A 56,066-nucleotide genomic window follows, 5' to 3' on the forward strand; every position below is an offset into this window, starting at 1 on the left:
CTACTACTGCGACTGCCAGATCCTGGACGTGTTCTCCGACCGAAGCCAGGTCGCGGACATCGTCCGCAAGCGGCTCGCGGACAGCGGTGAGGTCACCCGGCTCGGCCTGCGCATCAATTACCACTGGTTCGATCGGACCCAGCAACCGCGCCCGGTAGACTACCGGCTTCTCTACGACAAGGGCCCGGCTTCCGGACCCGATTCGTGGACGGTTTACTCGGCGGCCAAGGGTGTCGGCCACTTCACGCTGGTGCGCGCCTGATGCGCCTCGGCCCGACCCCGCGAGGGAAAGCTCTCCGTGCTGCTGACCGACTCCGAGCCCAGAGCAACCGAAGACCTGCCTGAGCGACGGCGGTGGGTAATGCCCGCCGTTGTCGCCGTGCTTTCGGCCGGCGCCTTCGCGCTGTTCCGGCCGCACCTGATCGACGACACGTTCATCACGTTGTCGTATGCCCGGAACCTGGCGTTCCACGGCCACTGGGGCCTGATCGAGCTGGGCACGTCGAACACCGCGACGTCGCCGTTGAGTGTGCTGGTGCTCGGCGTGCTCACGTTCGTGGTGCGCAACGCGGTGCTCGCCGCCGGGATCCTGTACGTGTTGTGTCAGGTGGTGATCGCCGCGGGGTTGCGGCGGGTGGGGGACCGGGCGGGATTGCCGTCGTGGTTTTCGCCGCTGGCCGTGGTGCTGCTGACGGTGAACCCGCTGCTGATCTCCTCGATCGGCCTCGAGGTGGAGTTCGGCGCGGCGGCGGTGGTGGCGCTGCTGGTCTTCGCGGTGGAGCGGCGGCCGGTGCTGCTCGGCGTGGCTGCCGGGGTGCTGGTGCTGATCCGGGTGGATCTGGTGCTGCTCGCGGTGGTCATTTTCGTGCTGCGCAAGCGGTTCTGGGCCGGGATGGGCAAGTCGGTGCTGGCCGCGCTGGCGGTCACGGTGCCGTGGTTCGCGTTCAGCTGGGTGGTGCTCGGCTCGGCGGTGCCGGACACGCTGATCATCAAGACGCTGCAGAAGTCCTGGGGCGCCTACGACTTCTCGAACGGCCCGGTGCTGTACGAGGGTGAGTTCCCGTGGGCGACCTGGCTTTCGTTCCTGCCGGCCGCGCTGGGCGCGCTGGCGTTCCTGGTCTGGCTGGCCACGCTGGCCCGCCGCGGCCCGGCTTCGGCCGCGTTGCTGCCGTTCGGCGCGCTGGTCCCGGCCGGCGTTGTGCACTACTTGGCGTACTCGCGGCTGCATGTGCCGCCGTATCACTGGTATTACGGGCCGAGCATCGTGGTCACGACGATCTTCCTGGCCGCGGCGGTGGCGGCGCTGGCCGGGCGCGCGCCGGTCCTGGCGCGGCGGGCCGGGGGGATTCCGGTGGCGCTGGCCGCGGCCGCGCTGGTGGTCGCGAGCGTGGGGAACTACGTCTCGACCGGGCTGCCGCGGGCGTTCGCGCCGCTCATGTCGAACCACACCACCACCGCGCAGTACGAGCAGATCGGCGCGGAGCTGGGCCGGCTGGTGGGCAGCGGGACGGTGCGCAGCGGCGGGGAGATCGGCGTGCTGGCGTACAGCTGCGGCTGCTCGATCGTCGACCTGTTCGACGACCGCGGTGCCGTCGGCCCGGCCATCGAGCAGCGCAAGGCGGTCACGGGCGAGCTCGGCAAGAAGCTGATCGACCTGAACTTCGAGTACTTCGACTACGGCGTGCCCTCGATCAAGCCGGAGTTCGCGCTCGCCCCGACGCGGGTGGGTCAGCCGGCGCCGCCGAACCCGTTGGCGCACTGGCGGATCGCCTCCCCGTGGGCGGGCGTGCAGGAGCTGTACCTGGTACGAGCGGACGGAGCCTGAGATGCAGACGATGACCCCAGTGGCGGAAGCCGGGGAAGTTCCGAGACCCGGCCGCGGCCGGTCCCTGTTGTGGCCGGCCGCGGTCGCCGTCGTCTCCGCCGTGGTGTGGCTGGGCGTGCGCGGGAGCCTGATCGACGACTCCTACATCACGCTCGGCTACGCCCGGAACCTGGCGGAGCATTTCCACTGGGGCCTGGTCGGCGCCGAGACGGCCAACTCGGCCACCTCGCCGCTGAACGTCATCCTGCTAGCGGTCGGCGGTACCCTGACCAGGGTCGCCGGCGGCCAAGTGCACCCGGTGGCCGGAGTCGGCATTGTGTTTGTCGCGGCAATGACGGCTGTCGGCTGGGCCTGGGCGCGCATCGCCCGGGCATTGCGGCTGCCGTTCGGCACCGCGGTCGCGGGCACCGCGGCGGTCTTGCTGAACCCGTTCGTGCTGTCGGCGACGGGGCTGGAGGTGCAGCTGATCTCCGCCGCGCTGCTGCTGCTCACGGCGTACGCGCTGGAGGGCCGCGCGGTCGGCTTCGGCGTGGTCGCCGGGCTCGCCGTGCTGGTGCGGCTGGACCTGGTGATCTTCGTGGTGCTGCTGGCGCTGGGCGTGGGCGCGCTGCGCCGGCGGCTGCTGCCGCTGGTGGCGGTCGCGCTCGCGGTGAGCCTGCCGTGGTTCGTGTTCAGCTGGTTCGCGCTCGGCTCGGCCATCCCGGACACCTTCCTGATCAAGACCAGCCAGGGCGCGTTCGGCGAGTACAACTACGGCAACGGCCCGGTGTACTACCTGGACCCGAAACGCTGGAAGGCCACGCTGGTCTCGTTCGCGCCCGCGGTGGCGGGGCTGCTGGTGCTGCTCGCCTGGCTGGGCTGGCTCGGCGCGCGCCGGGGCGAGGCTGGACGGTTCGGCCCGGTCGGCGTGCTCGGTCTCGGCGGGCTGGCCTACTACGCGGCGTACTCGGAACTCGGAGTGCCGCCGTACCAGTGGTATTACGTGGCGCCGATCGTCGCGCTGACGACCGTTTTCGTGGTGGGCGCCGGATATCTCGCGACGCTGGCGCGGGGACGGGCCGGGGTGCGCGGGGCGGCCGTGACGGTCGCGGGTCTGGCGGCCGCGGCGGCGGTGCTGCCGGCCGGGTACCTCGACCTGCAGCGCGGCGTGCCGTGGACGACGCCGCCGATCTTCGGCAACTGGTCCACGTCGGCGGACTACGCACGGGTCGGCCGGGCGGTCGGCGCCCTCGTCGGCGACGGCACGGTGGCCGCGCCGCCGGAGATCGGGACGCTGGCGTACTTCTGCGAGTGCACGATGGTCGACACCTTCGCCGATCAGGGCCGGGTGGTGCCGCTGGTGGACAAGCGGATCGCGGAGTCCGGCGCGCTGGGCGGGTTCCTGCTGCGGCTGAATTACCACTGGCTCGACCGCGCGCAGCAGCCACGGCCGGTGGACTACCGGCTCCAGTGGAGCTGGACGCCGATCTCCGGCCCGGACACCTGGCACCTGTACTCGCCGGCCACGGGCGACGGCTGGGCACGGCTGGTCCGCGTCTGATCGCGGGCGGGCGCACCAGCGGCTACCGTCAGCGGCATGGCCAAAGACGCGGCGGTGGAGCTGGAGGTCGGGGACCGGACGGTGCGCCTGTCCAGCCCGGACCGGGTGTACTTCCCGGCACGCGGCGAGACGAAGCTGGACCTCGTCCGCTACTACCTCGCGGTGGGGGACGGGATCGTCCGCGCGCTGCGTGAGCGGCCGTGCATGCTGCACCGGTTCCCGTCCGGCGTCGCGGGGCAGAAGGTGCACCAGAAGCGGGTGCCGAACGGCGCGCCGCCGTGGCTGGAGACGGTGCGGGTGCACTTCCCGCGGTACGGCCGGCACGCCGACGAGCTGTGCGTGACGGAGCTGGCCCATGTGGCGTGGGCGGTGCAGATGTCCACTGTGGAGTTTCACCCGTGGAACTCGCGCCGGGCCGACACGGAGAAGCCGGACGAGTGGCGGATCGACCTGGACCCGATGCCGGAGTGCGGTTTCGACACGGTCCGCCGGGTCGCGCACGTGGCGCACGAGGTGCTCGACGACCTCGGCGCCGTCGGCTGGCCCAAGACCTCCGGCGGCAGCGGGCTGCACATCTACGTGCGGATCGAGCCGCGGTGGGGCTTCGCCGACGTGCGCCGCGCGGCGCTGGCGTTCGCACGCGAGGTGGAACGGCGCGCGCCCGACGAGGTGACCACGACCTGGTGGCGCAAGGACCGCGACCCGAAGAAGCTGTTCGTGGACTACAACCAGAACGCCCGCGACCACACGATCGCCAGCGCGTACTCCGTGCGCGGCGTGCCGGAGGCGACGGTCTCGACCCCGATCCGCTGGGACGAGGTCGACGACGTCGAGCCACGCGAGTGCACCATCGCGACGGTGCCCGCGCGCTTCGCCGAACTGGGCGACCTGCACGCGGGCATCGACGACACGGCCTACTCCCTGGAAACCCTGCTGGAGTGGGCGGACCGCGACGGCCTGGAAGCCGAGGACTCCTGAGCGGTGCCGGCAAGGACTCCTTACCGGCGTTGGACGCGGTGAAGGAGTCCTTGACGGCAGGTTGGCCAGTTCAGAGGCGTTCGATGATGGTCGCGTTGGCCAAGCCGCCCGCCTCGCACATGGTCTGCAGGCCGTAGCGGCCGCCGGTCTGCTCCAGCACGGACAGCAGGCTGGTCATCAGCCGCGCGCCGCTCGCGCCGAGCGGGTGGCCGAGCGCGATGGCGCCACCGTTGACGTTGACCTTCGCCAGGTCCGCCCCGATCTCGGCCTGCCAGGCGAGCACCACGCTGGCGAACGCCTCGTTGACCTCGAAGGCGTCGATGTCGGACAGCTTCAGCCCGGACCGCTCGAGCACCTTGCGGGTGGCCGGGATGACGCCGGTCAGCATGTACAGCGGGTCGTCGCCGACGACGGCGAAGGTGTGCAGCCGGGCGCGGGGCTTGAGGCCGAGCTTCTTCGCGGTGTCGCTGCTGGTGATCAGCACGGCCGCGGAGCCGTCGTTGATCGGTGAGGAGTTGCCCGCCGTCACCTGCCAGCCGAGCTGCGGGAAGCGCTGTTCCCAGTGCTCGGCGCGGAACGCCGGCTTGAGCCCCGCGAGGATCTCGGTGGTGGTGCCCGGCCGCACGGACTCGTCCTGGGTCACCTCGACCAGCGTGCCGTCCGCCCCCGGTGCCTTCAGGGCGGCGACCTCGCCGGCGAACTTCCCGCCGGCCCAAGCGGATGCGGCGCGGCGGTGGCTCTCGGCCGAGTAGGCGTCGAGCTGCGCGCGGGTCAGTTTCCATTGCGCGGCAATGAGTTCCGCGCTGATGCCCTGCGGCACCAGGCCCTCGGGATAACGCGCCGCAACGCCTTGGCCGAACGGGTCCTGGCCGGCTGCCTGGCTGCCCATCGGCACCCGGCTCATCGACTCGACGCCGGACGCGACCACCACGTCGTACGCGCCGCTGATCACCCCCTGCGCGGCGAAGTGGATCGCCTGCTGGCTGCTGCCGCACTGGCGGTCGACGGTCACCGCCGGCACCGACTCCGGCAGGCCCGCGGCGAGCGCGGCCCAGCGGGCGGTGTTCATGCTCTGCTCGCCGATCTGGCCGACCGCGCCGCTGATCACGTCGTCGATGCGCGCCGGGTCGATGCCGGTGCGCTCGACCAGCGACCGGAGGGCGTGCGCGTGCAGGTCCACCGGGTGCACCCCGGCCAGCCGCCCGTTCGGCTTGCCCTTCCCGATCGGCGTGCGTACCGCGTCGATGATCACTGCGTCCGTCATGGGCCTGCCTCCTGCTCGAGTGGCTTCGAGGACTCCGTTGTACGCCGAGTCGGTTGGAAATGGCAACTCACTTCCCGACTGTGACATGCTAGGTTGGGTTTTCAATCTTTGACCTGCGGAGGTGGCTCGGATGGCGGCGCGCGGACGCGAGTGCTCGATCGCGGAGGCGCTCGAGGTGGTCGGCGAACGGTGGAGCCTGGTGGCCCTGCGGGAGGTCATGCTGGGGGAGCGGCGGTTCAACCAGATCGCCGAGAACACCGGGGCCAGCCGGGACATCCTCGCCGCCCGGCTGCGCAAGCTGGTCGACGCCGGCGTGCTGGAGAAGCGCCGGTACGAGGACCACCCGCCGCGGTTCGAGTACCTGCCGACCGAGGCCGCCCGCGCGCTGCAGCCGATCCTGATCGGCCTGATGCAATGGGGTGACAAGTACGTCCACCAGGGGCCGCCGCCCACCGTGTACGAGCACGAGTGCGGTGAAGAGCTGAAGCTGGCCACGTCCTGCGCCCACTGCGGCGAGCCGCTCAAGCCGGGCTCGACCCACACCGTCCGCCTCGGCGCGGTGCGGTAGCCGCCCCTTTCCCGATCACCGACGCCACGCCGCGCGGCCTCCCGGTCGCGCGGCGTGTCCTTTTCGTGCGCCGCGAACCGTTGACTTGGGCTCAGCCGAGCTGTAACTCTTGAACTAATCAACGCAAAAAGCCGACAGTCAACTGAGAATCAGCAGCAGCACCGAGGAAGATCTCGCCCCCTCGACGGAGAGGTGCCCGGTGAAGACGGTCCCCGCTGCGCGCGCGCCGCCCGCGCCTGCCCCTCGTGCCTCGTGTTCCCCTCGCTCCCGCGCCCGGCCGCGGACCCCGTCTCCCTCCCCTCCCCACGGACCTTGAGGAACGCTCATGAGACCGAAGCGACTGTTGCCGCGCGCGGCGACGTTCGCCACCCTGTCCCTGCTGTTCGCGAGCACCGCCGTGCTCGTCCCCGCCACCGGCTCGGCCGCCCCTGCGGCCACCGCCAGCAGCTCCACGTCGTCGGCGGCGGCGTTGAACGACGGTGACCAGGACACCGTCTGGCAGAGTGCCGCGCTGCCGCAGTGGGCCCAGCTCGACCTGGGCCACGCGAGCAGCATCGACGGCGTCACCCTGAAGCTGCCCGCGGGCTGGGCGGCGCGCAAGCAGACCCTCACCCTGCTCGGCAGCCTCGACGGCGAGCAGTTCTCCACCATCGAGAACTCGGCCGGCTACACCTTCGACCCGGCCGCGAAGAACACCGTCGACGTCCACTTCGCGCCGACCATGACGCGGTACGTGCGCGTCGACGTCACCGGCAACACCGGCGCGCCGGTCGGGCAGCTGTCCGAAGTGGACGCTCACTCGTCCGCCGTCGGCCCGGCCGCCGCGGCGACGTACACCGCGTCCAGCTCGCTGGGCGACTATCCGGTGGCCAACGCCGCCGACGGCAACCAGGCCAGCTATTGGGAGAGCGCGAACAACGCCTTCCCGCAATGGGTCCAGGCCGATCTCGGCTCGGCGGTCAGCACCAGCCGGGTGGTCCTGAAACTGCCGACCGGCTGGGACGCCCGCACCGAGACGCTCGCGGTCCAGGGGAGCACGGACGGCTCGTCGTTCAGCACGCTCGTCGCCTCGGCGCCGTACCGCTTCGACCCCGCGTCCGGCAACACCGTGACGATCGACTTCTCCGCGACGACCACCCGGTACGTGCGGCTGAACGTCACGGCCAACACCGGCTGGCCCGCCGCGCAGCTCTCGGAGTTCGAGGTGCACGGCCCGGCGACGGGGGACACCCAGGCGCCGTCCGCGCCCGGGAACCTCGCCTTCACCCAGCCGGCCACCGGGCAGATCCGGCTGACCTGGACCGCCGCGACCGACAACGTCGGCGTGACCGGCTACGACATCTACGCCAACAACACCCTGCGAAGCAGTGTGGCGGGCAACGTCCTGACCTACACCGACAGCCAGCCCGACGGCACCACGGTGGCGTACTTCGTGCGGGCCAAGGACGCGGCGGGCAACCAGTCCGGCAACAGCGCGACGGTGACCCGCACCGGCAGCCAGGCCGGCACGAACCTCGCGGTGGGCAAGCCGATCACGGCCTCGTCCACGGAGTTCACCTTCGTCGCGGCGAACGCCGACGACAACAACCTGGCCACCTACTGGGAGGGCGGCGGCGGGACCTTCCCGAACCTGCTGACCGTCGCGCTCGGCTCGAACGCCGACGTGAACCAGGTCGTGGTCAAGCTCAACCCGGACGCCTCGTGGGGCGACCGCAGCCAGACGTTCGCGGTCGAAGGCCGCGAGCAGGCGTCCTCGGCCTTCACCACGCTGGTGGCCGCGGCGAGTTACGCGTTCAGCCCATCCACCGGCAACACGGTGACCATCCCGGTCAGCGGCCGGGTCGCCGACGTCCGCCTGCGCTTCACCGCGAACACCGGTGCCGGCGGCGGGCAGGCCGCGGAGTTCCAGGTCTTCGGCGTGCCCGCGCCGAACCCGGACCTGACGGTGACGAACCTGGCGTGGACGCCGTCCGCGCCGGTCGAGTCCGACCCGGTGACCGTCTCCGCGACGGTACGCAACGCCGGCACGCTGGCCTCCGGGGCCACCGACGTGAACCTGTACCTGGGCACCACCAAGGTGGGCACCGCGCCGGTCGGCGCGCTCGCCGCGGGCGCGTCCAGCACCGTTTCGGCGAGCATCGGCACCCGTGACGCGGGCAGCTACCAGCTCACCGCGAAGGTGGACGAGGACAACAAGGTCATCGAGCAGAACGAGGGCAACAACAGCTTCACGGCGCCGAACGCGCTGGTCGTCACCCCCGTGCAGAGCTCCGACCTGGTGCCGGCCACCGGCTGGACACCGAACAACCCGTCCGCGGGCAACGCCGTCACCTTCTCCACTTCGCTGAAGAACAACGGTTCGGTCGCTTCGGCGGGCGGCGCGCACGGGATCACCGTGACCGTCTCGGACGCGACCAGCGGCGCGGTGGTCAAGACGCTCACCGGCTCGTACTCCGGCGTGATCGCGGCCGGCGGTTCGGCCGGCGCGGTGAACCTCGGCACCTGGACGGCGGGCGACGGCAAGTACACCGTGAAGACGGTGGTCGCCGTGGACGCCAACGAGCTGCCGGTCAAGCAGGCCAACAACACCGTCACCCAGTCGCTGTTCGTGGGCCGCGGCGCGAACATGCCGTACGACTCGTACGAGGCGGAAGACGGCGTGGTCGCGGGCGGCGCGCAGGTGATCGGGCCGAACCGGACGATCGGCGACCTGGCGGGCGAGGCTTCGGGCCGCAAGGCCGTCACGCTGAACTCGACCGGCAGCTCGGTCGAGTTCACCACGCGGGCGGCGACCAACACCCTCGTCACGCGGTTCTCCATCCCGGACTCCGCGGGCGGCGGCGGGATCAGCTCCTCGCTGGACGTCTACGTCAACGGCACCTTCCTCAAGGCGATCGACCTCACCTCGCACTACGCGTGGCTCTACGGCGCGGAAACCGGCCCGGGCAACTCACCCGGCTCGGCCAGCCCGCGGCACATCTACGACGAGGCGAGCATGCTGCTCGGCACCACCGTGCCGGCCGGCAGCAAGATCAAACTGCAGAAGGACGCGGCCAACACCACCAACTACGCGATCGACTTCATCAACCTCGAGCAGGCGACCGCGCAGGCCAACCCGGACCCGGCGCACTACGCCGTGCCGGCAGGCTTCACCCAGCAGGACGTGCAGAACGCGCTGGACAAGGCGCGTCAGGACAGCACGCTCACCGGCGTCTACCTGCCGGCCGGCGACTACCAGATGTCGGGCAAGGTCCAGGTCTACGGCAAGGCGCTCAAGGTGGTCGGCGCCGGCCCGTGGTTCACCCGGTTCCTCGCGCCGTCCGGGCAGGAGAACACCGACATCGGGTTCCGCGCGGACGCGACGGCGAACGGCACCACGTTCTCCGGCTTCGCGGTGTTCGGCAACTACACCTCGCGCATCGACGGACCCGGCAAGGTGTTCGACCTGTCCAACGTCTCGAACCTGACCATCGACAACATCTGGGTGGAGCACCAGGTGTGCATGGTGTGGGGCACCAATGTGGACGGCACGACCATCCAGAACTCCCGCATCCGCGACACCTTCGCCGACGGGATCAACCTCACCAACGGCAGCACCGGCAACCACGTGACCAACGTGGAGGCGCGGGCCACCGGTGACGACAGCTTCGCGCTGTTCGCCGCCACCGACAACAACCCGGGCAACCAGTACGACAACGTGTTCGAGAACCTCACCGCGCTGCTCCCGTGGCGCGCGGCGGGCCTGGCGGTGTACGGGGGTTACAACAACACCTTCCGCAACCTCTACATCGCCGACACGCTGGCGTACTCGGGCGTCACCATCTCGTCGCTCGACTTCGGCTACCCCTTCCTCGGCTTCGGCCCACAACCGACGACGGTGCAGAACGCGTCGATCGTGCGGGCCGGCGGCCACTTCTGGGGCGCGCAGACGTTCCCCGGGATCTGGATGTTCTCGGCGTCGAAGGAGTTCCGCGGGATCCGGGTGTCCGATGTGGACATATCCAGCCCGACCTACAGCGGCATCATGTTCCAGACGAACTACGTCGGCGGGCAGCCGCAGAACACGTTCCAGGACACCCAGCTGACCAACATCAACATCACAGGTGCGCAGCGCAGCGGCGACGCGTACGACGCCAAGTCCGGCTTCGGGCTGTGGGCCAACGAGCTGCCGGAGGCGGGCCAGGGGCCGGCGGTGGGCTCGGTGACCTTCACCAACCTGACGATGAGCGGGAACTACCAGGACATCAGGAACACGACCACCACGTTCACGATCAACCGCAACTAGGAGGTTCCCCTTGCTGACGGGGCCCGCCGGACTTCTGCCCGGCGGGCCCCGTTCCGCGTGAGCGCTGCCGGGCGCGCCGTCGCCGTGCCAGGATGGCCGGGTGCGGCCGCCCGGGCGGGCGGCGGAGTCGGGGCGGAGTCGGGAAGGTGGCCGGAGTGCCGGAACGGATCCTGGTGACCGGGGCGACCGGTCAGCTCGGCCGGGTGGTCGTGGAGCGGCTGGCGGGGGAGCGCGTGCGCGCGTTGAGCCGTCGGCGGCACACCTCGAACGCCGCGGGTCGAAACGGCGGCGGCGCGAAGGACCCGAGCGGCGGCGTGGACTGGATGGTCGGCGACCTGCGGACCGGGCGTGGCATCAACACCGCCCTGGCCGGCGCCGACGTGATCGTCCACTGTGCCACCGACTACCGGCACGAGGTCGAGACTGTGCGCACCCTGGTGGAGGCCGCACGGTGGGCGGGCACGCTGCCGCACCTGGTGTACGTCTCGATCGTCGGCGTCGACCGGGTGCCGATGGGGTACTACCAGGCCAAGCTGGCGGCCGAGGAGCTGATCGCGGGTTCCGGGCTGCCGTACACGATCCTGCGCGCGACGCAGTTCCACGCGCTGGTCCGGACGATCCTGGCGGGCGCGGCGCGGCTGCCGGTGCTCCCGGTGCCGTCGTGGCGGTTCCAGCCGGTGGACGTCCGTGACGTCGCCGGGCGGCTGGCCGAGCTGGCCGTCGGCGAGCCCGTGGGCCGGGCGCCGGACTTCGGCGGGCCCGAGGTACTGCCGGCGGCGGACCTTGCGCGCAATGTGCTCGCGGCGTCCGGGCGCACCCTCCGCGTGGTGCCGTTTCGCTTGCCGGGCAAGCTTTTCAGTGCGTACGCCGCGGGCGGCAACCTCGCGCCGGACCACGCCGACGGCGTGATCACGTTCGCGCAGTACCTGGCGGAACGGGCGGATCCGGGGTCGGTGCGCTACCGCTGACGCGTGGGGTCACCAGGAGCTTCAGCACGTCGCTGAACAGAGTGTCCGGTACGGCGGCGGCCTCGACACCCCGTTCCACGGCCAGCCCGTTGGACAGTGCGAGCACCACCACAGCCAGCTGCTCCGGCGGCAGCGGCAGGTCGAGCCCGTGCTGGGCGGCGGCCTTGGCGATCGCCGCGGTGACGGCCTCGCGCAGCTGGGCCCGGCGCCGCGCGAGTCCGCTGTGGACGGTCGGGTTCCGCATCGCGATGCCCCAGTACTCAAGCAACAACCGGTGCCACGTCGCGTCGGTGTCGATGCCGCTCGCCAGCCGCGCGCCGGCCTCGGTGGTGGCCTCGTCGAGGTCGGCCAGGTCGCCGAACACCGTGGTGGCCGAGTGCATCCGCTCGACGATGTGCTCTTCCATGATCGTCAGCACGAGGTCGTCGCGGCCGGCGAAGTTCGAGTAGACCGCGCCCTTGGTCAGCCCGGCCGCGGCCGCGATCTCGTTCAGCGAGGTCGCCGCGATGCCCTGGCGGGCGAAGACTTCGGTGGCGGCGTCGATGATCCGCCGCCGGGTTTCGGCCCGGGTCGGCCGGCGGCGTGGGGCAGGGGAGGCAGCCATGGCCGTCACGCTACAACCCCCTCACCTGGAGGTTTTTCATTGACTGTGATCCAGGTCATCTGGTAGGCATCCTACTCGATACCGGTCGGTATCGAGTAGGAGGTCCCGTGCCCACTGTCAGCGTCGACATCCGCCGAAAGCTCTCCGCACTCGCCAGCACGCTCGCCGCCGTGGCGCTCACCGCCACGGCCCTGACCGCGGCCGCGCCGCCCGGGGCCGCCGCCGCGCTGCCGCCGAAGCCCGCGGACGACCCGTTCTACGCCCGGCCCGCGCCGTTCCCGGACGCCGCGCCGGGCACCGTGCTCGACTCGCGCCCGGTCACCATCCGCGCGCTCGCGCTGCCCGTCCCCGTCCAGGCCTGGCAGGTGAAGTACCGCTCCAACGACACCCGCGGTTACCCGATCGCGGACGTCGCGACGATCCTGCAGCCGGCCGGGCCCGCGCCGTCCGGTGGCCGGAAGCTCGTGTCGTACCAGACCGCGCAGGACGGGCTCAGCACCGACTGCGCGCCCTCGTACGCGCTGGCCACCGGCACCTCGCTCCCGGCCGAGGAGCTCGCCCTGATGCTGCCGCTGGTGGCCGCGGGCTACACCGTGGTCACGGCCGACTACGAGGGCCCGAATTCGGAGTGGACGGCCGCGGTCAACACCGCCCACGGGGTGCTCGACGGCGTCCGCGCGGCCCAGTCGTTCGGCCCGGCCGGGCTGGCGGGCCCGGCCACGCCGACCGGGCTGATCGGCTACTCCGGCGGCGCGCTCGCGAGCGAGTGGGCCAACGAGATCCAGCCGTCCTACGCGCCGGAGCTGAAGTTCGCCGGCGTCGCGGCGGGCGGGGTGCCCGCGGACCTCGGCTACGTCGCCCGGCGCATCGACGGCGGGCCGCTTTCGGGGATCTACATCGGGGCCGCGGTCGGGCTCAGCCGCGCCTACCCGGAGATCAACACCGACCAGCTGCTGAACGCCCGCGGCAAGCAGGCCTGGGCGGACACCGGGCAGCAGTGCATCAACCAGTTCAGCGTGGGCCAGGCGTTCCGGAAGATGAGCGACTACACCACGGTGCCGCAGCTGCTCGACGTGCCCGCGGTCAAGCAGGTGATTGCCGAGAACACCATGGGCCGCTTCAAGCCCGGCTCGCCGATCTACTTCTACCAGGGCATCTTCGACGAGCTGGCGCTCACGCCGCCGGTGGACAAGCTCGTGCGAACCTATTGCGCGCAAGGGGTTCCGGTGCAGTACGACCGGATCCCGGTCGGCGACCACGTGACGGTCGCGGTGCAGGGCGCGCCCGGCGCCCTGGCCTATCTGCACGACCGGCTGGACGGCAAGCCCGCGCCTAACAACTGCTGAAACCTGACGAGCGGCGGTCCGGCCGGGGGGAGGGCCGGACCGTCACCCGTCAACTCTGCACGAAGAAGTGCCAGCCGACCCACCACCACGCGAGCACCAGCGCGATCCGCGTCGAGCGCTTGCGCATCAGCGCGGCCAGCACCGTGGTCAGCGGTGGGATCTTCTTCGGGAACAGGTGGCTCGCGCCCCACAGCGCGACGGCCGCGAACACGATCACGCCGAACCCGATTTCGGTGACCAGCCTGCTGTTCACGCCCGCCTCCTCGCCGCCGCGGCACGCAGCATGGCCAGGCCGGCGGCCACCCAGACGCCGAGCGCCAGCGCCTGCACGACGCGGTTGTCCAGCATCGGGTCGACCAGGTCGCTCATCGTCGGGTGGGTGAGCGAGAGGCCCCCGGCGGCCTGCTCGTAGATGAACGAGACCAGCTCCCAGACGCACCAGCCGACGGCCACCGCGACCCAGACCCAGCCGCGCTTGGGCGCCGGGTCCGTCGCGGGCACGGACGGCTCACGCCACTCCAGGACCAGCGCGCCGAGCCCGATCGCCGAGACGGTCAGCAGCATCGGCACGGTCCCGCGGCCGAACACCAGCGCCACCAGCGCGACGGCCACGATCAGGCTCGGGCCGGGCAGCCGTGTGGGCGCGTCCGGCAACAGTGCGTCAGCCGGGCCGTGGCGCTCGGTGAACAGGAGCAGCACCGCGGCGGCGAAGAAGATCAGCGCATCGGCCGGTGCGCCGCGGATCCAGTGCGCCAGCGCCGCGATGACCAGCCCGGCCACCGGCAGGTCCACGGCGAGCCGGCTGCGGTGGTATTCGGCCGGCCGGTCCTCGGGAGAGTGGAAAGCCATCTGCGACGTGCCCCTTCGCGTGCCGGTCCTGCCCCATGGCAACACCGGATCGGGTGAGCGGCTTCCCCTTAGGGGTGTGATCTGGTCGCCGCCCCCAGGCTCTGGACAAACGCCGTGCGGCGGTCTCCGGACGGAGCTTAATTCGGAAGATTCTTGACCGGGTTCGGCCAGACATCATATGTTTGCCGCGCTGCACCCACGCACTGCCTCCTCAAGCGCGACCGGTTTCCGCCTTCAACGCCGAACGGACCCGTCATGTCGAATCTCCCTGTTCCCCCCAGCAGGCGCACCTTCCTCAAGCTCGGCGGCGCGGTGGGCGCGAGCCTGGCGTTGAGCGGGTTTCGCCCGTTCACCGCGCAAGCCGCGCCCGCCCGCCCGGCGACCGCCGACCTGGTCGGCGAGCCCGCCGCGACCACCCTCTGGTACCCCGCGCCCGCGGCGGAGGACCACATCATCGAGCAGGGCCTCCCGATCGGGAATGGTCGGATCGGTGGCCTGGTCGGCGGCGACCCCGCGGCGGACTTCGTCTACCTCACCGACGCCTCGGTCTGGACCGGCACGCTGAACGACACGCTGGACGACCAAGGCCAGTTCCCCTACGAGCGCGTCGAGTTCGGCACGTTCGGCCTGCTGGCCAAGGTGCGGCTGAAGATTCCCGGGCACACCGGGGTGTCGGGCTACCGGCGCGCGCTGGACCTGAGCAACGGCCTGGTCACCGCGACCTACGGCGTCGGGGGAGTGAAGTACCGGCGCGAGGTGTTCGCGAGCCACCCCGACGACGTGGTGGTGATCCGGCTGAGCCAGCAGGGCGGCGGGTCGTACACCGGCTCGGTGACCCTGGAGGGGACCCGCGGCGAGACGGCGACGGGCGGCGACGGCGTCGTCTCCCTCGGCGGCAAGTTCGACAACGGGCTGAAGTACGCCGCCGTCGTCACGGCCGCGAGCCGGGGCGGCCGGGTCGCGGTGAACGGCACCGAGGTCACCTTCACCGGCTGCGCCGAAGTGGTGATCGTGGTCTGCGGCGGCACCAACTACGTGCCCGACGCCGCGCGGGACTACCTCGACGCGGGGGCGGACCCGTCCACAGTGGCCGCGGGCAAGGCGAAGGCCTCGGCCGCCGCGTCCGGCACCGCGCTGCTGGCCACGCACGTGCGGGACTACCGCCGGCTCTACGAGCGGATGACCGTCGACCTGGGACGGTCGCCGGACAGCCGGCGCGCGCTCGACTCGTGGTCGCGCCTGACCGCGCGGCACAACGACCCGGCCACCCCCGACCCCGAGCTGGAGGCCAGCTACCTGCAGTTCGGCCGCTACCTGGTGATCACCGGCTCGCGCGACAGCCTGCCGATCAGCCTCCAGGGCCTGTGGCTGAGCAACAACACGCCGGACTGGATGAGCGACTACCACACCGACATCAACATCCAGATGAACTACTGGCTGCCCGACCGCGCTGGGCTGTCCTCGTCGTTCGCTGCGCTGGCCGATTACTGCCTGGCGCAGCTACCGTCCTGGAGCGACACCACGCAGCGGCTGTTCAACGACCCGCGCAACCGGTTCCGCAACTCCAGCGGCAAGATCGCCGGCTGGGCGGTGGCGTTCTCCACCAACATCTACGGCGGCTCCGGCTGGTGGTGGCACCCGGGCGGCAACGCCTGGCTGTGCAACAACCTGTGGGACCACTACGCGTTCACCCAGGACCGGGCGTACCTGGCCCGGATCTACCCGCTGCTCAAGGGTGCGTGCGAGTTCTGGGAGTCGCGGCTGATCGAGATGACCGTGGACGGCAAGCTCGTGCTGGTCGACGACGCCGACTGGTCGCCCGAGCACGGCCCGCAGGACGCAAAGGGCAACACCTACTCGCAGGAGATCGTCCACAACCTGTTCGGCCATTACCGCGAGGCGACCGAGCTGCTCGGCCGCGACCGCGCGTACGGCAAGACCATCTCCGGCCTGCAGGCGCGGCTGCACCTGCCGACGGTCAGCCCGGTCACCGGCTGGCTGCAGGAATGGCTCTCGCCGGACAATCTCGGCGAGACAGCGCACCGGCACCTCTCGCCGTTGATCGGGTTCTTCCCCGGCGACCGGATCACCACCGACACCGCGCCGCCCGAGCTGCTGGACGGGGTGCGGAACCTGCTCATCGCGCGCGGCATGGACAGCTTCGGCTGGGGCTGTGCCTGGCGCTCGTCCTGCTGGGCGCGGCTGAAGGACGCCGACCGGGCGTACGAGCTGCTGCTCACCGTGCTGCGGCCGTCGGTGAACAACGGCAATGGCACGGCGGCGAACTTCTTCGACATGTACAGCCAGGGCAGCTACACGATCTTCCAGATCGACGCGAACCTCGGCGCGCCGACCGCGATGCTGGAGATGCTGCTGTACTCCCGCCCCGGCGTGATCGAGTTGCTGCCCGCACTGCCCTCGGCCTGGGCGGACTCCGGCCGGGTGACCGGGATCGGCGCGCGGGGCGGGTTCGAAGTGGACCTGGAGTGGCGCGGCGGCAAGGTCACCAGGGCGACCGTGCGCAGCGTCGGCGGCACCGAAACGGAGCTGCGCGCCGGCAGCTGGCGCCGCACGATCAAGCTGCGCCCGCACGAGTCGGTCACGGTCTCGCCGCACTGAGCCCGTTTGCCTCGACGGTCCGCCCCCGGACGATGTAACGTTCAACTATCTTGGGGGCGGACTGGTTCAGGAGGCGGTATGAACATCGTGTTGTGGGTTCTCGCGGGGATCACCGCGGTGGTGTACCTGGGCGCGGGCGGCATGAAGCTGGTGACGCCCCGGGAGAAGCTGCTGGAGAACCCGAACATGGGCTGGGTCAACGACTTCTCGGGCGGCGCGGTGAAGCTCATCGCGCTGGCCGAGGTGCTCGGCGCGCTCGGGCTGATCCTGCCGCGGGCCCTGGACATCGCACCGGTGCTGACCCCGATCGCGGCCGTCGGCCTGGTGATCGTCGCGGCGGGCGCGATCGTCGTGCACGCGCGGCGCAAGGAGCCCAAGGCCCTGCCGATCAACGTGGTGCTGCTGGTGCTGGCAGCGATCGTGGCGGTGGGGCGGTTCGTCGGCTGAGCGCCGGTCGTTGACCGGTGGTTGCGGCTAGGCCTGTGTTCGGCGTGCCCGGGCGGGTTCGTGAGCTGAGCGCCGGTTTGTTGTCCGGTGGCTGCGCTTCGGGTCTGTGCCTGGGCTCTTGGCGGCTGACCGGTGGTCGCGCATTGGCCTGCGTTCGTGGCGGTTCGGTGGCTGAGTGCCGGTCGTCGCCCGGCTGCCGCGCCCTGGCCCGCGTTCGGCGCGTCCGGGCGACGGCGCCCGCCGGGAGCGGGGGAGCTGGCCTACCCTGGAGGCCTGAACAGGGACGGGAGGCCCGCCGGTGGACGTCGACCTGCGGAAGGTCCGGTATTTCGTCGCCGTGGCCGAGGAATTGCACTTCGGGCGGGCGGCGGAGCGGCTGCACATCGCGCAGCCGGTGCTGTCACGGCAGGTGCGTGCACTGGAGGAGGAGCTGCACGCGCAGCTGTTCGTCCGTGACCGGCGCTCGACCGAGCTGACAGCCGCCGGGCGCCAGCTGCTGGAGGACAGCCGTCCGCTGCTCGCGTCCGCGGATGCGCTGAAGCGGCGCGTGACCCGGGCGGCGCGCGGCGCGGCGAGCTTCACGATTGGCTTCATGCCCGGCCTGACGGTGACCGACGCCGTGCGCGCCCTGACCGCCCGCCATCCCGGCCTGTCTGTCGAGCTGGTCCGGACCACCTGGGACGACCAGACCGAGGTCCTGCACGACGGCCGGGCGGACGTCAGCGTGGTCCGGCTGCCGGTCGAGCCGCGCGGCCTGTCCGTGCGGCCGATGTTCGAGGAGCCGCGCGTCGCGGTGCTGCCGGCCACGCATCGCTTGGCGGGCAAGGAATCCGTGAGCATCACCGACCTCGCCGCCGAGCACCTGCTTAACGATCCCGACGCCGTGCCGGAGTGGCGCGACATCGCCGTCGAGCTGCGCTCCGGTGGCCGCCCGCGGGCCCACGGGTACCACAGCATCGAGGAGAAGCTGGAGCACGTCGCGGCCGGCCTGGGGATCGCGATCGTGCCACTGTCCACTTCGGAGTACTACACCCGCGCCGACGTGACCTGCGTCCCGGTCGCCGACCTCCCGCCGAACCAGGTCAGCCTGGCCTGGATGGCCTCCCGCCGCTCCCGCCTGATCCACGACTTCGCCGAGATCGTCACGGCTTGACCGAGGTGCCGGAGGATTCTGAGCGCGCGAGTCGCCTTCGTGACCTGGTCCGGTTGACCGTTCCGTCGATCAGGCAATCAGTTCGCTCGCGGATTTCCCCGCTTTCGACGTCGGCGAGGTGCTGGATCTCACCAGGGCCGACCTGAGGATTGTGCTCAGCCGCTATCTGGACGGATCACTGTCGGCCGGCGACCTTCAGGTTTGACCGGGCAGAGGCTTTGCTCCGGTCGCGTGTATAACGCCCTATACATCGGATCGCCCACGCTGATACCGCGGCGTCGGGTCCTGGCAAGAACCAAAGCCGCACTGAGTTCAGTGGCTCAGCGCCCCGATGTCCCCGCTGGCGGTGGCGACGCCGTAGCCGCTGGCGTCGGCCTCCTTGATGACCTTGCCGTCGACCTCGATGGTCACGTGGATCGAGCCGGAGCCGCTGGCCTGGGCGATCACGCTGACCACCTGGATGGCCTGGCCGCCGGGGAGTTCGATGCTCTTCTGCCACGGCAGCTTCACGTTCGACTCGCTGCTGGTGGAGGTCATGCCGTCGGTGGTGTAGCTGATCGTGCCGGCCTTGCCCGTCCCGGTGACCTTGTATATGACAGTGTGCTTGGCGGCGGTCGCGGCCCCGCCCGGGGCACCGGCGGCGGGCGCGCCGAGTGAGGCCACCGGCGCGGCGGCGGGCAGCGGGTTGTCCGCGACAGCCTTGCCGAACGCGGCCACCCAGATGATGCACACGACCAGGCCCAGCGCCGACACGATGATCCCGGCCAGGGCGAGGCCCTTGTTCGTCGCCCCGCCCTTGCTCGCCCGGACGAACCCGAGGATCGACAGGATGAGCCCGACGATCACCAGCGGCCACGCGACCACTCCGATCAACGGGATGGGCGAGAAGACCAGGCCGATGAGGCCGGTCGCGAACCCGGCGGTGCCGAGGCCGTTGCGCGGGACCACGGCGGGGTACGGGGCCACGGGCGGGTAGGGCTGCTGACTGGTCACGATGATCCTTTCGAGGGAGTCAGTGATCAGTCGCGGGTTTGGGCGGTTTGTTACGGTCCGTTACAGGTTCGTGTTGTCAGGGCGAGATTGCTCTGCTTCAGAGCGCCTTGTCCAACGAGGAGGAGCTGCACGCGCAGCTGTTCGTCCGTGATCGGCGCTCGGAGGAGAAGCTGGAGCACGTCGCGGCCGGCCTGGGGATCGCGATCGTGCCACTGTCCACTTCGGAGTAGTACACCCGTGCCGACGTGACCTGAGTCCCGCTCGTCACGGCCTGAGCTTCGGCCCGGGGGAACCCTTCAAGACGTTGAGCGGGAGCGCCTTGCCCCCGCCGTGTATTTAAGGTAAGTCTTAAATACGCACACGACGAGGGGAATGAGTACGACGATGGAAACCCTGGACCGCACCCTCGGCGCGCTCGCGCATCCGGTGCGCCGCGAGATTCTCGATCGGCTGATCCTCGGGCCGAAGTCGGTCACCGAGCTGGCCGAACCGTTCGAGATGTCGCTCCCGGCGGTGTCCCTGCACATTCGCACGCTGGAGAAAGCCGGGCTGGTGACCAGGAGCCGGGACGCGCAGTGGCGGCCTTGCGCCCTCGCGGCCGAACCCATGGGCGAGCTGTCGGACTGGCTCGAACGCTACCGCCGGTTCTGGGAGCAGAGCCTGGACCGGCTCGACACCTACGCGCAGACCGTGAAACGGGAGGAAGCTGCCGATGCCCCGCACTCCGAGGATTGAAGACGCCCTGCTCTCGCCGCGCGAGGTCGTCTTCACCCGTGCGGTCAAGGCCGAACGGAGCCTGGTGTGGCGGCTGTGGACCGAATCGCGCCATCTCGCGCAGTGGTGGGGGCCGTACGGATTCACCAATCCGGAGTGTGCGATCGACCCGCGGCCCGGTGGCCGCCTGCGCATCCTGATGCGCTCGCCGGAGGGAGGCGAGTACCTCAACGTCGGCGCCGTGCAGATGATCGACCCTCCGGCGCGCCTGGTCTTCACCGTCGCCCTGCTGAATCCGGACGGCAGCCGCCGGCTGGAAAACCGCGTCACGGCCGATTTTGCCGACCGTGGCGGGGAAACCGAGGTGACGGTTCGGGTGGAAGTGCTGCACGCCACCCCTGAAGCGCGGGAGGACCTCGCCGGAATGAGCGACGGCTGGAATGGCAGCCTGCACCGCCTGTCGATGCTGGTAGAGGAAGGAACCGTCCGATGAGGCGACTGGTGCTGAAGATGTCGATGAGCCTCGACGGGTATGTCGCCGGGCCCGGGGGCCGGATCGACTGGATCATGCGCACCCTCGATTCCGGGGCCACGACCTGGATCGAGCAGACGCTGTGGCAGGCCGGGGCGCATCTGGCCGGCCGCCGGACCTACGCCGACATGCTCGGCTACTGGCCCACGTCCACCGAGCCGCTGGCCGCCCCGATGAACACCATCCCGAAGATCGTCTTCTCCCGATCCGGCAACCTGGAATCCGAGCCGACGCTCGCGCTCCGAAACGCGGTCGACGCGCAGCGCAAGGCAGGGCTGTCCGTCGCGCCGCCGGCCGCCGGCTGGGACGGCACCCGGATGCTCGGCACCGACCTCGCCGGGGAGATCGCGGCGCTCAAAGCGGAACCGGGCCGGGACCTGCTCGCCCACGGCGGCGCTTCCTTCGCCCGGAGCCTGGTCGGGCTCGGCCTGGTCGACGAGTACCGGCTGCTCGTCCATCCGGTCGTGCTCGGCGGCGGGCTCGCGCTCTTCTCCGGGGTGGCCGCGTTCGACCTGACCGCGGTCCAGGTGACGGCGTTCTCCAGCGGGATCGTGGGCATCGTCGGCCTGCCGTCACCGGCGGCGCAGTAGACGTCCTCGGATCGGCCGGGCCTCGGCGGCGGTGACCGGGGGATCGGCCTCGATGCCGTGCAGGACTTTCGCGAGGATTTCCGCGCCGCGCACCACGCGCGGACCCGGGCGGTTGAAGTAGGACGGGCCGTCCAGCAGCCAGACCGCGCTGGACAGCTGGTCCCAGCCGGGCAGCTTGGTGAGCAGGGGCAGCTCGGCGGCGGTGCGATCGGGGGAGAACCCGCACGGCAGTACCAGCAGAACGTCCGGGCGGGCCGCGACCACGGCGTCCCACGACATCGGCCGGGTGTGCTCACCCGGCTCGGCCAGCAGGGGAGTGCCGCCGGCCGCGGTGATCTGTTCGGGCACCCAATGCCCGGCGGGCCACAGCGGGTCGAGCCACTCCAGCGCGACCACCCGCGGCCGCGCCCTCCCGGCGACGCGCGCGCGAACGGCGTCCAGCCGCGTCTCCAGGGCCTGCACGCGCTCGCGGGCCAGCGCGGGAACGCCCAGCGCATCGCCGAGGGTCGTGACGCAGCCGAGGACGTCGGCCAGCCGCCGCGGTTCGAGGCTCAGCACCCGCGGTCCGGCGTCGAGCATTCGCACCGCTTCGGCGACGCGGGTGTAGGAGACGGCGCAGACCTCGCACAGGTCTTGGGTCAGGACCAGGTCGGGGGCCAGCTCGGCGAGTCGCGCGGTGTCGACGGAGTAGAGGGAGGACCCGCGATGCGCCGAGCCGCCGACAGCGTCGGAGATCTCGCGGCTGGAGAGCACGGCGTCGTCTACGCCGGGGCTTCCGGGCTGGCGGCCCAGGGGCTCGTGAGTGGTTATGACGGTTCTAACCGTCATAGCCACTCACGAGCTTTTGCGTGCCAACGTTGCGTGGTGCGGCATCTAGAGGGCTCCGTCCAGCGCGGCCAGCAGCGAAGACGCCCGCCCATCCACGTCCTCGGCCTGCAGTTCGTTGGTGGTGAAGGAGAAACCCACGCCTCGAGACGGCCACGCTCCGTGGCGGCCGCCGCCGGCGCCGGAGTGGCCGAAGGCGGACGGGTCGGCTGTGGGTGGGCCGTAGGTGCCGATCGGGTCGGCGAGTTCGTAGCCCAGGCCGAAGCGCAGGGGGCGGTCGTTGATGGCGTCGATGCCCTCGGACCAGGTGCGGGTGGCCTGCGCCAACACGGCGGCGGGCAGCAGGGAGCCGGTCAGCAGGAGGTCGTACAGGCGGGCCATCGCGCCCGCCGTGGCGACCGCGCCGCCGGCCGCTAGTTCGGCGCCGCGGTAGGCGGGGGAGTTCATTGTGTCAGTGGAGTCGAGCAGGCCGCGATACATGCGCTCGACGATCTGCCGCCGCGCGGGGTCCTGCAGGAAGGTGCTGATCCGGTAGCCGGGCGCGCGGTGCAGCGTCGCCACCGGGACCGACGGCGGCGTGCCCAGTCGCAGGTCGAGGCCGTGTGGAGCGGCCAGCAGTTCCTGCACCAGCTCGCCCACGCGTTGGCCGGTGACGCGGTGCAGCAGTTCCGTGACGAGGTAGCCGTAGGTCAGCGCGTGGTACGCCACCTTCGTGCCCGGCGTCCACAGTGGACGCTGGGCGGCGAGGGCGGCGGCGTTCGCCGCGTTGTCCGCCATCGGCAGGTCCGGCTCGACGTACGGCAGGCCGACGGAGTGCGCCAGCACCTGCGAAACCGGCACGTCCGCCTTGCCGGCCGCGGCGAACTCCGGCCAGTACCGCGCGACGCGCTCGCCCGGGCCCAGCAGCCCGTGCGCGGTCAGCATGGCGACCACTGTCGCGACAATCCCCTTGGTACCGCTGAAAACCACGACCCGCGTGTCCCGCGTCCACGGCACCCCGGGCGACGCCGACCCGCCCCACAGCTCGACGAGCGGCTCGCCGTGGCGCACGACGCTGAACGCCACACCGCCCGACGAAGCCGCGACGATGTCGGCGAACGCCGAGCGCACGCCCTCGAACCCGGGCCGGATTTCGCCGTGGACGGTCATAACCGCGGCGTATTCGCCAGCAGCTCGCGGGTGTACGAATGCGAGGGGGCCTTCAGCACGTCATCGACCGTACCCTCCTCGACGATCTCCCCGCCGCGCAGAACGGCCACGCGATCGGCGACCTCGGGCGCCAGCGCGATGTTGTGCGTGACGAACAGCATCGCCATGCCCAGCTCCCGCCGCAGCTCGCCGAGCAGCTCGACGATCGTGGCCTGCACCGAGACGTCCAACGCGCTGGTCACCTCGTCGCACACCAGCACGTCCGGCGTGGTGACGAGCGCGCGGGCGATCGCGGCCCGCTGCCGTTCCCCGCCCGAGAGCTGGTCGGGCAGCCGGTTCGCCAGCTCGCGCCCGAGCCGGACCCGGTCCAGCATCTCGGTGACGCGCTCGCGCCGCTGCGCCCGGGACAGCGAAGTCAGCCGCACCAGCGGAACCTCGATCGACTGCGCGACGGTCTTGCGCGGGTTCAGCGAGGAGAACGGGCTCTGGAACACGTACTGGATCCGACGCCGCTCGTCGTTGCTGCGCTGCCGGGTGGCGGCCGCGAGCGGCGTGCCCTCCAGTGCGACGGTGCCGGTGTACTCCCGCGCGAGCCCGGCGATGCACTGCGAAAGCGTGGTCTTGCCGGACCCGGACTCGCCCAGCAGCATCACGCATTCGCCCCGCGTCACCGAGACGTCGACACCGCGCAGCACCTGGAGATCGCCGAAGGAGACGTGGATCCCGCGCGCCGCCAGCACCGCGTCCGACGGCGGGGGAGCGGTGCCCGCGTCCGCGGCGAGGTCGGGCACGGCGGCCAGCAGCCGGCGGGTGTACGCGTGCGTGGGCCGTCTCAGGACCTGTTCCGCGGGCCCGGTCTCGACGACGTCGCCCTGGTACATCACCGCGACCCGGTCGGCCAGCTCAGCGACCACGGCCAGGTCGTGCGTGATATAGAGCGCCGCGACGCGGTGTTCGGCCGTCAACGAGCGCACGGTCTCGAGCACCAGCGCCTGGGTCATCACGTCGAGCCCGGTCGTGGGCTCGTCGAGCACGACCACGCTCGGCCGGCAGGCGAACGCCATCGCGATGCCCACGCGCTGCTGCTGCCCGCCGGAGAGCTGGTGCGGGTAGCGGCGCCGGTAGTCCTCGTCCGCGGGCAGCCCGACCTCGGCCAGCACCTCGGCCACGCGGTCCTCGACCGGGCCCGGATAGCCATGCGTCTCAAGGACTTCCGCGATCTGCAGGCCGATCCGCAACGCGGGGTTCAGCGACAGCGCGGGGTCCTGCGGGATGTAGGCGATCACGTTGCCGCGCAGCTTCCGGCGCCCGGCGGCGTCGAGGGCGAGGATGTCGACGGGCTCGCCCTCGCGCGGGCGGACGGTGACCGTCCCGCCGGCGGAGACGAGGCCGCGCCGGAAGTGTCCGAGTGCGGCCAGTCCGGCGGTGGTTTTGCCGGAGCCGGACTCGCCGACCAGCGCGAGCACTTCCCCGGGGGAGATGGCGTAGGAGACGTTGCCCAGCACCGCGCGGCCCGTGGCGGTCCGCACGGCCAGGCCGGTCACCTCCAGGGCAAGTCCCTCAGTCGGATCAGTCATGAGCGGGCCTCCCGGGTGCGTCCGGCCGCGGCCGAGGCGAGCGAGTCGGCGACGAGGTTGGTGCCGACGGCGAGCAGGGCGATCGCGGCCACCGGCAGGAGCACGCCCCACGGCTGCACGACCAGTGCGATCCGGTTCTCGTTGATCATCAGGCCCCAGTCGGCCGTGGGCGGCTGGATGCCCAGGCCCAGGAACGACAGCGAAGCGATGTAGCCGATGGAGAACGTCAGCCGCAGCCCCACCTCCACCATCAGCGGGCCGGTGATGTTCGGCAGGATTTCGCGCAGCAGGATCTGCCCGCGCGGCACCGCGTACATCTCGGCGGCGCGGATGTAGTCGCTGCCCCGCACCGCAACGGTGGCCTGACGGGCGACGCGAGCAGTACGCGGCGCGTGCGTCAGGCCGATCACCAGGACCAGCAGCCAGCCCTTCGGCCCGATCACCGCGATCGCCAGCAGCGCGATGACCAGCTGGGGGAAGGACAGCAGGACATCGTTGCCGCGCATCAGGATGCTGTCGAGCCAGCCGCCGCCGTAACCCGCGATCATGCCGATCAACGCGCCCAGCACGATGCCCAGGATCGTGGCGAGCACCGCATACAGCAGCAGCGTGGTGCCGCCGGAGAGGAACCGGGTGAGCACGTCGCGGCCGAGGCCATCGGTGCCCGCGATCCCGTCCGGCTTGAACGGCTTGCCCGCGAAGTCCGTGGTGCCGTAGCCGGTCAGCACCGGCCCGAGCCACGGGCCGAGCAGCGCCACCAGGACGACCACGCCGGCCAGCACCGTGCCGACCTTGGCCTGCGGGAACGCCCACGCCGTGCGCCACAGCCCGGCCCGTTTCACCGGCGCTTCGTCGGACACCGACGGCACAGTTTCCACGGCGGTCATCGGACAGCCTCCAGTGTCTTGCGTGACACCCGCACCCGGTCGGCGACACGAGCGAGCTGCCGCGATTGTGTGCTCATGCCGCCTCCGTCCGGAGTTTCGGATCCGCGAGGATGCCGACCACGTCGGCGATCAGGTTCACCACGATGTACACCGCGGCGATGAGCAGCGTGATGGCCTGGACCACGGCGACGTCGCGCTTGCCCACCGCGTCGATCAGCGCCTGGCCGATGCCGGGGTAGCGGAACAGGAATTCGACCACCACGACCCCGCCGGCGAGCCAGGCCAGCTGCAGCGCGACCACCTGCGCGACCGGTCCCACCGCGTGCGGCAGCGCGTGGCGCACCAGCACCGTCCGCTCGCGCAGGCCCTTGAGCCGGGCCATTTCCACGTAACCCGAGTCGAGGACCTCGTTCATCGTCCCGCGCATCATCCGCGTGATGTACGGCATCACCACCAGCACCAGCGTGAGCACGGGCAGCACGAGCTGGCTCGGCTGCCGCCACACCGCTTCGCCGGGCGGGGTGAGCGTGACCGACGGCAGGACCTTGAACACCGTGGTGGCGAACAGCACGATCAGCGCGATGCCGATCACGAACTCCGGCAGCGCCGCGATCACCAGGCTGATCCCCGAGACGGCCTGGTCGGCCGCGCGGCCGCGGCGCAGCGCGCTCCAGGTGCCGAGCGCGAGGCCGAGCGGGGTGGCGATCACCGCGGCGAGGACCAGCAGGACCAGCGACGCCGAAACCCGGTCGGCCAGGAGCGCCGTCACCGGGCCCTGGGTGGAGGTCGACGTGCCGAGGTCGCCGGTGAACAGCCCGCCGAGCCAGTCCAGGTAGCGCTGCCAGACCGGCTCGTCGAGGTGCAGCTGGTGCTGCAGCGCGGCGATTCGCTCCGGTGTCGCCTGCTGGCCGAGGATGGCGCGCGCCGGGTCGCCCGGCAGCAGCAGGGTCGCGACGAACACCAGCAGCGTCACCAGCCACAACACGGCGAGGCTGACGAGCAGGCGTTTGACGATCAGTCTGGTCATGCCGCACCTCCAGGGGCGGTGCCGAGCCAGGCTTCGCGGAATTGGTAGCCCGAAAGCGAGATCCCGGTCCGGTCGGGCACCAGCCCGGCGACGTAGGCCTGGTGGGCGTCCACCTGGTCGACGAAGCCCCAGACGATCAGCCCGCCCCGTTCGTACTCGATCTGCTGCGCCCGGTGGAGCAGGTCGCCCCGGGCCTTAGCGTCCACAGTGGAACTGGCCCGGGTCACGAGATCGGTGAATTCCGGGTCGCTCCAATGGGTTTCGTTGTACGGCGCCTTCGGCAGCGAGCCGCTCGCGACCTGCGGCAGGTAGTTTCGGGTGTACCAGAAGTCCTGCGCGAAGTCCCAGGACAGGTAGTTCTCGCCGTAGAACGTGGTGGTGTCGAGCTTGCGGATGCGCACAGTCACCCCGGCCGCCTTCGCCTGCTGCTGGAACACCTGCGCCGCCTCGACCGCGCCCGCCTGGATCGGCGCGGTGACCAGCTCGATGTCGAGGTCCGGCTTCCCGGCCGCGGCCAGCAGCCGTTTCGCCTCGTCGATGTTCTGCCTGCGCTGCGGCAGGTCTTTCGCGTACGCCGGGTCGAATGGCGCGTACAGGTCATTGCCGACCCGGCCCTGGCCGCTGAGCACCTGGTTGATCATCTGCTCGCGGTCCACCACCAGCCGCAGTGCCTGGCGCACCCGCACGTCGTCGAACGGCGGCCGGTCCACGCGCATGGTGAACGGCAGCCAGGTGCCGGTGTCGGAGGTGAGCACGCGCATGCGGGGGTCGCTGCGCAGCACGTCGACCAGCGCCACCGGGACCTGGTCGATGGCGTCCACCTGGGAGGACAGCAGCGCGTTGATCCGGGCGTCGTCCTCGGCGAAGTTGATCAGCACCAGCTGGTCGGCGTACGGCTGGCCGGGCCGCCAGTAGTGCTCGTTGCGCACGAAGGTGCTCTGCAGCCCGGCGGTGAACTGGCCCATCCGGAACGGGCCGGTGCCGATCGGCCGCTTGAGGTCGAAGTCGGCCGGCACGATGCCGAGCGAGTACTGGCCGAGCAGGTCGTCGAACCCGGCGTTCGGCTCGGTGAGGCGGAATTCCACGGAGTGGTCCCCGGACGGCACCACCTCGCCGAGCATGGTCAGCCCGGCGGCGCCGCTCTTCGGGTCCTTCGGGTCGGTGATCCGCTTGAACGTGGCCACCACGTCCGCGGGCGTGACCGGGCGGCCGTCGTGGAACTTGATGCCCTCGCGCAGCACCGCGGTCCACGTCCGGGCGTCGGGCGAGGAGGTCATCGACTGCGCCACCACCGGTTGCAGCCGGTACTCGTGGTCGCGCAGCAGCAGCGGCTCGTAGAGGTTGATCACCCGCGCGATGTCCGGGTTGGTCGCCGGGATGTGCGGGTCGATGGTGTCGGACGCGCCGCCGCCGGTGACGCCGACGCGCAGCGTGCCGCCGCGCCGTGGCGGGCCGGTGGGCGCGGCGGCCGCGACGCCGTTGCCGCCGCACGCGGTGAGCAGGGGAGCGGCGCCCAGCAGGGCGGCACCGCCGACGGCCGCGGTCAGGAACCGGCGGCGGGACCAGGGATTCGGCTTACATCGCGCTTCCATAGGAGTCTTTTCGGTGGGGACGGGGTTCGGGAGGGTCAAGCGATCGCGCGCCCCGCGTAGTCCGGGACCGGGCTGGCGTACTGGCGGAGCCGCTCCGCGACGTCGCCGGGGAACGGCGAGGCTCTGCCCTCGGCGACGTGCAGGCACAGCAGTTCTTCGGTGGCCACCAGCTCGCCGACGACACGCATCTCGTGACACAGCCGGGTCTTCTTCGCCCCGACCGACAGCACGGAAGTGGCCACCTCGAGTTCGGCGTCCGCGCCTACCTCGCGCAGGTACCGGACGTGAGCCTCCACTGTGTACAGCGAGGCGCCGGTGGCCGCGCGGTACGCCGGGTCGAGGCCGGTGGCGTCCATCAGCGCGGTGGTGGCGTCGCCGAAGACGAGCACGTAGTACGGCTCGGAAAGGTGGCCGTTGTAGTCGATCCACTCCGGACGGACCCGGTCGCGGTGCACCAGCGGCTCACCCACGACGGGCCTGCCCGACGGCCTCCTGGATCGCGATGATCGCCCGGTCGCGTTCGGCGACGAGGTCGGCGATGGTGCGTTCGCCGGCCTCTTCCTCGCAGCCCTCGACCACGGCGTCGCGTAGCTTCTTGGTCAGCTCCGGCGCGTCGAGGCGGGTCCACGGCGACTTCAGCGACGGCCCGAAGTGGTCGAGCATGTGCGCCATGCCGCCCTCGCCGCCGGCCAGGTGGAAGGTGAGCATCGGGCCCTGGACCGGCCAGCGCAGGCCCGGCCCGTCGGTGATGGCGGTGTCGATCTGCTCGACGGTGGCCTCGCCGTTCGCGACCATGTGCAGGGCTTCCCGCCACAACGCCTCCTGCAGCCGGTTCGCGATGAACCCGGGTACCTCGTCGGCCATGGCGATCACGGTCTTGCCCACGTGGCGGTAGAACGCGCTCGCCCACTCGACCGCCTGCGGCGAGGTCAGCTTCCCGCCGACGACCTCGACCAGCGGGATCAGGTACGGCGGGTTGAACGGGTGGCCCACCACGAGCCGCTCCGGCGTCTTCGCCGCGACCTGCATCTCGGTCATGCCGTACCCCGAGGTCGACGACGCGATCACCACCCCGGCCGGGGTGACGGCGTCGATGTCGGCCAGCAGCTTCTGCTTGAGCGCCAGGTCTTCCGGCGCGCTCTCCTGCACGAACCCGGCACCCTCGACGGCCTCGGCCAGCGTGGCCGTGACGGTCAGGTTGTCCCGGCTCGCGCCGTCGGCCAGGCCGAGGCTGGTGAGCGCGGGCCAGGCGGCGTCGACCAGCCGGGTGAGCTTCGCGGCGGCGTCCGGCGCGGGGTCCCACGCCCGGACGCGGTAGCCGCGGGCGAGGAAGTGCGCGACCCAGCCGCCGCCGATCACGCCCGCGCCCACGCAGGCGACAGTGTCCACAGTGTCTACAGTGGATATCTCAGGCATGGACGCGCTCCTTCAGCCCGAGGATCTGGCGCGCCCGGTCCGGCCCGACGACGGTGGCGCCGAGGTCGCCGACGATCCCGACGGCGCGCTCCACGAGCTGCCCGTTCGTCGCCTTGACCCCGCGGGCCAGGTACAGGTTGTCCTCCAGCCCGACCCGGACGTGCCCGCCGAGCAGCACGGACTGCGCGACCCACGGCATCTGGTCCCGGCCGATCGCGAACGACGCCCACTGCGCGCCCACGGGCAGCAGCTTCACCATCGCGCCCAGCAGCCCGGGGTCGGCGGGCGCGCCGTACGGGATGCCCATGCAGAGCTGGAACAGCGGCGGCGCGTCGATCAGGCCCTCTTCGACCATTTTGGACGCGAACCACAGGTGCCCGGTGTCGAAGATCTCCAGCTCGGGCTTCACGCCCAGCTCCTGGATCCGGCCGGCGCCGAGGCGCAGCATGTCCGGAGTGGACACGTAGAGCTGGCTGCCCTCGCCGAAGTTCAGCGAGCCGCAGTCGAGCGTGCAGATGTCGGGCAGCAGCTCCTCGACGTGCGGGAGCCGCTCCAGTGCGCCGACCAGGTCAGTGCCGTCCACCGGCTTGAGCGGGTCCTCCTGGTCGAGCACCAGGTCGCCGCCCATGCCGGCGGTCAGGTTGACCACGACGTCCACATCGGACTCGCGGATCAGCCGAACCGCCTCCCGGTACAGCGCGACCTCCCGCGAGGGCGCGCCGGTCCCGGGCTCGCGGACGTGGATGTGCACCACCGCCGCGCCGGCGTTGGCGGCCTCGATCGCGCTGGCCGCGATCTCGGCGGGGGTGACCGGCACGTGCGGGCTCCGGCCGACGGTGTCGCCGGCGCCGGTGAGGGCGCAGGTGACGATGACCTCGTGGTTCATCAGGCTCCCTTGACGATCGAGGATTCGATGAAGTCGTGCAGGTGCTTGCGCATGGTGGCCACGGTGCTGCCCGGCTTGTGGGTGAGCACCTGGATGCCGAGCCCGTCGATCAGCGCGGTGAGCTGCTCGGTGGCGGCCTCGGGATCGGCCACGTGGAACGCGTCCTGCTCCTGGCCGGTGCGGATGGTCATCAGGATGGTCCGGTGCCAGCGGTCGTACGAATCGGTGTACAGCGACCGCAGCGCCGGGTTCAGCGAGACCTCGTTCCACACCTGCAGCCAGACCGACCATTCGGCGTGCAGCACGCCGTCGGCCGGGAGTTGCAGCTCGACCAGCTTCAGCAGCCGGTCATGGGCGTCATCGACGGCGTGCAGCTCGGCGACCTGCCGGTCGAACGCGAGCTTCACGTTGCGCCGCAACGCTTCGTTCAGCACCTCGGTCTTGCTCGGGAAGTGGTAGTGGATGGTGGCGGTGCTGGTGCCGCACGCCTTCGCGATGTCCGCGATGCGCACCCGGTGGTAGCCGCGCTCGGCGATCAGCTGCCACGCGGTCTCCAGGATCCGCCGCCGCGGCTCGGATTGCCCGGGCTCACCGGCCAGCCGGGTGGCGGGCGCCGGGACCGCGGTGACGGTCTTCGCGTCGTCGCTGCCGTTGAGCAGCCAGTTGACCGTGACGCCGCAGTATTCCGCGACGCGGACCAGCTCGTGGGGCGAAAACCGGCGGGTGCCGGTGAGCGCCTTGGACAGTTTCGTCTCGTCGAGCCCGATCGCGGCGGCGAACTCCCGCTGGGCTCCCGGCATGGACCGGATCAGCTCCCGGACCCGCGTCCGCAGCTGCTCCGTCTCGTCCATGCCGGACGACGGTAGCCCGGTGTTGCGATAATCGCAATACTCCCGTGGCTGGCGGTCGTTCAGAGCGGCAGATCCCTGCGGCGAAAGGGAATTGCGATGACGGCTTGACTGTCGGGTCAGTCGGCGGGCGAATTGCCATCGGGCCGCGGTGCGGCTACCGTCCCCGGCATCCGGTCCTCCGCGCCACCTGGAACACCATGATCACCGCGTCCCCGAGCGTCGTCCGCACCGAAGTCTTCGACGGCGTGCTCGTCGCCACCATCGACCGTCCGGGCGGCAACGCCATGGACCAGCACGTGAGCCGGGCCCTGTTCGAAGCGCTGATGCGGCTGGGCGGTGACCCCGGCCTGCACGCCGGGGTGGTCACCGGCGCGGGCCCCGAGTTCTTCTGCGCCGGCTGGGACCTGGCCCCCGGCGTCGGCGGGATCGCCGGCGTCCACGACCTGTTCCGCGTCGGCAAGCCGCTGATCGCCGCGGTGAACGGGCTCGCCCGCGGCGGCGGGTTCGAGCTGGCGCTGGTGGCCGACCTGATCGTGGCCGCCGAGCACGCCGAGTTCGCCCTGCCGGACCCGGCCGCCCGGGTGCCCGCCGAACTCCCGGAAGAGCTGGCCGACGAGCTGCGCCGCGGCGACGGCAGGCTGACGGCGGCGGCCGCGGCGCGCTGCGGGCTCGTCCACCGCGTCGTCCCGGCGGGCACGGAACTGCCGGTGGCCCTCGACCTGGCGCACCGGCTGGCGGCGGCCCCGGGCGCGGCCGCGCTGGTCAAGGAGATCGGCCGTGGCACGGGGAAACCCGCTCCGGGGGCGGGCGGCGAGTAGCGGGTCACCGGCCGTGGCACACGGCTGAGCCGGGCCACTGAACCAGGATTTCCGCCTTCGGCAGCCCACGATCGGACCACAGCCTCAACGTGAGTGGAGGTGGCCGCAATCGCGTGATCGGGCCGGCTGAGCGCCAGTGACGCCGATGCCGCTCGGCGTTGAGGTGGCAGTCAGGCGGGGCGGGGCGGATCGACCAGCTCGATACCGATCGCGACAACACCGATGGCTTCGCGTTCGGGTGGGTAGATCTGGCGGATGTTGGCCAGCTGCTCGGCACGGTTGGCGAGCGGGTTGACCGACGTGACGTCCTGGTGGTCGAACATCTCCTCGAAGGTGGCGTATCGATTGACAGCGGTGACGCGGGTCAGGACCTGGTCGCCCTGGCAGCGGAACCGGATCAGCGACCCTTCCTTGATCTTGCGGCGACTGGAGTCGTTGACCCGGACTTCCGTAGTTTTCCGGCCAGTGGCGATGAGGTCGAAGTAGCGCTTGTAGATGCCCATTTCGTGCGCGCGGATCACGGTTTCGGTGGGGCGTGCGGTCATAAGGTGGCCTAGTTCCTTGACGGTGAAGGAGCGGAAGAAGTGCTTCGGGTCCGTCAGCAGCTCGCTGACCAGCCAGACCATGGCGTCGACGTAGTCATTGATCGAGCCGGGCCAGGCGCTGGTGTCGAGCATCCATGGCTCGACATCGGCCGGCAGCGCGCCCTTTCCCTGCTCTCGCAGCAGCGACTTCGATAATTTCGCACCAGTGGGGGCGAGCACCTGTGGGGTAAAGATCCGCATCGGCATGTGTGCCGGTGGGGTGTCGAGCGCGCCGAGTGCCCCGTCGACGAGCTGACAGCCGAAGACCCAGTCGCCGCCCTTCATCATCACGTGCAGCGTGCCGGGGTCGCGGCCGAACGCACGCTCCTTGACGAGGTTCCGGTACAACGTTGCCAGGTCGAGGTAAGGCGCGTCGTCTTCGGGATCAATGTGGGCCTCGTAGGTACCGTGGTCGAGGCAGACCGCAGTGAACGTGGCGCCGTCTTCGTCGAGGTGTGCGAGCTTGGTGCGGTCGCCGCGCTTCTCTGCCCACCCGCAGTTCGGGCATGGCACCCGGACGTGCACTTGGCCGTGGGAAGGCGCCATCCACCAGCGGATGTCGTCCAGTGAGGTTCCCCCCGAACAGTGGACAGGTCTTCAAGCAGCTTTCGCTGCGCCTGTCAGGGACTGTTCGTAGCACACAGGATTGAGCATCCCGATAGCCGAGTGACGCCTCTCATTGTTGTACCGACCGATCCACTTGTCAACTGCAGCAACAAGTTCTGCCTTGACTGTGAACGTGTGGCGGTAAAAGTACTCGTGCTTGAACGTTGACCAGAACGATTCCGCGGGGCTGTTGTCCCAGCAGATACCGGTCTCACCCATCGACCGTTTCAACCCGTACCGGTCGCAGGCTCGCGCCGTCAACCCGGCCGTGAATTCCCCACCGCGATCGGAATGCAGCACTGTGCCGGCGACACCGCGGCTGCGGCAGGCCACCGCCGCGTCGATGGCCTCACAGACCATGTCAGCACCGATATGGTCGGCGACGATGTGCCCGAGCACGCGGCGGGAATGCCCGTCGCGGATCGCGCACAAGTACAGATCACCCTCACCGCAGGTGAGGTAGGTGATGTCGGTCAGCCAGACCGCGTCGAGCTTGCCCTGGTCGAAGTTGCGTCGCACCAGATCCGGCGGAAACGACGCCGCCGGGTCAACCACCGTGGTGCGGACTTTGAAGGTGCGGGGACTGATGCCCTCGATCCCGATTCCGGCCATGATTGCCGCGACGGTTTTCTCGTTCACTGTTTCACCGCGTGCCCGTAGTTCGGCGGTGATCCGCGGGGACCCGTAGGTACCGTCGGACTCGGTGTGTACGTCGAGGATCTTCACCGCCAGATCAGCGCGGCGCTGCCGCCGGGGCGTCAACATCGTTGCTGCGGAACGTTTCATGTACGCGTAGTAGCCGGACGTCGAGACACCGAGCAGCCGCGCCATGCGCAGGACAGAGAACCGTGTGCCCTCGGGTGGTGTGGAGCCGGCGGGCTCGTCGGGGCCGGCGTACTTCGCCATCAGATCGAACCTCGCGGGTTCTTCTGCATCGCGGCAAAGTACGCCGACGCTTTTACCAAGAACGCGTTGTCCTTCTCCAGCTCGGCCACCTGCCTGCGCAATCGCAGCAGTTCGGCTTGCTCTGCAGCTTCCAGGGGTTTCTCGCCGTGGACCCCGGCGGCGGCGATCCTCCGCCGTTCGTCTTTGACCCAGACACTGAACATCCCCGGATCGATCCCCAGCTCACGGGCAACCTCGGCGATCGTGCGGTCGGAGTCGATCACACGATGCGCAGCCTCAATCTTGTACTCGGCCGTGTACGACCGACGCTTACGAGGAGGCATAACGGACATCCTTCCAGCAGGACCGCAGTCCTGCTAGCTCGGTGTCCACCGCCCAGGGGGAACCTCACAGGTGTTCCAGCGTGCGCAGGAACTCCGCCCGGAACCCGGGGGTGGCCTGCTGATCGGTGTAGGTCTCCACGTCATAGTCAGTGTCGGTCGCTTCGGACAGGGAGTCGAAAAACTCCTGATAATAGCGATCGATCAGTGCGCCGATGCCGTCCTTGCCCAGTGCGTGGTAGTAGGTCTGCTGGTAGGCGTGGTGGGTCTCCGGGTCGAGCACAACGTCGTGCGGGGCGTTGTCGAGCGCACTGAACCGCACCACCGTGTCGGTGGAGAACTCCCGCCGGGCGATTTTTGCCAGCAGGAACGCCGAAGTCTGCACCAGATTGGTGCCCAGGTGCGGGGCGCCGTTGATCTGGGTGCCCACCACGAACTCGATCCGGGACGGCCGCGCGGCGAGTACGCGCGGCCGCAGCAGGTCGATCGATCTCAGCAGCGCGTTGGCCAGCACACTGTTAGGCGAGATCAGCAGGCCGGACTTCGCGTTGCGGGACAAGGCGTTCACACCTTTCGGGGTGGTTTGGGCAGACGCAGATTGGCGCAGATGAAGTCCAGGCGTGAGGCCGCGGAGTCCGGGGCGACGAACACCGGTTCGTAGCCGGCGTCGTAGTAGCCCTGCACGATCAGTTCGTGCACGCGGCGGATCTCGCGGTCTTTGGCCCACACGATGTCGTCGGGTTCCTCGAAGGTGTCCAGTGGATCGAGGACGAAGATCGCGTCGTACCGATAGCGAGCGGTGGCCTCCTCCAGTTCGCGGGTCGGTTTGAGGCCGAAGAACCCTTCCCAGCCGTAGCCATCCGGAATACCTCGGTTGTACAAGCGGATCCCGTGCTCATGGGCGGTGTACTCGGCGACGAACGCTTCGAGGACCTCCAGCGAGTACTCGCGCCGGTCCTCGCGCAGCAAGTGGCGGCCGAGGCGTTCACGGTGCTTTCGGTAGATTTCCCGGCCGGGTTCCTCGGCCATGCACGGAATCCTGGCCGCGTGCACCGCCTCGATGAGGTCGTCTTTCCCGGAGCTCGGGCCGCCGGTGATGACGTAGCGGCGCGGATCGCCGCCCGCCGCGGCCTCCAGTGCGACAGCCAAAGCGGTGCTGATGCTGGTCACGACGACTGTCCGTTCTTCTCGGGGTATGGGGTGCCAGGCAGGAAGCCCTTGACCCAGGCGTTGCCCAGCCCGGTCTCGCCGTGCAGGGAGCTGACGAACTGCTCACGGCTGGCGCCACCGCCGGCGGCCTCGACCAGCCGGGAGGCCTGCGCCTCGGTCAGCGCCGGAACCCAGCCGGCCAGTGAGATCAGCAGGTCCGGTTCCTGGTCAGGGGCGAACGCGGTGGTATAGCCGGTTACCTCGCCCCGGGCCACGGCCCAGCGCCAGGCTGCGGTCACCGCCTGATGGCCGATATCGATCCTGTCGGCGTCCAGACTGATCAGCCGCTCGATCGTGAGCAACTCGGCGCGGGCGGCATAGATCGCTGACCACAGCCGCGAGAGGTTTTCCTCGTGCTCGGCGACTTCCCAGGCGAACGGGTCCGGCTGTACCGGCTGCCGCTCCGTGAGCGGGGCCAGGCGCGGGGCGATCATGGGGGACCGAGTGAACCGGTCGGCGTCGGCCAGCAGTTCCCAGGCAACCTTCTCGATCAGCCGGGGTTCGACCCGCTTGCGGAAGTGGTGCACCTCGTGACCCGCCTGCTCGGCGGCCAGGTCCCGGCGGGCGGTGAGGTTTTGACCGGGCTCGGCCGGCGGCAGCCCGAAGAGAGCACGCGCGGCCGGGGCGTAGCGATTGTCGGGGAAGCGGGCGAGCAGACCACGCAGGGTGCTGTTCAGCGCGGCGGTGCGGCTGGCCTCATCGGCGGGATCGATCGCCCGCGCGACGATCCCGTGCAGATCGAGCAGGACCGGCTCGGCGACCGCCGGGATGACCGGCAGCCCACGCCGTAGAAGCCGCGCGACCGCGGCGACCACCTCGTCATCTACTGGGCTTTTTGTGGGCATGGGATTGAGTTAAGCACGATGCCCACAAAAAGCCCAGCCCGACGGCCCGGTCCTCAGCGTTCGGCGACCGTGAACCGCCGAAGGTCCAACGCCGGGTTCTTCGCCCGAACCTCGGTAATCCGCGCCGCCGTCACCTCGGCGACCGCGGTGCCGGTCTGCTCGCCCAGGGAGGCGACCACCACGCCCATCGGGTCGACGACCAGGCTGGTGCCGGAACCGGTGGGCGCGGCCTGGTCCGCGGCGGCGACGTAGACGGTGTTCTCGATCGCGCGCGCCCGCACCAGCGTGCTCCAGTGGTACTCCTTCAGCGGCCCCGGCACCCACTCCGCGGGCAGCAGCACCACCTGCGCGCCCGCGTCCGCGAGCCGCCGCGTCACCTCGGGGAAGCGCAGGTCGTAACAGGTCTGGAGGCCGAAGGTGAGGCCGTCCACCTCGAACGTCTCCGGCGCGGTGATCGGCCCGGCCTCGACCACGTCGGACTCGCGGAAGCCGAACGCGTCGTAGAGGTGGATCTTGCGGTACAGGGCGGCAATGGCGCCGTCCGGGCCGGCCGCGACGAGCGTGTTCGAGATCCGGGAACGGCCGGGCAGCGCCTCGTTCATCCCGGCGACGACGGCGACGCCACGGTCTTTCGCGAGGTCGCGCAGCCCGGTGGCGAAGGGTCCGTCGAGGTCTTCGGCGGCGTCGACGAACCGCTGGTCCATCGCGGGCACGGTGAACATCGTGTACTCGGGCAGCAGCACCAGCCGGGCGCCGCGGGCCGCGGCCTCGTCGACCAGGCGGGTCACCTCGGCGAGGTTCGCGGTCTTGTCGTCGGTCGGGGCGAACTGCGCGACGGCCACGTTGACCATGGGGGAGTGTCCTTTCAGGAGCTGGGAAGACGTTCGATGCGGCCGAGCACGGCCGTGTAGCAGAAGATCCCGGCCAGCAGCACCACGCCGGTGAGCAGGAACGCGCCGGAGAACGAGCCGGTCAGGTCGACCACGGCGCCGGTGACGATCGGGGCCGCGATGCCGATCAGGTTCGCGATGAAGTTGACCAGACCGCCGAGCGTGCCGGAGTTCCCTTCGGGTGCGATCACCGCGACGATGCTCGCCCCGGCCGGCACGGAGACCGCGAGCCCGGCGGCGCCGATCGACAGGAACACCAGCGCGACCGCGATCGACCCGGCGTACGCGGCGCCCGCGACGGCGAGCGAGACCAGCATGCTCGTCACCAGCACGAGGCGGCGGGCCCGGGTTTCGTTGCCGCTGCGGGCGATCAGCCGGTCCATCACCACCCCGCCGACGAGGAACTGCGCGAGCACCGCGACCAGCCAGGGGATCATCGTGTAGAAGCCGCCGGCGAGCAGGTTGACGCCGAACTGCTTCTCCAGGTACCCCGGCAGCCAGGTGAGCAGCACGTAATAGGCGTAGGTATAGGACGCGTAACCCAGCGCCAGGCCCCAGGTTTTCCGCCGCCGCAACAGGTTTCCCAGTCCGGCGAGTGAGCTGGGCGCCGGCGCGTCCTCGTCGTCCGCGCCGCCTTCACGCAGGTAGGCGTACTCCGCCTCCGACAGCCGCCCTCGGGCCAGCGCCTGCTTCGGCGTCAGGTAGAGCAGCCACCACACCGCGAGGTAGACCAGGCTCAGCGCGCCGGTGAACAGGAACGCCGCGTGCCAGCTGAACGCCGTGACCAGGAACGCCATCACCGGGATGCCGATCACGTTGGAGATCTTGGCGCAGCCGTCGAAGATCGCGGTGGCCCGGCCGCGCTCGTCGCGCGGGAACCACTGGCCGATCGCCTTCCAGCCGGCCGGGATCGTCGGCGCCTCGCCGAACCCGAGAACCAGCCGCGAAACCAGCAGCAGCCCGAGCCCGCCCGAGGCGGCGGTGAGGAATGACGCCATGGCCCACAGCGCGGCCGCGGCCCGGTTCACCCAGCGGACGCCGATCCGGTCGATCAACGAGCCGATCGGCAGCTGCAGCAGGGCGTACGTCCACAGGAACGCCGAGGAGACCAGCCCCAGCTGCGCCGCGCTGAGGTGGAACTCCCGCATCATCTCGGGCCCGGCGATGGACAGGTTCACGCGGTCGACGTAGTTGACGAACGTGCCGACGCCGAGCACCCCGGCGATGGTCCACCGCACCCGGCCGGCCGTACGCGCCCGCGTGCCGGCCGGGGCCCGCTGGGCGGTGGTCATCGGGACTCCCCGGCCGTGCTTTCCCTCAGGGCGGCCGTTTCCTCGAACGCCGCGGTCAGCCCGGCGGCGAGCGCGCCGTGCTGCATCGTGAGCGCCAGCTGCCCGGCGCCGTGCCGCAGCGCGAACTCCTTCTCCGCCCGGCTCCACGCCGGCAGGACCCACGGCTTCCTGGCCGCGTGCGCGGCGTCGGCCACCCGGCGCAGGTCCGCGAAGTCGCCGTCGGTCCGGGTGTAGGCGCCTCGTTCGCGACGCAGCGAGAGGTCGGACGGGCCGACGAACACACCGTCCACTGTGTCCAGTGCCAGGATCTCGGCGATGTCCTCCAGCGCGCCGGCGTCCTCGATCATCGGCAGGCAGCGCGTGCGCCGGTCCTGCTCGGCCACCCACTCGTCGGTGAACCCGCCGTACCCGGTGGTGCGCCCGCCCGCGAAGCTGCGGTCGCCCAGCGGCGGAAACTTCGCGAACGCGGTGACGGCCTTGGCGTGCGCAGCGTTCTCCACGTGCGGGATGACCACGGCGTCGGCGCCGAAGTCGAGCGCTTGCTGGATCGGGCCGCGCTCCGGGCCGAGCACCTTCGCGAGCACCTCCAGGCCGAGCGCGCGCAGGAACGGCACGAACCGCTCCAGGTCCGCCAGGTCGAAGGCGCCGTGCTCGATGTCGAGCACCGCCGCGCCGTAGCCGATCCCGCGAGCGATCTCGGCGGCGGCGAAACCGGGGTCGGAAAGCCAGACGGCGTAACGCCGATCGGCGGGGACTGGGGGCATCCGGACCTCCTCCGCGCGGGGTGGCCGAAGCCACCGCAGATTGTGTGCACCGTGTATACACGATGGATATCACCCGGTCCAGAGGTGTAGGCTCGCCTCCGCGCCGAAGTCGGCGCCGGACGAGGGGAGAGGCATGACCACCACCGCACCGGGCACGGTTCCGGTCGAGGGCGGCGGACCGGCGCGGGACCGGGTGTACGCCTGGCTGCGCGACGGGATCATCTCCGGCGAGCTGGAGGGCGGCCGGTTCCTCGACGAGCTGTGGGTCTCCGGGGTGGTGGGCGTGTCCAGGACGCCGGTGCGCGAGGCGTTCCACCGGCTGGAGGCCGAGCGGTTCATCAGCCTGCTGCCGCGCAAGGGCGCGCAGGTCCGCACGGTCACCGCGCGCGAGCTGGAAGAGGTCTACCAGAGCCGGCGGCTGATCGAGGGCCACGCGCTCGGCGAGGTCTGCGCCGCGCGGGCGGGCGCCCCGGCCGAGATGGCCGGGCTGATCGAGCAGATGGACCGCGCCGGCAAAGACCGCGACTGGTTCGCCGTCTCGGGCCTGGACCGCCAGTTCCACCGCGCGATCGTCAACGCCGCGGGCAATTCCGTGCTCACCGAGCTGTACGACACGCTCCGCTCGCGCCAGCAGCGGGTCGCCGTCCGCGCGCTGGAGGCCCGGCCCGAACGGCTGTCGATCATCGACGCCGAACACCGCCAGCTGGTCGCGGCGATCGACGCGCACGAGCCGGCCACCGCGCTGCGCCTGCTGAACGAGCACCTGCGGCCGGTGTCCGAGGTGGTCTCCGCGCTCGAGCGCGGCTGACCGCGGCCGGGCCTGTTCGGGAGCCCACACCGGGTCCCGCGGTGCGGGACGGCGGCATCCGGCCGGGCCGGATGATAGGAATGGCCGGTGACCGAACCGAACCTGATCGACGCCGCCGCGGACGAGGCCGTCACGCTGACCAGCGAGCTCATCCGCATCGACACCACCAACACCGGCGACCCCGAAACCCTCGTGGGCGAGCGCGCCGCGGCCGAGTACGTCGCGGAGAAGCTGACCGACGCCGGCTACGAGATCACCTACGTCGAGTCCGGCGGCAAGAACCGGCACAACGTCGTGGTCCGGCTGCCCGGGGCCGACCGCTCGCGCGGCGCGCTGCTGATCCACGGCCACCTCGACGTGGTCCCGGCCGATCCGGCGGAGTGGTCGGTGCACCCGTTTTCCGGCGCGGTGCAGGACGGCTACGTGTGGGGGCGCGGCGCCGTCGACATGAAGGACATGGTCGGCATGACGCTCGCGTTGGCCCGGCACTACAAGATCAACGGCATCGTGCCGCCGCGCGACCTGGTGTTCGCCTTCGTCGCCGACGAGGAGGCCGGCGGCAAGTTCGGCGCGCAGTGGCTGGTGGAGAACCGGCCCGAGCTGTTCGAAGGCGTCACCGAGGCGATCAGCGAGGTCGGCGGCTTCTCGATCACGCTGAAGGACAACGTCCGCGCGTACGTGATCGAGACGGCCGAGAAGGGTATCCGCTGGATGAAGCTGCGCGTGCGCGGCACCGCGGGCCACGGCTCGATGATCCACCGGGACAACGCCGTGACGAAGCTGGCCGAGGCGGTGGCGAAGCTCGGCCAGCACCAGTTCCCGTTGGTGCTGACCGATTCCGTGCGCGAGTTTCTGGCCGGCGTCACCGAGATCACCGGCTGGGACTTCCCCGAGGACGACCTGGAGGGCTCGGTCGCCAAGCTGGGCAACATTTCCCGGATGATCGGCGCGACCCTGCGCGACACCGCGAACCCGACCATGCTCACCGCCGGCTACAAGTCGAACGTCATCCCGTCGGTCGCCGAGGCCGCGGTGGACTGCCGCATCCTGCCCGGCCGCATCGACGCGTTCGACCGCGAGCTCGACGAGCTGCTCGGCCCGGACATCGAGAAGGAGTGGATGGAGCTGCCGCCGGTCGAGACCACCTTCGACGGCGCGCTCGTCGACGCGATGACGGCCGCGGTGCTCGCCGAGGACCCGGGCGCGCGCACCCTGCCGTACATGCTCTCCGGCGGCACGGACGCGAAGTCGTTCCAGCAGCTGGGCATCCGCAACTTCGGCTTCGCCCCGCTGAAGCTGCCGGCCGACCTGGACTTCTCCGGGCTCTTCCACGGCGTCGACGAGCGAGTGCCGGTCGAGGCGCTGAAGTTCGGCACCCGGGTGCTGGACCGGTTCCTGCGCTCGTCCTGATGCCGGACTTCACGCTCGCCGACGGGACGCCCCTGCACATCGTGCGCCGGGGCGACCCCGAGGCGGCCGTGACCGTGCTGCTGCTGCACGGGTACGCGCTCGACCAGCGCAGCTGGGACCGGGTCGGCCCGACGCTCGCGGCCGCGGTCGACGAGCCGCTCGCGGTGGTCAGCTACGACCACCGCGGGCACGGCGGCTCCGGCCGCGCCCGCCGGGGCACCGCGACGATGGCCCAGCTCGGTGACGACCTCGCCGAAGTCCTCGAACGCGCTGTGCCGGAAGGGCGCGTGGTGCTCGTGGGCCACGACATGGGCGGGCTCGCGATCATGTCGCTGACCCAGCGGCATCCGGAGTTGTTCGCCCGCCGCGTGGCCGGGCTGGTGCTGCTCGCGACGTCGTCCGGGCGGCTGGCCACGGAGGCCTCGGCGGCGTGGCCGAACGCGCTGGGCAAGCTGGCACAGGACCTGGAAATGGTGCTCGGCGGCAAGCTGTACGGGCTGGTCCGCCAGCGCACCAGCCGTGCGGTGAGCGCGGGACTGCGGTGGTGGCTGTTCGGCGACGACCCGAACCCGGACCTGGTCGAGCTGACCGTGAAGATGATCCGCGGCAACTGGCCGCACACCGTCGCGCAGTTCCGGCCGGCGCTCGACGCGTACGCGCGGGAAGCGGCGCTCTCGCGCGTCGGCGGGCTGCCGGTGACGGCGATCGTGGGGGAGCGGGACCGGATCGTCGCGGCCGAGGACGTGGAGCAGCTGGTCGGCGGCCTGGCGAACGGGACGGCGGTGGTGCTGCCGGGGATCGGCCACGTGGTCCCGCTGGAGGCCGCGGCGCAGGTCGTGCCGCGGATCGTCGCGCAGGTGCGCGCGGTCTACCGCCAGGACTCGTGAGTGTTCATGCCGGTTCTAACCGTCATACGCACTCACGAGGCTTGATCAGGTGGAGAGGCCGGGCAGCCGGTCGGCGGCGGTGCGCTTGCGGCGCAACCAGATCCGCCGGGTGCCGTCGGCGTAGAGGCGCACGTTGCGCAGCTCCCAGCCGGCGAACTCGGCGTGGATGGACAGCTGGACCATCGCCGCTTTGCGGGACACCCCGGGGGGCAGCCGCAGGCGGCGATACTCCCAATCCCCTTCGACCACCGCCTCGTCGACCGTCGTCATGGCTGGATCACCTGGGTCCCTTCCCCGGCGGCCGAGCCCACGATCACCCGGCCGGTCTGCTCGTCCACGCCCACCGAGTCCGGCTGGCGCACGGTCGGAAAACGGTACTTCTCGGTCGGCTCGCCGCCGCGGACGTCGAACCCGACCACCTGGTTGGTGCCGGTGAGCGTGACCCACGCGAGGCTGCGCTGATTGTCGTAAGCGATGCCGTACACCCCGCCCGGCACCGGGTAGCGCTGCCGCAGGATCAGCGGGCCGGTGGAGAACGCCAGCAGCGCGCCGGCGCGGGCGTCGGTGACCAGCACGCGGCCGTAGGAGTCGGCGACGGCGTTCGCGGCGCCATCCCCGGCGCGCAGGCCCTCGCCCATCGTCCCGGCGTTCACGTCGACGCTGAACACGGCCGTGCGCAGCCGGTCCAGCACCACCACGTTCTGGCCGGTGTCGATCACGTCGTCGGCGCTGTAGAGCTGCCCGGTGATGGTCTTGGTGACCGCGCCGTTCGCCAGCACTTCGACGGCCTTGCGGTCGCGGACGGCCACGAGTGTGTCCGCGCCGTCGGCGACGCCGGCCGCGGGCTGCCCGGCCACCGGCTCGGTGCGCAGCTGCCCGCCGGGCAAGGAGATCCGGGCCAGCACACCCTTCGTCGGGATGCTCGCGAGCGCCTGGCCGCCGGAGGCCGACAGGCTTTCGGCGGGCCCGGGCAGGGGCACGGTGATCTTGGGCGCGCCGAGCGAGCCGAGGTCGTACACCTGCACCGAAGGCGGCTGCGCGAGCGCGACGACCAGCGTGTGGCTCTGCTGGTCAGTGGCCAGCGCGGAGACCGCGGACGTCGCCAGCACCTGGCCGGCGGGCTTCATGCTCACCGCGGGGGAGACGGCCGCCTTCGCCGCCACGGGGTTGTTCACCACCTGCAGCGAGTCGGTGTTGTCCTGCCCGCTGGACGAGCACGCGGACAGCGCCAGGGCACCGGCCAGCGGGATCGCGATCCGCGACACGGCGGTGAGCCGACGCACCTTGAAGCCTCCTGCTTTCCTTCGGCGAGGTGTCCTCACCAGCATCCCCCACGATCGTCCTGCCGTCACGTCCGTGTCACTCAACAGACACCTGCGCTTCAATGCGGCCCCCGTTCCGGGTATCCGGTCTCGATGCCGCTGACGTCGTCGAGCGCGCTGCGGATGGCCGTCGGCAGGTTGAGCGCTTCGGCCGAGAGCGACCCGGTGAGCTGCCCGGTGTCGCGGGCGCCGACCACCGGCGCGACCACCCCCGGCCGGTCGCGCACCCAGGCCAGGGCCACCACCAGCGGCGACGTGCCGAGGCCCTCGGCGGCGGTGGCGACGGCCTGCACGATCCGGGCCGCGCGGTCGGTGCGGTGGTGCTCCACGTACCCGGCGAAAACGCTGGACGCGCCGCGCGAGTCGGCGGGCGTGCCGGTGCGGTACTTGCCGGTGAGCACGCCCCGGCCGAGCGGCGCCCACGGCAGCAGCCCGATCCCGTGGTGCCCGGCGGCCGGCACCACCTCGCGCTCGATTCCGCGCTCCAGCAACGAATACTCGAACTGGGCGGCGACGATCGGCGCGACCGCGGCGGCCCGGGCGGCGGCCGTGGCCAGCTGCCAGCCCGCGTAGTTGGAGACGCCGACGTAGCGCGCCTTGCCGCTGTTCACGGCGTACTCGAGGGCCGAGAGCGTCTCGTCGATCGGCACGCACGCGTCCCACGCGTGCAGCTGCCAGAGGTCGACGTGGTCGGTGCCGAGCCGGCGCAGCGAGCCCTCCAGCGCGGACAGCAGCGCCCCGCGGGACGCGCCGCCGCCGAACGGGCCCTCGGTGCGGCGGGCGACGGCCTTGGTGGCGAGCACGATGTCGTCGCGCGGCACCAGGTCGCCCAGCAGGCTGCCGAGCAGGCGCTCGGCCTCGCCCTCGGCGTAGATGTCGGCGGTGTCCACGAGCGTGCCGCCCGCGTCGACGAACGCGACGAGCTGGCTGGCCGCCTCGTCGGCGTCGGTGTCGCTGCCCCAGGTCATCGTGCCGAGGCCCATCCGCGAGACCCGCAGACCCGAACGGCCCAACTGTCGCTTCTCCACGACGGCCGAGCCTAGTGGTCCGGCCCGCCGGGACTTGACCAAGGTGACGCCGTGTCGCGGCGGCGGCCCCCGTTAGAGTCTCGAACCGTGCACATCGGACTCAGCCTGGGGTACGGGGGCGCGGGGGGCCACACCGCGAATCCGGCCCTGGCGCAGCGGGCGGACGCGCTCGGCTACGCCGTGGTGTGGGCCGCCGAGGCCTACGGCGCCGATGCCGTCACACTGCTCAGCTGGATCGCCGCGCGCACCGAGCGGATCGACGTCGGCAGCGCCGTGCTGCAGATCCCGGCGCGCAGCCCGGCGATGACCGGCATGACGGCCGCGACGCTCGACACCCTGTCCGGCGGCCGGTTCCGGCTCGGGCTGGGCGTTTCCGGCCCGCAGGTGTCCGAAGGCTGGCACGGGGTCCGGTTCGCCGACCCGCTCGGGCGGACCCGGGAGTACGTCGAGATCGTCCGCGTGGTCCAGTCGCGCCGCCGGGTGCGGTTCGAGGGCGAGCACTTCCGGCTGCCGCTGCCGGACGGCCCGGGCACGGTGCTGGGCCTGTCTTTCCGGCCCGAGCGCAAGCAGGTCCCGGTGTACCTCGCCGCGATGGGCCCGGGCAATCTGGCGCTGGCCGGGGAGGTCGCCGACGGCTGGCTGCCGGTCTTCTTCTCCCCGGAGCACGCGGGCGAGCAGCTGGCCAGGATCCGTTCGGGCGCCGAGAAAGCGGGCCGAACGCTGGACGGCTTCGACGTCGCGCCGATCGTGCCGCTGGCCGTGGGGGAGGACTGGCGGTCCTGCGCCGACGCGGTGCGCGCCCACGCGGCGCTGTACCTCGGCGGCATGGGGAGCCGGGAGCAGAACTTCTACAACCGGCTCGCCGCGCGGATGGGCTTCGAGGCCGAGGCGGCCGAGGTGCAGGAGAAGTACCTGGCCCGCGACTACGAGGGCGCGAAGGCGGCCGTGCCGCTGGAGTTCCTCGACGCTACGTCGCTGCTCGGGCCGGTGGACCGGATCGCCGGGCGGATGACCGAGTTCGCCGGCGCGGGCGTGACGACTCTTTCGGTGACCCCGTTCGGGGACACCGGCGGGCACGGGGCGGCGCTGATCGCGGCCGCCGAGGCATACGAGCGAGCGGGAGTGGCTTGATGGGGTGGTTCGAGGCGCTGGTGCTGGGCCTGGTGCAGGGGCTGACGGAGTTCCTGCCGATTTCCTCCAGCGCGCACCTGCGGATCGTCGCGGCGCTGGCCGGCTGGGACGACCCGGGGGCCGGCTTCACCGCGGTCACCCAGATCGGCACCGAGCTGGCCGTGATCCTGTACTTCGCGCCGAAGATCGGCCGGATCCTGCGGGCCTGGTTCTTCTCGATCTACCGGAAGGACTGGCGCCAGGACCCCGACGCCCGCCTCGGCTGGCTGATCATCGTCGGCTCGCTGCCGATCGTGGTGCTCGGCCTGCTGCTGCAGAACCAGATCGACACCGCGTTCCGCGAGTTGCGGATCACCGCCACGACGCTGATCGTGTTCGGCATCGTCCTGCTCATCGCCGACCGGGTGGCCAAGCAGCGGCGCACGCTCGACGACCTGACCGTGCCGCACGGCCTCGGCTTCGGCTTCGCCCAGGCGCTGGCGCTCATCCCCGGCGTCTCCCGCTCCGGCGGCACCACCAGCGCCGGGCTGCTGATGGGCTACACCCGGGCGGACGCGGCGGAGTACTCGTTCCTGCTCGCCCTGCCCGCGGTGTTCGGCTCGGGCCTGTACAAGCTCACCGACATCGGCAAGAACGGCGAAACCGCGCAGTGGGGCCCGACCATCCTGGCGACGCTGGTGGCGTTCGGCGTCGGCTATGTCGTGATCGCGTGGCTGATGTCCTACATCAAGACGCGCAGCTTCGTGCCGTTCGTGGTCTACCGGCTCGCGCTCGGCGTGGCGCTGTTCGTGCTGGTCTTCACCGGCGTGCTCGACCCCGGCGCGGGCCCGGTCGGCGGCTGACCGGCGGAGATCACCGGTTAGGGTGGCGTCGTGAGTACGGTCATCTTGCTGCGGCACGGGAAGTCCACCGCCAACGGCTCGGGGGTGCTGGCCGGCCGCACGCCGAAGGTGGGCCTCGACGACACCGGCCGGGCCCAGGCGGAAAAGCTGGTGGAGCGCCTGGCCGGGGTGCCGGTGGCGGAGCTGGTGGTCTCGCCGATGCTGCGCTGCAAGCAGACCGTCACCCCGCTCGCGGCCGAGCGCGGGCTGGCCAAGACCGTCGAGGCCCGGCTGTCCGAAGTGGACTACGGCGAGTGGACCGGCCGGGAGCTGAAGACGCTGGTCAAGGAGCCGCTGTGGCGCGTGGTGCAGGGGCACCCGTCCGCCGCGGTGTTCCCCGGCGGTGAAGGGCTGGCCTCGATGCAGAGCCGGGCCGTCGCCGCCATTCGCGCGCACGACGCCCGGATCACCGCCGAGCACGGCGACCACGCGGTGTGGATCGCGTGCAGCCACGGCGACGTGATCAAGGCGATCCTGGCCGACGCGCTCGGCCAGCACCTCGACGCGTTCCAGCGGATCGTGGTGGACCCCGCGTCGGTGTCGGTGATCCGCTACACCGAGACCCGCCCGTTCGTGCTGCGCGTCAACGACAACGGCGGCAGCCTGGCCGGCATCGCCCCGCCACCGCCGAAAGCCAAGGCCAAGCGCGGCCGCAAGACAAAGGCGGGCGAAAGCGACGCAGTGGTCGGCGGCAGCACCGGGCACTGAGCGCACGCGGGGCGGACGCGCGGCGCCGGGCGTCGCGAAGTGATCCTTTCGTCGGTCGGCGAACCCGTAGGGTGGGCGGGACCGACGTGAAGAACCAGGAGCACAACCCGATGATGTCGCCGGAGAACCCGTTCGCCACCCCGAGCGAGCTGCCCTACGCCCTGCCGCCCTTCGACCGGATCGCGGTGGAGCACTATCGCCCCGCGTTCGAAGAGGGGCTGAGCCGGCACAGCGCCGAGATCGAGCAGATCGCGGGCAACGCCGAAGAAGCCACGTTCGAGAACACCATCGTCGCGCTGGAGCGGGCCGGTGACCTGCTCGACCGCGTCGGCGGCACGTTCTTCAACATCGTGGGCTCCAACGCCACCGACGAGATCCAGGACATCCAGGCCGAGCTGGCCCCGCGGCTGGCCGCGCACGCCGACGCGATCCACCTGAACCCGCGGCTGTTCGCCCGGATCAGCGCGCTGCACGAGCGCCGCGAAAGCCTGGGCCTGGACGCGGAGTCGCTGCGGCTGCTGGAACGCCGCCACACCGACTTCAGCCGCGCCGGCGCCGGCCTGCCCGAGGCGGACCAGGAGCAGCTGCGCAAGCTGAACGGCGAGCTGTCCACGCTGCAGACCCGGTTCCAGCAGAACCTGCTGCGCGACACCAACGACCTGGCCGTGGTGATCGACGACGCCGCCGAGCTGGCCGGCCTGGACGCGGGCACCATCGCGACCGCCGCCGAGACCGCCGCGGACCGCGGCGAGGAGGGCAAGTACGTCCTCAGCCTGATCCTGCCGACCGCGCAGGCGGCCCTGGAGTCGCTGGAGAACCGCGCGGTGCGCGAGCGCCTCTTCACCGCTTCGGTCTCCCGCGGCAACCGCGGCAACGAGCAGGACAACAACGCGGTGGCCGCCGAGATCGTCCGCCTGCGCGCCGAGCGCGCGGCCCTGCTCGGCTACCCGAACCACGCCGCGTACGTGATCTCGGACGAGACGGCCAAGACCGCCGAGGCCGCCACCGGGCTGCTGGAGCGCCTGGCCCCGGTCGCCGTCGCGAACGCGCGCACCGAGGCGGCCGAGCTGCAGCGTCACCTCGAGGCCGACGTGCCTGGCGCGACCCTGAAAGCGTGGGACTGGGCGTTTTACGCCGAGAAGGTCCGCCGTGAGCGCTACCAGGTCGACACCGCCGCGCTGCGGCCGTACTTCGAGCTGAACCGCGTGCTGCACGACGGCGTCTTCTTCGCCGCCAGCCGGCTGTACGGGCTGAGCTTCACCGAGCGCCACGACCTGCCGAAGTACCACCCCGAGGTGCGGATCTTCGAGGTCTTCGACGCCGACGGCAGCGGCCTCGGGCTGTTCCTGATGGACTATTACGCGCGTGAGTCCAAGCGCGGCGGCGCGTGGATGAACAACTTCGTGGACCAGTCCGGGCTGCTGGGCGCCAAGACGGTCGTGGTGAACGTGCTCAACGTGAACCGGCCGCCGGCGGGGGAGCCGACCCTGCTGACCTTCGACGAGGTCACCACCGCGTTCCACGAGTTCGGGCACGCGCTGCACTCGCTGCTGTCCGGGGTGGAGTTCCCGGCCTTCTCCGGCACCAACGTGCCGCGCGACTTCGTGGAATACCCCTCGCAGGTCAACGAGATGTGGATGCTGTGGCCCGAGGTGCTCGCGAACTACGCGAAGCACCACGAGACGGGGGAGCCCCTCCCGGCCGAGCAGGTTGCGAAGCTGGAGGCCGCCGCGCAGTACGGCGAGGGCTTCAAGACCACCGAGTACCTGGCCGCGTCGCTGCTCGACCTGGCCTGGCACCGGCTCGGCGTGGACGACCGCGTCGAGGACGTCCAGCGCTTCGAGGCCGACGCGCTGGAGAAGGCCGGCGTCGCGCTGGAGAGCGTGCCGCCGCGCTACCGGACCACGTACTTCAACCACGTCTTCGGCGGCGGCTACAGCGCCGGGTACTACTCCTACATCTGGAGCGAGGTGCTCGACGCCGACACCGTGCTGTGGTTCACCGAGAACGGCGGCCTCAAGCGCGAGAACGGCGACCACTTCCGCGGCACCCTCCTGGGCCGCGGCGGCAGCGTCGACCCGATGGCGGCGTTCAGCGCCTTCCGCGGCCGCGAGCCGGAGATCGAGCCGCTGCTCAAGCGGCGCGGCCTCGCCGGTGCCTGAGGTAACTGTATAACGTCCTATACTGTCCGGGTCCATTGTGGACCCGGACAGTATTTGCGTTCGGCGCAGCCAAAAAACAGCTTTGACGGCCGGGGTCTGGCTAGCGGGGCAGCTGGTCCAGCCCGAGCGGCGCCGGTGGCGGCAGGGGAGTGTCCGCGCCGGGGGAGCCGGTCCGGAACGCGCGCAGGAAATGCGCCACCAGCCGGCGTGAGGTGGCCACCGCGGTGGCCGGGTCGATCCCGGTGGTGGCGCCGCAGTTGGCCAGTAGCACCACCGTCAGGTCGCTGGGGTGGAAGTCCGCGCGCAATTCCCCCGAGGCTTTGGCTCGCCGCACGACTTCGGCGAAGCCCTGCTCGGCCCGCCGGCGCACGCGTTCGAAGTCGACGGCGTCCGGGAAGGCCGTGAGGAAGGCTTCGGTGAAGCCGCGGTCGGTGGCCTGCGCCGTGCAGACCTTCTCGATCATCCGGCTGAAGCCGTGCCACGGGTCGGGGTCCGCGAGCGCGTCGTCGACCACCGAGGCGCACGCGGCCAGCTCGTCCTGGAACACCTCGGTGACCAGCGCGGCCCGGGTCGGGAACCGCCGGTACAGCGTGGCGGCGCCGACCCCCGCGTGCCGGGCGATCGTGCTCATCGGCACGTCGATGCCGCGCCGCGCGAACAGCTCGCGGGCCGCTTCGAGCACCCGGGTGCGGTTCTCGCGCGCGTCGGCACGCAGGGTCTGAGCGGTGATGACGCTCGCCTCCGCCGAAGTGGACGACTGCTTTCAGTTGACGCGTCAGCTTAGCTGATCGTGGTGGTCGAGCAGCTTGGACAGCAGCTCGGTCAACCGTTGTCGCTCCGTGGGGGACAGCGGAGCCAGCAGCTTGTCCTGGGTTTCGGCCAGCTGCTTTTCCAGCCGCCGCAACCGCCGCTTGCCCGCGGTGGTCAGCGAGATGACGTTGCGCCGCCGGTCGGCGGGGTCCGGGGCGCGCTCGAGAAGTTTTTGCTCGGCCAGATCGTTGATCGCCGCGACCATGTCGCTGAGGTGGATGCCGCTACGGCGGCCGAGCGTCGCCTGGCTGGCCGGGCCGAACTCCTCCAGCGTCGCCAGCAGGCGGTAGTGGTAGCCGTGGGCGTGCACGGCCGAGAACCCGTCAGCCACCAGGCGATGCGCGTGGCCGGCGGCCTGGGTGAGCAGCCAGCTGGGCAGGCTCTTCCACCGGGCGGACGGCTCCTGGGCGGGGTTCTCCATGGGGGTGAGCATAGCAAATCGTTCGTCTGACCAACGATCGTGCTATCGTTGGTCAGGCAAACGTTAGTCGCACAAACGTTAAGCCGCCGAACGAATCCGTGGAGCTGAGACCATGATCAAGCCGTTCCGCATCGCCATCCCCCAGGCCGGCCTCGACGACCTGGCCGACCGGCTCTCCCGCACCCGCTGGCCCAACGAGGTCGCCGACGCCGGGTGGGACTACGGCTTCCCGCTGGCGCGGCTGAGGGAACTGGCCGAATACTGGCGCACCGGCTACGACTGGCGTGCGCACGAGGCGAAGTTCAACGAGCTGCCGCACTTCACCACCGAGATCGAGGGCCAGAACATCCACTTCGTCCACGTCCGCTCGTCGAGATCGGACGCGCTGGCGCTGATCCTCACCCACGGCTGGCCCGGTTCGTTCGTGGAGTTCCTCGAGGTGATCGAGCCGCTCTCGCGCGAATTCCACCTGGTGATCCCGTCCATCCCCGGCTTCGGGTTCTCCGGCCCGACCCACGAGCGCGGCTGGGACGCCGCCCGGACCGCGCGGGCCTGGTTCGAGCTGATGCGCCGCCTGGGGTACGAGCGCTACGGCGCGCAGGGCGGCGACTTCGGCGCCGGCATCTCCCTCGCGCTCGGCGCCCTCGCGCCCGAGCACGTCGTCGGGGTGCACGTCAATTACCTGCCGACCCGGCCGGAGCCCGGCGTCGAGCTGTCCGAAGTGGACGAGGCCCGGCTGGACAAGGTCCGGCAGCTGATGGCGAACCGGCCGCCGTACCAAGCCTTGCAGGCGCTCACCCCGCAGACGATCGGCTACGCGCTGACCGACTCGCCGGTCGGCCAGCTGGTCTGGATAGCCGAGCGGTTCGCCCAGTGGACCGACCCCGCCACGCCGGTCGGCGACGATCGGCTGCTCACCGACGTCTCGCTGTACTGGCTGACCGCGACCGCCGCGTCGTCGGGCCGGTTTCACCACGACACGTCCCGGGGGAGTGGGCTGCCGTGCCGGGTGCCGCTCGGCGTGGCGGTGTTCCCGCACGACATCACGCTGTCCGTGCGGCCGCTGGCCGAGCGGCACTACGACATCAGGCACTGGTCGGAGTTCGAGCGCGGCGGCCACTTCGCCGCGATGGAGGTGCCGGAGCTGCTCGCCGGCGACGTCCGGGACTTCTTCCTGGCCCTCGTCGAGTGAAAACCCGTCAGCTGGGCACGCGGGCGACGTCCGGCTGCTCCGGGCCGTGGGGGATGTCGAAGGTGTCCTCGCCGGTTTGCAGCAGCCGGAGGACCACGCCCGCCACGTACTCCGGACGGTGCACCACCATGCCCGGCCGGGGCGGGACACCCAGCTTGAAGATGCCGTCACCGAACTCGGTCGCGGTGACCGAGGGCAGCAGCAGGGACACCGCGATGCCCTCGAGAGCCAGTTCTTCGCGCAGCACCGCGCTGAGCATGTTCACCGCGGACTTCGTTGCCGCATAAGCGCCGACACCGGTCGCGACGCGGCGCGTGGTGCCCGAGCTGACGTTCACGATCCGCCCGGAGCCCTGCGCCCGCATGGCCGGCAGGACCGCCTGCGTGACGCCCACCAGGCTGGCCACGTTCAGGTCGAGAATCCGGCGGTACTCGGCGATGTCGATGTCGGCGACCGCTCCCTGGATGCTGGCGCCGGCGTTGTTCACCAGCCCGTCGATGCGCTGGTGCCGGTCCAGCGTGGCCGCGACCAGAGCGCGTACCTGCGGGGGATCGGTGACGTCGGTGGGCACGGCGAGCGCCCCGCCGAGTTCCTCGCTCAACGCCGCCAATCGGTCGGCCCGACGCGCGGCGAGCACCGGGTTCGCCCCGGCGGCATGCAGTAACCGCGCGGTGGATTCGCCGATACCGGACGAGGCACCCGTAACGATCACGGTCTTACCGGCCAGCTCCAGAAGATCACTCATGGACATCACATTAGAGTGTATAACGCCCTATACCGCTGGCCGACCGTGGAAAAAACCTGACTTAGCCCAGCAGTCAGCTCGCCTCCAAAAGCACTGCTACGAAAGGGAATTCAGAACCACGGCGTAGGTCTGCTCGGGGTCGAGGCCCTCGGTGTCCAGGACCGTGCATGCGGGCCGGAGCGCGAGGTACTGGGCGACGTGATCGTGGATCCGGTCCAGCAGCCGGAGCCCGCCCCGCTCGGCGAGGATGTCGTCGATGTGGCGGCGCGTGCTGGAGTCCATGATGGACGCACGGGCCGAGTAGCGGTCGAAGGCGTGCTGTTTCGGTGCGGTGAGGACGATTTCGCGGTACTCGGCGCCGGCGTTGCGGGCCGCGGCTTCGAAACCTTCGACCTCGTGCAGGGCGGTGGCCAGCTGGGGCAGGACGACGTCGTGGCCGGCGCGCAGGTGGGTTTCGGCCATGGCCACGGCGAGTCGGCGGCCGACGGCCAAGGTGGCCGAGAAGTCCTCTCGCCAGCCGCCGATCAGCGGGAGCAGCTGGTCGGTGTCGAGGTCGAGTGCGCCGGAGTGGCGGTCGGCGTAGAGCCGGGCCACGGTGGACTTCCCGATGCCGGACGGGCCGTTGAGGTGGATCAGTCGGGGCATCCGCCGACCCTAGCGACGCCGAAGGCCGCCCGGAGCGGAACCGGGCGGCCTTCGGCGGGTCGGATCAGGCTCAGATGAGGCCGAGCTTCTTCACCGCGTCGCGCTCTTCGGCGAGCTCCGCGACGGAGGCGTCGATGCGGGCGCGGGAGAACTCGTCGATCTCCAGGCCCTGGACGATCTCGTACTTGCCGTCCTTGGCGGTGACCGGGAACGACGAGATGAGGCCTTCCGGGACGCCGTAGGAGCCGTCGGAGACGACGCCCGCGGAGGTCCAGTCGCCCTCGGGGGTGCCGGTGACCCAGGTGTGCACGTGGTCGATGGCAGCCGATGCGGCGGAGGCGGCCGAGGAGAGGCCGCGGGCCTCGATGATCGCCGCGCCGCGCTTGGCGACGGTGGGGATGAAGGTGTCGGCGAGCCAGGCCTGGTCGTTCACGGCCTCGACGGCGCTCTTGCCGGCGACCTCGGCGTGCGCGATGGACGGGTACTGGGTGGCGGAGTGGTTGCCCCAGATGGCGACCTTCTTGAGGTCGGTGACGGGCACGCCGAGCCGCTTCGACAGCTGCGCGAGGGCGCGGTTGTGGTCGAGGCGGGTCATCGCGGTGAAGCGCTCGGCCGGCACGTCGGGGGCGTGGGACTGGGCGATCAGGGCGTTGGTGTTGGCCGGGTTGCCCACGACGAGGACGCGGATGTCGTCGGCCGCGCCGGCGTTGATGGCCTCGCCCTGGGGCTTGAAGATGCCGCCGTTGGCCTCGAGCAGGTCGCCGCGCTCCATGCCCTTGCTGCGGGGGCGGGCGCCGACGAGCAGCGCGATGTTGGCGCCGGAGAAGGCCTGCTTGGGGTCGTCGAAGATGTCGATGCCGGCGACCAGCGGGAACGCGCCGTCGTCGAGTTCCATCGCGGTGCCCTCAGCCGCCTTGACCGCCTGCGGGATCTCGAGGAGCCGCAGCTTCACCGGGGTGTCCGGGCCGAGGAGCTGACCGGACGCGATGCGGAACAGCAGCGCGTAGCCGATCTGGCCGGCCGCACCGGTGACGGTGACGTTGACAGGGGCTTGGGTCATAGCGGGTTCTCCAGCTTGAGACGGCTTTGGCTAGTGAAAGTGATGCTAGCCCTCCCGGCGTTCGCCGTTCGGGTGCGTCCAGTCACTCTTCGCCCGTGCCGTTCAGGGCGTGGTCGGTGGTGCCGTGGTGGTGGGTCCGGGGAAGAGGTGCTGGGCGCGGACCTCGTGCACTACCGCGGTGCCGATGGTTTTGACGCGGGCGCAGGCGGAGTCGGTGGTCGAGGGCGGGGTGTCGCCCACGACGATCTCCATGACCGTCCCGTGTTCGGGGAAGACGACCGCGGCGCAGGCCGGCCTGGAGTCGCTCTTGCCGGAGACGGCGGTCGCGCCGTCGAGGTCGATGTTGGCGACCGAGGTGGGGAAGGCCTGGGCGAAGTCGACGAGGGTGCTCTGGTCCCAGCGGACCAGGACCATGATCGAGAAGTGCGTGGAGGTCCACGAGCAGCTGCGCGAGGTCTGGGCTTTGTTCGAGGACACCTGCTTCAGGCCGTTCGTGGTGATCACGGGTTGGGGGAGGAATGAGCAGGGTTCGGCGTCGCGGGTGCTCGTGGGCGGCGGGGGTGCGCTTCGTGCGGGCGTTTCGGCTCCACCGCACCCGCTGAGGAGCACGACGGCGAGTAGTGCGGCCGCGGACGGTAGGGCAGCAGTCAGGCGCGTCATTCGCGGAAAGGTAGGGCGTGGCTCTGGGACCGGTCCCAGATTCCCCGGCTCAGCGCCGGTCGGCGGGGGCGGGTTCGGTGGCTTCGACGTTGAAGACGCGGCCGAGGGCGATCAGGCCTTCGTCGAGGTGGCTGAGGCTGGAGAGCACGGCGCGGGTTTCGGCGTCGTCGATGCGGTCGGCGACCGGGGTGCCGTCGTCGCGGACGAGCTTTTTCGACGGCGTGGTGTTGGGGTGGCGGACGGCGTCGCCGACGATGTCGACGTTCGCCAGGATGCGGCCGGTGAACTGGTCGAGGCGTTCGGCGACGGGGCCGTCGAGCTGGCCGGGCTGGGCGCGGGCGGCGACGTGGCGGGCGCGGAAGGCGATGCCTTCGAGGGTGGTGAGCACGTGCCAGCCGTAGTCGCGGCGGGCGCTGCGGAGGTTGATCGGGTGGGTGAGGGGCTCGATGGTCTTGCGGACCTGTTCGACGGCGCGGT

At 70.9% G+C, this 56,066-nt stretch carries 58 protein-coding genes (2 of these 58 running past the window's edge); 24 read left to right on the top strand and 34 right to left on the bottom strand.

Going from position 1 to position 56,066, the window contains the following annotated elements; all coding sequences use genetic code 11:
- The 4 genes from OG371_RS39030 to ligD all read left to right on the top strand — a co-directional run.
- Positions 1-262: the end of a hypothetical protein gene (locus OG371_RS39030; protein WP_329061333.1), read on the top strand. The gene continues 1,223 nt to the left of window position 1, outside the view; 262 of the gene's 1,485 nt are visible here — the last part of the coding sequence; its start codon lies off the left edge, out of view; the stop codon is at positions 260-262.
- A gap of 99 nt (positions 263-361) precedes the next feature.
- Entirely contained in the window at positions 362-1,825 is a 1,464-nt protein-coding gene (locus tag OG371_RS39035) for a hypothetical protein (protein WP_329061336.1), read from the top strand.
- 10 nt (positions 1,826-1,835) lie between these two features.
- Positions 1,836-3,365: a hypothetical protein gene (locus OG371_RS39040; protein ID WP_329061338.1), complete on the top strand. Its 1,530-nt coding sequence runs from the start codon at positions 1,836-1,838 to the stop codon at positions 3,363-3,365.
- A gap of 36 nt (positions 3,366-3,401) precedes the next feature.
- Positions 3,402-4,343 (top strand): non-homologous end-joining DNA ligase, encoded by a 942-nt coding sequence (gene ligD / locus OG371_RS39045; protein ID WP_329061340.1) that lies wholly within the window; start codon positions 3,402-3,404, stop codon positions 4,341-4,343.
- Positions 4,344-4,413: 70 nt separating this feature from the next.
- Here the strand turns inward: ligD and OG371_RS39050 are convergent, their stop codons facing one another.
- Positions 4,414-5,607 (bottom strand): thiolase family protein, encoded by a 1,194-nt coding sequence (locus OG371_RS39050; RefSeq protein ID WP_329061342.1) that lies wholly within the window; start codon positions 5,605-5,607, stop codon positions 4,414-4,416.
- A 130-nt stretch (positions 5,608-5,737) separates the two neighbouring features.
- Between OG371_RS39050 and OG371_RS39055 the strand changes: the two genes are divergently transcribed.
- From OG371_RS39055 to OG371_RS39065, 3 genes are all read left to right on the top strand, one after another.
- Complete coding sequence (locus tag OG371_RS39055) at positions 5,738-6,175, top strand: winged helix-turn-helix transcriptional regulator (protein ID WP_329061344.1); 438 nt, start codon at positions 5,738-5,740, stop codon at positions 6,173-6,175.
- A 325-nt stretch (positions 6,176-6,500) separates the two neighbouring features.
- Complete coding sequence (locus OG371_RS39060) at positions 6,501-10,460, top strand: discoidin domain-containing protein (RefSeq protein WP_329061346.1); 3,960 nt, start codon at positions 6,501-6,503, stop codon at positions 10,458-10,460.
- 155 nt (positions 10,461-10,615) lie between these two features.
- Positions 10,616-11,428, top strand: coding sequence for an SDR family oxidoreductase (locus OG371_RS39065; RefSeq protein ID WP_329061348.1), 813 nt, complete (start codon positions 10,616-10,618; stop codon positions 11,426-11,428).
- On the opposite strand, the gene OG371_RS39070 is transcribed toward OG371_RS39065, so the two are convergent.
- Complete coding sequence (locus OG371_RS39070) at positions 11,370-12,032, bottom strand: TetR/AcrR family transcriptional regulator (protein ID WP_329061350.1); 663 nt, start codon at positions 12,030-12,032, stop codon at positions 11,370-11,372. The two genes, OG371_RS39065 and OG371_RS39070, sit on opposite strands and share 59 nt — an antisense overlap.
- 107 nt (positions 12,033-12,139) lie before the next feature.
- Between OG371_RS39070 and OG371_RS39075 the strand changes: the two genes are divergently transcribed.
- Complete coding sequence (locus OG371_RS39075; protein WP_329061352.1) at positions 12,140-13,378, top strand: lipase family protein; 1,239 nt, start codon at positions 12,140-12,142, stop codon at positions 13,376-13,378.
- 49 nt (positions 13,379-13,427) lie between these two features.
- On the opposite strand, the gene OG371_RS39080 is transcribed toward OG371_RS39075, so the two are convergent.
- Both OG371_RS39080 and OG371_RS39085 read right to left on the bottom strand, forming a co-directional pair.
- Positions 13,428-13,631 carry a DUF6186 family protein gene (locus OG371_RS39080; RefSeq protein WP_091613970.1) on the bottom strand — a complete coding sequence of 68 codons (204 nt, stop codon included), beginning with the start codon at positions 13,629-13,631 and terminating at the stop codon, positions 13,428-13,430.
- Complete coding sequence (locus tag OG371_RS39085) at positions 13,628-14,227, bottom strand: hypothetical protein (RefSeq protein WP_329061357.1); 600 nt, start codon at positions 14,225-14,227, stop codon at positions 13,628-13,630. Before OG371_RS39085 ends, OG371_RS39080 begins: the two co-directional genes overlap by 4 nt.
- A gap of 255 nt (positions 14,228-14,482) precedes the next feature.
- Between OG371_RS39085 and OG371_RS39090 the strand changes: the two genes are divergently transcribed.
- The 3 genes from OG371_RS39090 to OG371_RS39100 all read left to right on the top strand — a co-directional run bounded on the left by OG371_RS39090 (position 14,483) and on the right by OG371_RS39100 (position 18,446).
- Positions 14,483-16,846, top strand: coding sequence for a glycosyl hydrolase family 95 catalytic domain-containing protein (locus OG371_RS39090; protein WP_329061359.1), 2,364 nt, complete (start codon positions 14,483-14,485; stop codon positions 16,844-16,846).
- Positions 16,847-16,924: 78 nt separating this feature from the next.
- Positions 16,925-17,293: a DoxX family protein gene (locus tag OG371_RS39095; RefSeq protein ID WP_329061361.1), complete on the top strand. Its 369-nt coding sequence runs from the start codon at positions 16,925-16,927 to the stop codon at positions 17,291-17,293.
- 298 nt (positions 17,294-17,591) lie between these two features.
- A complete protein-coding gene (locus OG371_RS39100) occupies positions 17,592-18,446 on the top strand; it encodes a LysR family transcriptional regulator (RefSeq protein WP_329061363.1) in 855 nt (284 codons plus the stop codon).
- A 312-nt stretch (positions 18,447-18,758) separates the two neighbouring features.
- Here the strand turns inward: OG371_RS39100 and OG371_RS39105 are convergent, their stop codons facing one another.
- A complete protein-coding gene (locus OG371_RS39105; protein WP_329061365.1) occupies positions 18,759-19,439 on the bottom strand; it encodes a DUF4190 domain-containing protein in 681 nt (226 codons plus the stop codon).
- 107 nt (positions 19,440-19,546) lie between these two features.
- Here OG371_RS39105 and OG371_RS39110 point away from each other — a divergent pair, with 107 nt between their 5' ends.
- From OG371_RS39110 to OG371_RS39125, 4 genes are all read left to right on the top strand, one after another.
- Positions 19,547-19,669: a hypothetical protein gene (locus tag OG371_RS39110; protein ID WP_329061368.1), complete on the top strand. Its 123-nt coding sequence runs from the start codon at positions 19,547-19,549 to the stop codon at positions 19,667-19,669.
- Between the two features lie 154 nt (positions 19,670-19,823).
- Positions 19,824-20,174 carry an ArsR/SmtB family transcription factor gene (locus tag OG371_RS39115; protein ID WP_329061369.1) on the top strand — a complete coding sequence of 117 codons (351 nt, stop codon included), beginning with the start codon at positions 19,824-19,826 and terminating at the stop codon, positions 20,172-20,174.
- Entirely contained in the window at positions 20,152-20,646 is a 495-nt protein-coding gene (locus OG371_RS39120) for an SRPBCC family protein (RefSeq protein WP_329061372.1), read from the top strand. The genes OG371_RS39115 and OG371_RS39120 overlap by 23 nt, the downstream gene beginning before the upstream one ends.
- Positions 20,643-21,275 carry a dihydrofolate reductase family protein gene (locus OG371_RS39125; RefSeq protein WP_329061373.1) on the top strand — a complete coding sequence of 211 codons (633 nt, stop codon included), beginning with the start codon at positions 20,643-20,645 and terminating at the stop codon, positions 21,273-21,275. Before OG371_RS39120 ends, OG371_RS39125 begins: the two co-directional genes overlap by 4 nt.
- On the opposite strand, the gene OG371_RS39130 is transcribed toward OG371_RS39125, so the two are convergent.
- From OG371_RS39130 to OG371_RS39175, 10 genes are all read right to left on the bottom strand, one after another.
- Positions 21,258-22,028: an ABC transporter substrate-binding protein gene (locus OG371_RS39130; RefSeq protein ID WP_329061376.1), complete on the bottom strand. Its 771-nt coding sequence runs from the start codon at positions 22,026-22,028 to the stop codon at positions 21,258-21,260. The genes OG371_RS39125 and OG371_RS39130 overlap by 18 nt on opposite strands.
- Before the next feature lie 120 nt (positions 22,029-22,148).
- Entirely contained in the window at positions 22,149-23,249 is a 1,101-nt protein-coding gene (locus OG371_RS39135; RefSeq protein WP_329061378.1) for a serine hydrolase domain-containing protein, read from the bottom strand.
- Positions 23,246-24,826, bottom strand: coding sequence for an ABC transporter ATP-binding protein (locus tag OG371_RS39140; protein ID WP_329061380.1), 1,581 nt, complete (start codon positions 24,824-24,826; stop codon positions 23,246-23,248). The genes OG371_RS39135 and OG371_RS39140 overlap by 4 nt, the downstream gene beginning before the upstream one ends.
- The gene (locus OG371_RS39145) at positions 24,823-25,713 is read right to left on the bottom strand and encodes an ABC transporter permease (protein WP_329061382.1); all 891 of its coding nucleotides are present in this window, start codon (positions 25,711-25,713) and stop codon (positions 24,823-24,825) included. The genes OG371_RS39140 and OG371_RS39145 overlap by 4 nt, the downstream gene beginning before the upstream one ends.
- A gap of 73 nt (positions 25,714-25,786) precedes the next feature.
- The gene (locus OG371_RS39150; RefSeq protein ID WP_329061384.1) at positions 25,787-26,740 is read right to left on the bottom strand and encodes an ABC transporter permease; all 954 of its coding nucleotides are present in this window, start codon (positions 26,738-26,740) and stop codon (positions 25,787-25,789) included.
- Positions 26,737-28,332, bottom strand: coding sequence for an ABC transporter substrate-binding protein (locus OG371_RS39155; RefSeq protein ID WP_329061386.1), 1,596 nt, complete (start codon positions 28,330-28,332; stop codon positions 26,737-26,739). Before OG371_RS39155 ends, OG371_RS39150 begins: the two co-directional genes overlap by 4 nt.
- A 35-nt stretch (positions 28,333-28,367) precedes the next feature.
- Complete coding sequence (locus tag OG371_RS39160) at positions 28,368-28,802, bottom strand: thioesterase family protein (RefSeq protein ID WP_329061388.1); 435 nt, start codon at positions 28,800-28,802, stop codon at positions 28,368-28,370.
- Complete coding sequence (locus OG371_RS39165; protein WP_329061391.1) at positions 28,795-29,748, bottom strand: 3-hydroxyacyl-CoA dehydrogenase NAD-binding domain-containing protein; 954 nt, start codon at positions 29,746-29,748, stop codon at positions 28,795-28,797. The genes OG371_RS39160 and OG371_RS39165 overlap by 8 nt, the downstream gene beginning before the upstream one ends.
- Positions 29,741-30,634 carry a 3-keto-5-aminohexanoate cleavage protein gene (locus OG371_RS39170; protein WP_329061393.1) on the bottom strand — a complete coding sequence of 298 codons (894 nt, stop codon included), beginning with the start codon at positions 30,632-30,634 and terminating at the stop codon, positions 29,741-29,743. Before OG371_RS39170 ends, OG371_RS39165 begins: the two co-directional genes overlap by 8 nt.
- Positions 30,634-31,485, bottom strand: a complete 852-nt coding sequence (locus OG371_RS39175; protein WP_329061395.1) for a TetR/AcrR family transcriptional regulator — start codon at positions 31,483-31,485, stop codon at positions 30,634-30,636. The genes OG371_RS39170 and OG371_RS39175 overlap by 1 nt, the downstream gene beginning before the upstream one ends.
- 197 nt (positions 31,486-31,682) lie before the next feature.
- Here OG371_RS39175 and OG371_RS39180 point away from each other — a divergent pair, with 197 nt between their 5' ends.
- Positions 31,683-32,303, top strand: a complete 621-nt coding sequence (locus tag OG371_RS39180) for an enoyl-CoA hydratase-related protein (RefSeq protein WP_329061397.1) — start codon at positions 31,683-31,685, stop codon at positions 32,301-32,303.
- Between the two features lie 170 nt (positions 32,304-32,473).
- Here the strand turns inward: OG371_RS39180 and OG371_RS39185 are convergent, their stop codons facing one another.
- The 9 genes from OG371_RS39185 to OG371_RS39225 form a co-directional block, all read right to left on the bottom strand.
- The gene (locus tag OG371_RS39185; RefSeq protein WP_329061399.1) at positions 32,474-33,412 is read right to left on the bottom strand and encodes an ASCH domain-containing protein; all 939 of its coding nucleotides are present in this window, start codon (positions 33,410-33,412) and stop codon (positions 32,474-32,476) included.
- 72 nt (positions 33,413-33,484) lie between these two features.
- Positions 33,485-34,399 (bottom strand): IS3 family transposase, encoded by a 915-nt coding sequence (locus tag OG371_RS39190; protein WP_329057475.1) that lies wholly within the window; start codon positions 34,397-34,399, stop codon positions 33,485-33,487.
- Positions 34,399-34,731: a transposase gene (locus OG371_RS39195; RefSeq protein ID WP_329057902.1), complete on the bottom strand. Its 333-nt coding sequence runs from the start codon at positions 34,729-34,731 to the stop codon at positions 34,399-34,401. The genes OG371_RS39190 and OG371_RS39195 overlap by 1 nt, the downstream gene beginning before the upstream one ends.
- Before the next feature lie 55 nt (positions 34,732-34,786).
- A complete protein-coding gene (locus tag OG371_RS39200) occupies positions 34,787-35,278 on the bottom strand; it encodes a hypothetical protein (RefSeq protein WP_329061401.1) in 492 nt (163 codons plus the stop codon).
- Positions 35,279-35,283: 5 nt separating this feature from the next.
- Positions 35,284-35,889 carry an ATP-binding protein gene (locus OG371_RS39205; protein ID WP_329061403.1) on the bottom strand — a complete coding sequence of 202 codons (606 nt, stop codon included), beginning with the start codon at positions 35,887-35,889 and terminating at the stop codon, positions 35,284-35,286.
- Positions 35,886-36,743, bottom strand: a complete 858-nt coding sequence (locus OG371_RS39210) for a hypothetical protein (RefSeq protein ID WP_329061405.1) — start codon at positions 36,741-36,743, stop codon at positions 35,886-35,888. The genes OG371_RS39205 and OG371_RS39210 overlap by 4 nt, the downstream gene beginning before the upstream one ends.
- Positions 36,744-36,826: 83 nt before the next feature.
- Positions 36,827-37,624 (bottom strand): carbon-nitrogen hydrolase family protein, encoded by a 798-nt coding sequence (locus OG371_RS39215; protein WP_329061407.1) that lies wholly within the window; start codon positions 37,622-37,624, stop codon positions 36,827-36,829.
- 14 nt (positions 37,625-37,638) lie between these two features.
- Positions 37,639-38,955, bottom strand: a complete 1,317-nt coding sequence (locus tag OG371_RS39220; RefSeq protein WP_329061408.1) for an MFS transporter — start codon at positions 38,953-38,955, stop codon at positions 37,639-37,641.
- Positions 38,952-39,719: an HpcH/HpaI aldolase family protein gene (locus OG371_RS39225; protein ID WP_329061411.1), complete on the bottom strand. Its 768-nt coding sequence runs from the start codon at positions 39,717-39,719 to the stop codon at positions 38,952-38,954. The genes OG371_RS39220 and OG371_RS39225 overlap by 4 nt, the downstream gene beginning before the upstream one ends.
- Positions 39,720-39,852: 133 nt before the next feature.
- On the opposite strand from OG371_RS39225, the gene OG371_RS39230 reads away from it, so the two are divergent.
- From OG371_RS39230 to OG371_RS39240, 3 genes are all read left to right on the top strand, one after another.
- Positions 39,853-40,527, top strand: coding sequence for a GntR family transcriptional regulator (locus OG371_RS39230; RefSeq protein ID WP_329061413.1), 675 nt, complete (start codon positions 39,853-39,855; stop codon positions 40,525-40,527).
- Between the two features lie 87 nt (positions 40,528-40,614).
- Positions 40,615-41,937 (top strand): M20/M25/M40 family metallo-hydrolase, encoded by a 1,323-nt coding sequence (locus OG371_RS39235; protein WP_329061415.1) that lies wholly within the window; start codon positions 40,615-40,617, stop codon positions 41,935-41,937.
- Entirely contained in the window at positions 41,937-42,824 is an 888-nt protein-coding gene (locus OG371_RS39240) for an alpha/beta fold hydrolase (protein WP_329061417.1), read from the top strand. Before OG371_RS39235 ends, OG371_RS39240 begins: the two co-directional genes overlap by 1 nt.
- A gap of 45 nt (positions 42,825-42,869) precedes the next feature.
- On the opposite strand, the gene OG371_RS39245 is transcribed toward OG371_RS39240, so the two are convergent.
- From OG371_RS39245 to OG371_RS39255, 3 genes are all read right to left on the bottom strand, one after another.
- Entirely contained in the window at positions 42,870-43,094 is a 225-nt protein-coding gene (locus OG371_RS39245) for a DUF5703 family protein (RefSeq protein WP_091613906.1), read from the bottom strand.
- Entirely contained in the window at positions 43,091-44,107 is a 1,017-nt protein-coding gene (locus tag OG371_RS39250) for a YncE family protein (protein ID WP_329061422.1), read from the bottom strand. The genes OG371_RS39245 and OG371_RS39250 overlap by 4 nt, the downstream gene beginning before the upstream one ends.
- Positions 44,108-44,205: 98 nt before the next feature.
- The gene (locus tag OG371_RS39255; RefSeq protein WP_329061424.1) at positions 44,206-45,174 is read right to left on the bottom strand and encodes an aldo/keto reductase; all 969 of its coding nucleotides are present in this window, start codon (positions 45,172-45,174) and stop codon (positions 44,206-44,208) included.
- Positions 45,175-45,261: 87 nt separating this feature from the next.
- Here OG371_RS39255 and OG371_RS39260 point away from each other — a divergent pair, with 87 nt between their 5' ends.
- The 4 genes from OG371_RS39260 (at position 45,262) to OG371_RS39275 (ending at position 50,056) form a co-directional block, all read left to right on the top strand.
- Entirely contained in the window at positions 45,262-46,305 is a 1,044-nt protein-coding gene (locus tag OG371_RS39260; RefSeq protein ID WP_329061426.1) for an LLM class F420-dependent oxidoreductase, read from the top strand.
- Positions 46,305-47,147: an undecaprenyl-diphosphate phosphatase gene (locus OG371_RS39265; protein ID WP_329061427.1), complete on the top strand. Its 843-nt coding sequence runs from the start codon at positions 46,305-46,307 to the stop codon at positions 47,145-47,147. Before OG371_RS39260 ends, OG371_RS39265 begins: the two co-directional genes overlap by 1 nt.
- Before the next feature lie 30 nt (positions 47,148-47,177).
- Positions 47,178-47,894: a histidine phosphatase family protein gene (locus OG371_RS39270; protein ID WP_329061429.1), complete on the top strand. Its 717-nt coding sequence runs from the start codon at positions 47,178-47,180 to the stop codon at positions 47,892-47,894.
- A 110-nt stretch (positions 47,895-48,004) separates the two neighbouring features.
- A complete protein-coding gene (locus tag OG371_RS39275; RefSeq protein ID WP_329073385.1) occupies positions 48,005-50,056 on the top strand; it encodes a M3 family metallopeptidase in 2,052 nt (683 codons plus the stop codon).
- 100 nt (positions 50,057-50,156) lie between these two features.
- Here the strand turns inward: OG371_RS39275 and OG371_RS39280 are convergent, their stop codons facing one another.
- Positions 50,157-50,738: a TetR/AcrR family transcriptional regulator gene (locus OG371_RS39280; RefSeq protein WP_329061431.1), complete on the bottom strand. Its 582-nt coding sequence runs from the start codon at positions 50,736-50,738 to the stop codon at positions 50,157-50,159.
- Between the two features lie 93 nt (positions 50,739-50,831).
- On the bottom strand, positions 50,832-51,287 hold the full coding sequence (locus OG371_RS39285) for a MarR family winged helix-turn-helix transcriptional regulator (protein ID WP_329061433.1): 456 nt from the start codon (positions 51,285-51,287) through the stop codon (positions 50,832-50,834).
- Between the two features lie 112 nt (positions 51,288-51,399).
- Here OG371_RS39285 and OG371_RS39290 point away from each other — a divergent pair, with 112 nt between their 5' ends.
- Positions 51,400-52,479 (top strand): epoxide hydrolase family protein, encoded by a 1,080-nt coding sequence (locus OG371_RS39290; protein WP_329061435.1) that lies wholly within the window; start codon positions 51,400-51,402, stop codon positions 52,477-52,479.
- 7 nt (positions 52,480-52,486) lie between these two features.
- Here the strand turns inward: OG371_RS39290 and OG371_RS39295 are convergent, their stop codons facing one another.
- The 5 genes from OG371_RS39295 to OG371_RS39315 form a co-directional block, all read right to left on the bottom strand.
- Entirely contained in the window at positions 52,487-53,224 is a 738-nt protein-coding gene (locus OG371_RS39295; protein WP_329061437.1) for an SDR family oxidoreductase, read from the bottom strand.
- 96 nt (positions 53,225-53,320) lie between these two features.
- Positions 53,321-53,869, bottom strand: a complete 549-nt coding sequence (locus OG371_RS39300; RefSeq protein WP_329061439.1) for an AAA family ATPase — start codon at positions 53,867-53,869, stop codon at positions 53,321-53,323.
- Positions 53,870-53,939: 70 nt separating this feature from the next.
- Positions 53,940-54,929 carry a malate dehydrogenase gene (locus OG371_RS39305; RefSeq protein ID WP_329061441.1) on the bottom strand — a complete coding sequence of 330 codons (990 nt, stop codon included), beginning with the start codon at positions 54,927-54,929 and terminating at the stop codon, positions 53,940-53,942.
- Positions 54,930-55,031: 102 nt separating this feature from the next.
- The gene (locus OG371_RS39310) at positions 55,032-55,589 is read right to left on the bottom strand and encodes a DUF3558 family protein (protein ID WP_329061443.1); all 558 of its coding nucleotides are present in this window, start codon (positions 55,587-55,589) and stop codon (positions 55,032-55,034) included.
- Between the two features lie 49 nt (positions 55,590-55,638).
- Positions 55,639-56,066: the end of an FUSC family protein gene (locus OG371_RS39315; RefSeq protein WP_329061445.1), read on the bottom strand. It continues 1,672 nt past the right edge of the window; only the last 428 of its 2,100 coding nucleotides appear in the window; the start codon falls outside the window, past its right edge; its stop codon occupies positions 55,639-55,641.

It is taken from the genome of Amycolatopsis sp. NBC_01480 (assembly GCF_036227205.1).
In the GTDB taxonomy this organism is placed as follows: Bacteria; Actinomycetota; Actinomycetes; order Mycobacteriales; family Pseudonocardiaceae; genus Amycolatopsis.

Bases quoted from the DNA above. Each gene is read 5' to 3' on its own strand.
- OG371_RS39155 (WP_329061386.1), bottom strand. From the start codon at position 28,332: ATGGAAGCGCGATGTAAGCCGAATCCCTGGTCCCGCCGCCGGTTCCTG.
- OG371_RS39180 (WP_329061397.1), top strand. From the start codon at position 31,683: ATGATCACCGCGTCCCCGAGCGTCGTCCGCACCGAAGTCTTCGACGGC.
- OG371_RS39085 (WP_329061357.1), bottom strand. From the start codon at position 14,227: ATGGCTTTCCACTCTCCCGAGGACCGGCCGGCCGAATACCACCGCAGC.
- OG371_RS39040 (WP_329061338.1), top strand. From the start codon at position 1,836: ATGACCCCAGTGGCGGAAGCCGGGGAAGTTCCGAGACCCGGCCGCGGC.
- OG371_RS39230 (WP_329061413.1), top strand. From the start codon at position 39,853: ATGACCACCACCGCACCGGGCACGGTTCCGGTCGAGGGCGGCGGACCG.
- OG371_RS39295 (WP_329061437.1), bottom strand. From the start codon at position 53,224: ATGAGTGATCTTCTGGAGCTGGCCGGTAAGACCGTGATCGTTACGGGT.
- OG371_RS39285 (WP_329061433.1), bottom strand. From the start codon at position 51,287: ATGGAGAACCCCGCCCAGGAGCCGTCCGCCCGGTGGAAGAGCCTGCCC.
- OG371_RS39050 (WP_329061342.1), bottom strand. From the start codon at position 5,607: ATGACGGACGCAGTGATCATCGACGCGGTACGCACGCCGATCGGGAAG.
- OG371_RS39195 (WP_329057902.1), bottom strand. From the start codon at position 34,731: ATGTCCGTTATGCCTCCTCGTAAGCGTCGGTCGTACACGGCCGAGTAC.
- OG371_RS39225 (WP_329061411.1), bottom strand. From the start codon at position 39,719: ATGCCCCCAGTCCCCGCCGATCGGCGTTACGCCGTCTGGCTTTCCGAC.
- OG371_RS39095 (WP_329061361.1), top strand. From the start codon at position 16,925: ATGAACATCGTGTTGTGGGTTCTCGCGGGGATCACCGCGGTGGTGTAC.
- ligD (WP_329061340.1), top strand. From the start codon at position 3,402: ATGGCCAAAGACGCGGCGGTGGAGCTGGAGGTCGGGGACCGGACGGTG.
- OG371_RS39275 (WP_329073385.1), top strand. From the start codon at position 48,005: ATGATGTCGCCGGAGAACCCGTTCGCCACCCCGAGCGAGCTGCCCTAC.
- OG371_RS39300 (WP_329061439.1), bottom strand. From the start codon at position 53,869: ATGCCCCGACTGATCCACCTCAACGGCCCGTCCGGCATCGGGAAGTCC.
- OG371_RS39070 (WP_329061350.1), bottom strand. From the start codon at position 12,032: ATGGCTGCCTCCCCTGCCCCACGCCGCCGGCCGACCCGGGCCGAAACC.
- OG371_RS39190 (WP_329057475.1), bottom strand. From the start codon at position 34,399: ATGGCGAAGTACGCCGGCCCCGACGAGCCCGCCGGCTCCACACCACCC.
- OG371_RS39140 (WP_329061380.1), bottom strand. From the start codon at position 24,826: ATGACTGATCCGACTGAGGGACTTGCCCTGGAGGTGACCGGCCTGGCC.
- OG371_RS39125 (WP_329061373.1), top strand. From the start codon at position 20,643: ATGAGGCGACTGGTGCTGAAGATGTCGATGAGCCTCGACGGGTATGTC.
- OG371_RS39090 (WP_329061359.1), top strand. From the start codon at position 14,483: ATGTCGAATCTCCCTGTTCCCCCCAGCAGGCGCACCTTCCTCAAGCTC.
- OG371_RS39220 (WP_329061408.1), bottom strand. From the start codon at position 38,955: ATGACCACCGCCCAGCGGGCCCCGGCCGGCACGCGGGCGCGTACGGCC.
- OG371_RS39115 (WP_329061369.1), top strand. From the start codon at position 19,824: ATGGAAACCCTGGACCGCACCCTCGGCGCGCTCGCGCATCCGGTGCGC.
- OG371_RS39265 (WP_329061427.1), top strand. From the start codon at position 46,305: ATGGGGTGGTTCGAGGCGCTGGTGCTGGGCCTGGTGCAGGGGCTGACG.
- OG371_RS39305 (WP_329061441.1), bottom strand. From the start codon at position 54,929: ATGACCCAAGCCCCTGTCAACGTCACCGTCACCGGTGCGGCCGGCCAG.
- OG371_RS39060 (WP_329061346.1), top strand. From the start codon at position 6,501: ATGAGACCGAAGCGACTGTTGCCGCGCGCGGCGACGTTCGCCACCCTG.
- OG371_RS39215 (WP_329061407.1), bottom strand. From the start codon at position 37,624: ATGGTCAACGTGGCCGTCGCGCAGTTCGCCCCGACCGACGACAAGACC.
- OG371_RS39240 (WP_329061417.1), top strand. From the start codon at position 41,937: ATGCCGGACTTCACGCTCGCCGACGGGACGCCCCTGCACATCGTGCGC.
- OG371_RS39175 (WP_329061395.1), bottom strand. From the start codon at position 31,485: ATGGACGAGACGGAGCAGCTGCGGACGCGGGTCCGGGAGCTGATCCGG.
- OG371_RS39290 (WP_329061435.1), top strand. From the start codon at position 51,400: ATGATCAAGCCGTTCCGCATCGCCATCCCCCAGGCCGGCCTCGACGAC.
- OG371_RS39165 (WP_329061391.1), bottom strand. From the start codon at position 29,748: ATGCCTGAGATATCCACTGTAGACACTGTGGACACTGTCGCCTGCGTG.
- OG371_RS39145 (WP_329061382.1), bottom strand. From the start codon at position 25,713: ATGACCGCCGTGGAAACTGTGCCGTCGGTGTCCGACGAAGCGCCGGTG.
- OG371_RS39150 (WP_329061384.1), bottom strand. From the start codon at position 26,740: ATGACCAGACTGATCGTCAAACGCCTGCTCGTCAGCCTCGCCGTGTTG.
- OG371_RS39310 (WP_329061443.1), bottom strand. From the start codon at position 55,589: ATGACGCGCCTGACTGCTGCCCTACCGTCCGCGGCCGCACTACTCGCC.
- OG371_RS39135 (WP_329061378.1), bottom strand. From the start codon at position 23,249: ATGACCGTCCACGGCGAAATCCGGCCCGGGTTCGAGGGCGTGCGCTCG.
- OG371_RS39055 (WP_329061344.1), top strand. From the start codon at position 5,738: ATGGCGGCGCGCGGACGCGAGTGCTCGATCGCGGAGGCGCTCGAGGTG.
- OG371_RS39120 (WP_329061372.1), top strand. From the start codon at position 20,152: ATGCCCCGCACTCCGAGGATTGAAGACGCCCTGCTCTCGCCGCGCGAG.
- OG371_RS39245 (WP_091613906.1), bottom strand. From the start codon at position 43,094: ATGACGACGGTCGACGAGGCGGTGGTCGAAGGGGATTGGGAGTATCGC.
- OG371_RS39035 (WP_329061336.1), top strand. From the start codon at position 362: ATGCCCGCCGTTGTCGCCGTGCTTTCGGCCGGCGCCTTCGCGCTGTTC.
- OG371_RS39170 (WP_329061393.1), bottom strand. From the start codon at position 30,634: ATGAACCACGAGGTCATCGTCACCTGCGCCCTCACCGGCGCCGGCGAC.